This window comes from Mesohalobacter halotolerans (assembly GCF_006120725.1).
In the GTDB taxonomy this organism is placed as follows: domain Bacteria; phylum Bacteroidota; class Bacteroidia; order Flavobacteriales; family Flavobacteriaceae; genus Psychroflexus; species Psychroflexus halotolerans.
This window is the reverse complement of the sequence record NZ_SWMU01000002.1, coordinates 57,672-115,342: the sequence shown is the minus strand read 5'-3', so window position 1 is coordinate 115,342 and position 57,671 is coordinate 57,672. Positions and strand designations below refer to the sequence as shown.

The 57,671-nt window shown below is 34.1% G+C and carries 59 protein-coding genes and 1 tRNA gene (2 of these 60 cut by a window edge); 31 read left to right on the top strand and 29 right to left on the bottom strand.

The annotated features are described in order from the left end of the window. Positions 1-595: the 5' portion of a uracil-DNA glycosylase gene (ung, locus tag FCN74_RS05075; protein WP_138931520.1), read on the bottom strand. The gene continues 71 nt to the left of window position 1, outside the view; the window shows 595 of its 666 coding nt (coding positions 1-595); it begins with the start codon at positions 593-595; the stop codon falls past the left edge of the window. A gap of 42 nt (positions 596-637) precedes the next feature. Here ung and FCN74_RS05070 point away from each other — a divergent pair, with 42 nt between their 5' ends. The 4 genes from FCN74_RS05070 to FCN74_RS05055 all read left to right on the top strand — a co-directional run bounded on the left by FCN74_RS05070 (position 638) and on the right by FCN74_RS05055 (position 5,900). Then, a complete protein-coding gene (locus FCN74_RS05070) occupies positions 638-2,806 on the top strand; it encodes an endonuclease MutS2 (RefSeq protein ID WP_138931519.1) in 2,169 nt (722 codons plus the stop codon). Further along, the gene (locus FCN74_RS05065) at positions 2,803-3,231 is read left to right on the top strand and encodes a thiol-disulfide oxidoreductase DCC family protein (protein WP_138931518.1); all 429 of its coding nucleotides are present in this window, start codon (positions 2,803-2,805) and stop codon (positions 3,229-3,231) included. Before FCN74_RS05070 ends, FCN74_RS05065 begins: the two co-directional genes overlap by 4 nt. Before the next feature lie 528 nt (positions 3,232-3,759). Then, positions 3,760-4,929: a tRNA 2-thiouridine(34) synthase MnmA gene (gene mnmA, locus FCN74_RS05060; RefSeq protein ID WP_138931517.1), complete on the top strand. Its 1,170-nt coding sequence runs from the start codon at positions 3,760-3,762 to the stop codon at positions 4,927-4,929. A gap of 23 nt (positions 4,930-4,952) precedes the next feature. Beyond that, complete coding sequence (locus FCN74_RS05055; protein WP_138931516.1) at positions 4,953-5,900, top strand: NAD(P)H-dependent flavin oxidoreductase; 948 nt, start codon at positions 4,953-4,955, stop codon at positions 5,898-5,900. Between the two features lie 236 nt (positions 5,901-6,136). Here the strand turns inward: FCN74_RS05055 and FCN74_RS05050 are convergent, their stop codons facing one another. From FCN74_RS05050 to guaA, 3 genes are read right to left on the bottom strand one after another with little or no spacing between them, the layout of a single operon-like run. Beyond that, a complete protein-coding gene (locus FCN74_RS05050; RefSeq protein ID WP_171047110.1) occupies positions 6,137-6,451 on the bottom strand; it encodes a hypothetical protein in 315 nt (104 codons plus the stop codon). Then, positions 6,451-8,391, bottom strand: coding sequence for a PBP1 and LysM peptidoglycan-binding domain-containing protein (locus FCN74_RS05045; RefSeq protein ID WP_171047109.1), 1,941 nt, complete (start codon positions 8,389-8,391; stop codon positions 6,451-6,453). Before FCN74_RS05045 ends, FCN74_RS05050 begins: the two co-directional genes overlap by 1 nt. A gap of 2 nt (positions 8,392-8,393) precedes the next feature. Next, positions 8,394-9,923 (bottom strand): glutamine-hydrolyzing GMP synthase, encoded by a 1,530-nt coding sequence (gene guaA, locus FCN74_RS05040; RefSeq protein WP_138931513.1) that lies wholly within the window; start codon positions 9,921-9,923, stop codon positions 8,394-8,396. A 201-nt stretch (positions 9,924-10,124) separates the two neighbouring features. Here guaA and FCN74_RS05035 point away from each other — a divergent pair, with 201 nt between their 5' ends. Further along, positions 10,125-10,661 (top strand): pyridoxamine 5'-phosphate oxidase family protein, encoded by a 537-nt coding sequence (locus FCN74_RS05035; RefSeq protein ID WP_138931512.1) that lies wholly within the window; start codon positions 10,125-10,127, stop codon positions 10,659-10,661. Between the two features lie 542 nt (positions 10,662-11,203). On the opposite strand, the gene FCN74_RS05030 is transcribed toward FCN74_RS05035, so the two are convergent. Beyond that, on the bottom strand, positions 11,204-11,836 hold the full coding sequence (locus FCN74_RS05030; RefSeq protein ID WP_138931511.1) for a 7-carboxy-7-deazaguanine synthase QueE: 633 nt from the start codon (positions 11,834-11,836) through the stop codon (positions 11,204-11,206). A 134-nt stretch (positions 11,837-11,970) separates the two neighbouring features. Here FCN74_RS05030 and FCN74_RS05025 point away from each other — a divergent pair, with 134 nt between their 5' ends. Next, positions 11,971-12,801, top strand: coding sequence for a glycosyltransferase family 2 protein (locus FCN74_RS05025; RefSeq protein WP_138931510.1), 831 nt, complete (start codon positions 11,971-11,973; stop codon positions 12,799-12,801). Here FCN74_RS05025 and FCN74_RS05020 read toward each other — a convergent pair. The 3 genes from FCN74_RS05020 to FCN74_RS05010 form a co-directional block, all read right to left on the bottom strand. Next, positions 12,770-13,831: a glycosyltransferase family 9 protein gene (locus FCN74_RS05020; protein ID WP_138931509.1), complete on the bottom strand. Its 1,062-nt coding sequence runs from the start codon at positions 13,829-13,831 to the stop codon at positions 12,770-12,772. The genes FCN74_RS05025 and FCN74_RS05020 overlap by 32 nt on opposite strands. 7 nt (positions 13,832-13,838) lie before the next feature. Then, positions 13,839-14,891: a glycosyltransferase gene (locus FCN74_RS05015; protein WP_138931508.1), complete on the bottom strand. Its 1,053-nt coding sequence runs from the start codon at positions 14,889-14,891 to the stop codon at positions 13,839-13,841. Positions 14,892-15,022: 131 nt separating this feature from the next. Further along, complete coding sequence (locus FCN74_RS05010; RefSeq protein WP_138931507.1) at positions 15,023-15,838, bottom strand: 2,3,4,5-tetrahydropyridine-2,6-dicarboxylate N-succinyltransferase; 816 nt, start codon at positions 15,836-15,838, stop codon at positions 15,023-15,025. A gap of 98 nt (positions 15,839-15,936) precedes the next feature. On the opposite strand from FCN74_RS05010, the gene ruvX reads away from it, so the two are divergent. Next, positions 15,937-16,338 (top strand): Holliday junction resolvase RuvX, encoded by a 402-nt coding sequence (gene ruvX, locus FCN74_RS05005; protein WP_246062561.1) that lies wholly within the window; start codon positions 15,937-15,939, stop codon positions 16,336-16,338. A 37-nt stretch (positions 16,339-16,375) separates the two neighbouring features. Here the strand turns inward: ruvX and FCN74_RS05000 are convergent, their stop codons facing one another. Next, positions 16,376-17,755: a tail fiber domain-containing protein gene (locus FCN74_RS05000; protein WP_138931505.1), complete on the bottom strand. Its 1,380-nt coding sequence runs from the start codon at positions 17,753-17,755 to the stop codon at positions 16,376-16,378. 135 nt (positions 17,756-17,890) lie between these two features. On the opposite strand from FCN74_RS05000, the gene FCN74_RS04995 reads away from it, so the two are divergent. From FCN74_RS04995 to FCN74_RS04970, 6 genes are all read left to right on the top strand, one after another. Continuing rightward, positions 17,891-21,706 carry a T9SS type B sorting domain-containing protein gene (locus FCN74_RS04995; RefSeq protein ID WP_138931504.1) on the top strand — a complete coding sequence of 1,272 codons (3,816 nt, stop codon included), beginning with the start codon at positions 17,891-17,893 and terminating at the stop codon, positions 21,704-21,706. 221 nt (positions 21,707-21,927) lie between these two features. Continuing rightward, positions 21,928-22,518, top strand: coding sequence for a peptide deformylase (def, locus tag FCN74_RS04990; RefSeq protein WP_138931503.1), 591 nt, complete (start codon positions 21,928-21,930; stop codon positions 22,516-22,518). A 53-nt stretch (positions 22,519-22,571) separates the two neighbouring features. Next, the gene (locus FCN74_RS04985) at positions 22,572-22,985 is read left to right on the top strand and encodes a DUF5606 family protein (protein WP_138931502.1); all 414 of its coding nucleotides are present in this window, start codon (positions 22,572-22,574) and stop codon (positions 22,983-22,985) included. Further along, positions 22,986-24,398: a 23S rRNA (uracil(1939)-C(5))-methyltransferase RlmD gene (rlmD, locus tag FCN74_RS04980; RefSeq protein ID WP_138931501.1), complete on the top strand. Its 1,413-nt coding sequence runs from the start codon at positions 22,986-22,988 to the stop codon at positions 24,396-24,398. Beyond that, a complete protein-coding gene (locus tag FCN74_RS04975; RefSeq protein WP_138931500.1) occupies positions 24,395-24,898 on the top strand; it encodes a DUF6452 family protein in 504 nt (167 codons plus the stop codon). Before rlmD ends, FCN74_RS04975 begins: the two co-directional genes overlap by 4 nt. Beyond that, positions 24,864-25,583, top strand: a complete 720-nt coding sequence (locus FCN74_RS04970) for a DUF6048 family protein (RefSeq protein WP_138931499.1) — start codon at positions 24,864-24,866, stop codon at positions 25,581-25,583. Before FCN74_RS04975 ends, FCN74_RS04970 begins: the two co-directional genes overlap by 35 nt. Positions 25,584-25,738: 155 nt before the next feature. Here FCN74_RS04970 and FCN74_RS04965 read toward each other — a convergent pair whose 3' ends face one another. After that, on the bottom strand, positions 25,739-27,700 hold the full coding sequence (locus FCN74_RS04965; protein ID WP_138931498.1) for an endonuclease: 1,962 nt from the start codon (positions 27,698-27,700) through the stop codon (positions 25,739-25,741). 158 nt (positions 27,701-27,858) lie between these two features. Here FCN74_RS04965 and FCN74_RS04960 point away from each other — a divergent pair, with 158 nt between their 5' ends. The 3 genes from FCN74_RS04960 (at position 27,859) to FCN74_RS04950 (ending at position 30,914) form a co-directional block, all read left to right on the top strand. Beyond that, entirely contained in the window at positions 27,859-28,374 is a 516-nt protein-coding gene (locus FCN74_RS04960) for an alpha-ketoglutarate decarboxylase (protein WP_138931497.1), read from the top strand. 145 nt (positions 28,375-28,519) lie between these two features. Continuing rightward, the gene (gene ffh, locus FCN74_RS04955) at positions 28,520-29,848 is read left to right on the top strand and encodes a signal recognition particle protein (RefSeq protein WP_138931496.1); all 1,329 of its coding nucleotides are present in this window, start codon (positions 28,520-28,522) and stop codon (positions 29,846-29,848) included. Between the two features lie 175 nt (positions 29,849-30,023). Beyond that, positions 30,024-30,914 carry a bifunctional 5,10-methylenetetrahydrofolate dehydrogenase/5,10-methenyltetrahydrofolate cyclohydrolase gene (locus FCN74_RS04950; RefSeq protein ID WP_138931495.1) on the top strand — a complete coding sequence of 297 codons (891 nt, stop codon included), beginning with the start codon at positions 30,024-30,026 and terminating at the stop codon, positions 30,912-30,914. 7 nt (positions 30,915-30,921) lie between these two features. On the opposite strand, the gene FCN74_RS04945 is transcribed toward FCN74_RS04950, so the two are convergent. The 5 genes from FCN74_RS04945 to fbaA form a co-directional block, all read right to left on the bottom strand. Then, a complete protein-coding gene (locus FCN74_RS04945; protein ID WP_138931494.1) occupies positions 30,922-31,326 on the bottom strand; it encodes a YkvA family protein in 405 nt (134 codons plus the stop codon). Next, complete coding sequence (locus FCN74_RS04940) at positions 31,313-32,389, bottom strand: AI-2E family transporter (protein WP_317128772.1); 1,077 nt, start codon at positions 32,387-32,389, stop codon at positions 31,313-31,315. Before FCN74_RS04940 ends, FCN74_RS04945 begins: the two co-directional genes overlap by 14 nt. A gap of 51 nt (positions 32,390-32,440) precedes the next feature. Next, complete coding sequence (locus FCN74_RS04935) at positions 32,441-32,860, bottom strand: VOC family protein (RefSeq protein ID WP_138931492.1); 420 nt, start codon at positions 32,858-32,860, stop codon at positions 32,441-32,443. A gap of 82 nt (positions 32,861-32,942) precedes the next feature. Then, positions 32,943-33,800 carry an acetyl-CoA carboxylase, carboxyltransferase subunit beta gene (accD, locus tag FCN74_RS04930; protein WP_138931491.1) on the bottom strand — a complete coding sequence of 286 codons (858 nt, stop codon included), beginning with the start codon at positions 33,798-33,800 and terminating at the stop codon, positions 32,943-32,945. 79 nt (positions 33,801-33,879) lie between these two features. Beyond that, complete coding sequence (gene fbaA, locus FCN74_RS04925) at positions 33,880-34,947, bottom strand: class II fructose-bisphosphate aldolase (RefSeq protein WP_138931490.1); 1,068 nt, start codon at positions 34,945-34,947, stop codon at positions 33,880-33,882. A gap of 191 nt (positions 34,948-35,138) precedes the next feature. Here fbaA and FCN74_RS04920 point away from each other — a divergent pair, with 191 nt between their 5' ends. The 6 genes from FCN74_RS04920 to FCN74_RS12175 all read left to right on the top strand — a co-directional run bounded on the left by FCN74_RS04920 (position 35,139) and on the right by FCN74_RS12175 (position 38,444). After that, positions 35,139-35,417, top strand: a complete 279-nt coding sequence (locus FCN74_RS04920) for a glycosyltransferase family protein (RefSeq protein WP_138931489.1) — start codon at positions 35,139-35,141, stop codon at positions 35,415-35,417. Positions 35,418-35,487: 70 nt separating this feature from the next. After that, positions 35,488-36,012: a glycosyltransferase gene (locus tag FCN74_RS04915; protein ID WP_171047108.1), complete on the top strand. Its 525-nt coding sequence runs from the start codon at positions 35,488-35,490 to the stop codon at positions 36,010-36,012. Between the two features lie 159 nt (positions 36,013-36,171). Beyond that, entirely contained in the window at positions 36,172-36,387 is a 216-nt protein-coding gene (locus tag FCN74_RS04910; RefSeq protein WP_138931487.1) for a hypothetical protein, read from the top strand. A gap of 457 nt (positions 36,388-36,844) precedes the next feature. Further along, entirely contained in the window at positions 36,845-37,282 is a 438-nt protein-coding gene (locus FCN74_RS04905; protein ID WP_212751756.1) for an O-antigen ligase family protein, read from the top strand. 368 nt (positions 37,283-37,650) lie between these two features. Then, positions 37,651-38,214: a glycosyltransferase family protein gene (locus tag FCN74_RS04900; protein WP_246062560.1), complete on the top strand. Its 564-nt coding sequence runs from the start codon at positions 37,651-37,653 to the stop codon at positions 38,212-38,214. Beyond that, positions 38,211-38,444: a glycosyltransferase gene (locus FCN74_RS12175; protein ID WP_246062559.1), complete on the top strand. Its 234-nt coding sequence runs from the start codon at positions 38,211-38,213 to the stop codon at positions 38,442-38,444. The genes FCN74_RS04900 and FCN74_RS12175 overlap by 4 nt, the downstream gene beginning before the upstream one ends. Positions 38,445-38,521: 77 nt before the next feature. Here the strand turns inward: FCN74_RS12175 and FCN74_RS04895 are convergent, their stop codons facing one another. The 4 genes from FCN74_RS04895 to FCN74_RS04880 all read right to left on the bottom strand — a co-directional run bounded on the left by FCN74_RS04895 (position 38,522) and on the right by FCN74_RS04880 (position 41,050). Further along, positions 38,522-38,770: a DUF6952 family protein gene (locus tag FCN74_RS04895; protein WP_138931485.1), complete on the bottom strand. Its 249-nt coding sequence runs from the start codon at positions 38,768-38,770 to the stop codon at positions 38,522-38,524. Continuing rightward, positions 38,751-39,065, bottom strand: a complete 315-nt coding sequence (locus FCN74_RS04890) for a thioredoxin family protein (protein ID WP_138931484.1) — start codon at positions 39,063-39,065, stop codon at positions 38,751-38,753. Before FCN74_RS04890 ends, FCN74_RS04895 begins: the two co-directional genes overlap by 20 nt. A gap of 66 nt (positions 39,066-39,131) precedes the next feature. Beyond that, the gene (locus FCN74_RS04885) at positions 39,132-39,770 is read right to left on the bottom strand and encodes a peroxiredoxin (RefSeq protein WP_138931483.1); all 639 of its coding nucleotides are present in this window, start codon (positions 39,768-39,770) and stop codon (positions 39,132-39,134) included. A gap of 131 nt (positions 39,771-39,901) precedes the next feature. Next, positions 39,902-41,050, bottom strand: coding sequence for a trans-sulfuration enzyme family protein (locus FCN74_RS04880; protein ID WP_138931482.1), 1,149 nt, complete (start codon positions 41,048-41,050; stop codon positions 39,902-39,904). Between the two features lie 131 nt (positions 41,051-41,181). On the opposite strand from FCN74_RS04880, the gene hutI reads away from it, so the two are divergent. The 3 genes from hutI (at position 41,182) to FCN74_RS04865 (ending at position 44,871) form a co-directional block, all read left to right on the top strand. Next, a complete protein-coding gene (gene hutI, locus FCN74_RS04875) occupies positions 41,182-42,423 on the top strand; it encodes an imidazolonepropionase (RefSeq protein ID WP_138931481.1) in 1,242 nt (413 codons plus the stop codon). Continuing rightward, on the top strand, positions 42,420-43,400 hold the full coding sequence (locus FCN74_RS04870; protein ID WP_138931480.1) for a formimidoylglutamase: 981 nt from the start codon (positions 42,420-42,422) through the stop codon (positions 43,398-43,400). Before hutI ends, FCN74_RS04870 begins: the two co-directional genes overlap by 4 nt. An 88-nt stretch (positions 43,401-43,488) precedes the next feature. Further along, on the top strand, positions 43,489-44,871 hold the full coding sequence (locus FCN74_RS04865; protein ID WP_138931479.1) for a BspA family leucine-rich repeat surface protein: 1,383 nt from the start codon (positions 43,489-43,491) through the stop codon (positions 44,869-44,871). 581 nt (positions 44,872-45,452) lie between these two features. On the opposite strand, the gene FCN74_RS04860 is transcribed toward FCN74_RS04865, so the two are convergent. The 5 genes from FCN74_RS04860 to FCN74_RS04840 all read right to left on the bottom strand — a co-directional run bounded on the left by FCN74_RS04860 (position 45,453) and on the right by FCN74_RS04840 (position 47,605). Then, positions 45,453-45,537 (bottom strand) — tRNA-Ser (locus tag FCN74_RS04860). A gap of 71 nt (positions 45,538-45,608) precedes the next feature. Further along, the gene (locus tag FCN74_RS04855; protein WP_138931478.1) at positions 45,609-46,127 is read right to left on the bottom strand and encodes a DUF4252 domain-containing protein; all 519 of its coding nucleotides are present in this window, start codon (positions 46,125-46,127) and stop codon (positions 45,609-45,611) included. An 8-nt stretch (positions 46,128-46,135) separates the two neighbouring features. Beyond that, positions 46,136-46,648: a DUF4252 domain-containing protein gene (locus FCN74_RS04850; RefSeq protein WP_138931477.1), complete on the bottom strand. Its 513-nt coding sequence runs from the start codon at positions 46,646-46,648 to the stop codon at positions 46,136-46,138. An 11-nt stretch (positions 46,649-46,659) separates the two neighbouring features. Continuing rightward, positions 46,660-47,109 carry a hypothetical protein gene (locus tag FCN74_RS04845; RefSeq protein WP_138931476.1) on the bottom strand — a complete coding sequence of 150 codons (450 nt, stop codon included), beginning with the start codon at positions 47,107-47,109 and terminating at the stop codon, positions 46,660-46,662. Next, positions 47,093-47,605, bottom strand: coding sequence for an RNA polymerase sigma factor (locus FCN74_RS04840; protein WP_138931475.1), 513 nt, complete (start codon positions 47,603-47,605; stop codon positions 47,093-47,095). The genes FCN74_RS04845 and FCN74_RS04840 overlap by 17 nt, the downstream gene beginning before the upstream one ends. Before the next feature lie 385 nt (positions 47,606-47,990). On the opposite strand from FCN74_RS04840, the gene FCN74_RS04835 reads away from it, so the two are divergent. The 6 genes from FCN74_RS04835 to FCN74_RS04810 are packed head-to-tail and all read left to right on the top strand — an operon-like array spanning position 47,991 to position 53,157. Beyond that, positions 47,991-48,758, top strand: coding sequence for a ParA family protein (locus FCN74_RS04835; RefSeq protein ID WP_138931474.1), 768 nt, complete (start codon positions 47,991-47,993; stop codon positions 48,756-48,758). A gap of 4 nt (positions 48,759-48,762) precedes the next feature. Continuing rightward, positions 48,763-49,659, top strand: coding sequence for a ParB/RepB/Spo0J family partition protein (locus FCN74_RS04830; protein WP_138931473.1), 897 nt, complete (start codon positions 48,763-48,765; stop codon positions 49,657-49,659). Positions 49,660-49,661: 2 nt separating this feature from the next. Next, positions 49,662-50,246, top strand: coding sequence for a DUF5683 domain-containing protein (locus FCN74_RS04825; protein WP_138931472.1), 585 nt, complete (start codon positions 49,662-49,664; stop codon positions 50,244-50,246). Next, a complete protein-coding gene (gene dapB / locus FCN74_RS04820) occupies positions 50,246-50,956 on the top strand; it encodes a 4-hydroxy-tetrahydrodipicolinate reductase (RefSeq protein ID WP_138931471.1) in 711 nt (236 codons plus the stop codon). Before FCN74_RS04825 ends, dapB begins: the two co-directional genes overlap by 1 nt. 17 nt (positions 50,957-50,973) lie before the next feature. After that, on the top strand, positions 50,974-52,542 hold the full coding sequence (gene lepB, locus FCN74_RS04815; RefSeq protein ID WP_138931470.1) for a signal peptidase I: 1,569 nt from the start codon (positions 50,974-50,976) through the stop codon (positions 52,540-52,542). Then, a complete protein-coding gene (locus FCN74_RS04810; RefSeq protein ID WP_138931469.1) occupies positions 52,543-53,157 on the top strand; it encodes a WbqC family protein in 615 nt (204 codons plus the stop codon). It begins immediately after the preceding gene. On the opposite strand, the gene FCN74_RS04805 is transcribed toward FCN74_RS04810, so the two are convergent. The 5 genes in view from FCN74_RS04805 to FCN74_RS04785 are tightly spaced (at most 9 nt apart) and all read right to left on the bottom strand, a layout consistent with a single transcriptional unit that may run on beyond the window. Continuing rightward, complete coding sequence (locus FCN74_RS04805) at positions 53,152-54,162, bottom strand: endonuclease/exonuclease/phosphatase family protein (protein ID WP_138931468.1); 1,011 nt, start codon at positions 54,160-54,162, stop codon at positions 53,152-53,154. The genes FCN74_RS04810 and FCN74_RS04805 overlap by 6 nt on opposite strands. 9 nt (positions 54,163-54,171) lie before the next feature. Further along, positions 54,172-55,062, bottom strand: a complete 891-nt coding sequence (locus tag FCN74_RS04800) for a rhomboid family intramembrane serine protease (RefSeq protein WP_138931467.1) — start codon at positions 55,060-55,062, stop codon at positions 54,172-54,174. Position 55,063: 1 nt separating this feature from the next. Beyond that, positions 55,064-55,813 carry a rhomboid family intramembrane serine protease gene (locus tag FCN74_RS04795; RefSeq protein WP_138931466.1) on the bottom strand — a complete coding sequence of 250 codons (750 nt, stop codon included), beginning with the start codon at positions 55,811-55,813 and terminating at the stop codon, positions 55,064-55,066. After that, positions 55,810-57,654 carry a DNA mismatch repair endonuclease MutL gene (mutL, locus tag FCN74_RS04790; protein ID WP_138931465.1) on the bottom strand — a complete coding sequence of 615 codons (1,845 nt, stop codon included), beginning with the start codon at positions 57,652-57,654 and terminating at the stop codon, positions 55,810-55,812. The genes FCN74_RS04795 and mutL overlap by 4 nt, the downstream gene beginning before the upstream one ends. Then, positions 57,651-57,671 carry the 3' end of a hypothetical protein gene (locus tag FCN74_RS04785; RefSeq protein WP_138931464.1) on the bottom strand. It continues 276 nt past the right edge of the window, so the window shows 21 of its 297 coding nt (coding positions 277-297); its start codon lies beyond the right edge, outside the window; its stop codon occupies positions 57,651-57,653. Before FCN74_RS04785 ends, mutL begins: the two co-directional genes overlap by 4 nt.

Here is a 57,671-nt window from a genome sequence, read left to right as displayed (position 1 = left end):
ACCAGTATCCGCGATTTGCGCTTAACGGTGAAGGATGCCCAGATGTTAATACCAAGTGTTTTTGTTTATCAATCAAAGTCGACTTGCGTTTAGCAAAACCACCCCATAACATAAATACCAGGTTTTCTCTATGCTCTGATAAAGCCGTTATTACGGCATTCGTAAAGGTTTCCCAACCTTTGCCTTGATGACTTCCCGCCTCATGGGCACGTACAGTTAATGTCGCATTGAGCAATAAAACACCTTGTTTTGCCCATGAAGATAGATCACCGCTTTGCGGTATTGGTTTTCCCGTATCTTGATGCAAAGCCTTAAAAATATTTTCTAAAGAAGGTGGTTTTGGAATACCGTCTTGAACAGAAAAGCAAAGTCCGTGAGCTTGACCATGACCGTGATAAGGATCTTGTCCTATAATAACCGCTTTAACTTTAGGAAAAGGGCTTAATTCAAAGGCTTTAAATATATCGCTTCCTTTAGGATAACATCTATATTGTTGATATTCATCTTTTACAAAATCGACTAAATCTAAAAAATAGGGTTTTTTAAATTCATCTTTTAAGATATTTTTCCAATGGGTTTGAATATTAACCTTCATGTTTATGTGTATTTTTGTAAAATTAATAAGCAATTGTTACATATGTCGCGTATATCTTCAAAAACCTTGTCTGATCTAGAATTTAAAGAAGTATGCCTTCATATAAAGGAGTATTGCGTGACTACTTTAGGGCAAGACAAAGCTTTAAAAATCAAGCCCTTTAATTCTCGTCATAAAGCCATTACAGAATTAAAGCAAGTTGGTGAATACAAATCTTCTGATTTGGAAGATAAACCAATCCCTAGACACGGTTTTGATGATATATCTTCAGACCTCAAAAGATTGTCTATAGAAGGAAGTATTTTGGAAGAAATCTCATTTGTAAAATTTAAAGATATTTCTGAAACGGCCAATGAGCTCATAAAGTTCTTTAGGCAAAACAACCACCTCTACCCCAACTTGCACAATAAGTTTTCTAAATTATATTTTACTCCAGACATTATAATATCAATTGAAAACATTATAAACAAATTTGGTGAAGTCAAAGATGATGCCAGTGAAAACCTAGCCGTGATACGTCAAGAAATCCAGGTAACAAGGAGCAGAATAGGATCAAGTTTTAGTAAAGCCCTGGGGCAATATCAATCTATGGGTTATCTCGCCGACATCAAAGAAAGTCTTACGGAAAATATTCGCACGCTCGCTGTAAAAGCCATGTACAGAAGAAAAGTTAAAGGCAAAGTCCTTGGGCAATCTAAAACGGGAAGTATAGTTTATATTCAGCCTGATTCAACTGATACGCATACCAGAAATCTCTTGAATTTATTGGCAGATGAAACTCAAGAAAAAAATAAAATTTTACAACAACTTACAGAAGATATCAGGCCTTATTACAAATTGCTTGTAAACTATACCAAAACGCTTAGCGATTTAGATTTAATTTATGCTAAAAAACGCTATGCAGATGAAATTAATGGTATTTTACCAGAAATTACAGCTGATAAAAGGTTCACTTTAAAAAATGCATACCATCCTTTATTATTAGCTACAAACCGTAAAATAGGTGAAAAAACTTACCCTCAGGATATTAGTCTCAATAAAGACCAACAAATTATTGTTATTTCTGGCCCAAATGCAGGAGGAAAAAGTATTACACTTAAAACAGTAGGGCTTTTACAACTCATGCTACAAAGTGGTATTCTAATTCCTGTACACGAGTACAGCCAAGTTTGTTTTTTTGACAATATTCTGACTGATATTGGAGATAACCAAAGCATTGAAAATCATCTGAGCACCTATAGCTACCGCTTAAAAAATATGCGCAATTTTCTCAAAAAATGTGATGACCAAACACTTTTCCTTATTGATGAGTTTGGTACTGGTACTGACCCCGAGCTTGGTGGAGCTCTAGCCGAAACTTTTTTGGAGGTTTTTTATGAAAAAGGAGCTTTTGGTATTATCACAACACATTATGCGAACCTAAAAAAAATGGCGACAGAAACAAAAGGCATTAGCAATGCCAATATGATGTTTGACAGCAATAATTTAAAACCAATTTTTAAGCTTAAAACAGGAGAAGCTGGAAGTTCATTTACTTTTGAAGTGGCGCAAAAAAACGGAATCCCTTTCAGTTTGATTAATCGCTCTAAGAAAAAAGTAGAACGTGGAAAACTAAGGTTTGATAAGAGTATAGCAAAACTTCAACAAGAAAGACGAAATCTTACCAAAACTAAAAAAGAACTGTCTACAAAGACTACTCAAGCCGATCAAGAACAAAAACGTTTAGATACAATAAATGAAAAACTACAAAAAAAACTTGAAAGCTTTCAAACCCTCTACGATAGTAACCAAAAGTTAATCTCACTGGGACAAAAGCTTAATAATATGGGCGAACGTTACTTCAATCACAAAAACAAAAAGAAATTAATCGCCGAATTTTTAAGTGTTATTGAAAAAGAAAATACAAAACGTACAAAACTTAATAAAAAAGAGCGTGTAAAGCAAAAGAGACAAAAAGCTAAAACAGAAAAAGAAATGCACAACCGTATTGACAAGATACGAGAGAAGAAAAAGAAAGCGGCAAAAGAGGAAGCCAAAAGACCACCTAAGCCCAAACCTAAGCTTCACGAAGGAGATAGCGTAAGACTTCAGGATGGCAAAGCGGTTGGGACAATAGATCGTTTTGAAAAACAGAAAGCTATCGTCAACTATGGTGCATTTACAACCTCTGTACAACCAGAAATGTTAGAATTAGTAAAATCTGCAAAATGAGAACAGAATCTGAACTTCCTAAAGGAAAACATATTCTACTGTTTGATGGTGTATGTAATTTTTGCAATGACTCTGTGCGTTTTATAATGAAGCGAGACAAAAAAGACCTTTACAGATACGCTTCATTACAATCTGAATTAGGACAAAAGCTCACTCAAGAACGCGATATTAATACAGATGAAGTCGATTCTATTATACTCATCCAACCGGGAGAGGCCTATTACATAAAATCTGACGCTGCATTAGAGATTGCCAAAAACATGTCTGGCTTGTATCCTGTTTTATCTATTTTTTTATTTTTACCTCGTGGCTTGAGAGACTTTTTTTATGACCTCATCGCCAAAAACCGCTATAAATGGTTTGGTAAAAAAGAAGCCTGCCCTATGCCATCGCCAGAAGAACAGAGTAAATTTTTAGAGGTTTAAGTTAGTTTAAAAAGCCAAAATTGAAGATTAAATTCAAACCACATATCAAAACACTGTTTATTGATGACAACGCAAAAACTTTAAAATACTTTTGGGTAGTTTTTATTATTTTGCAATTGATAAACGCGATATTTCAGCTCTTTAATTATTGGGGACAATTATACAATCCTTTATTATATATATTTATATTCATATTTGTATTTTTTATAGCCGCACTATTATATTACCTATTTTACGATAGTAGTTTAAAAGTTTTAAAGCATGATGAAATATCTTATTATAAAGAAAAAAGTATTATAGGTATGAAATATCTTATTATAAAGAAAAAAGTATTATAGGTATGAAATTTCGTTATATAATACTCAAAAATGCTAAAGTGAGACTTTTGAATTTCAAAAAAAATTCTGATGAAATAAAAGTCTTAAAGCAATATTTTAATGAACATAAATTGACAGTAAAACCCTAAGAAAACCTTTATAGCAGAAGCCGTTCAATTTAGCTTTAGTATTTTTGAAAAAAAATTAGTTAATGAAGCGTGTTGTAGTAGGTTTAAGTGGAGGTGTAGACTCTAGTGTTGCAGCTTATCTGTGTCAAAAACAAGGTTATGACGTCATAGGTTTGTTTATGAAAAACTGGCACGACGATTCTGTTACGATAAGTGAAGAATGCCCATGGCTAGACGATAGTAATGATGCTATGATGGTTGCCGAAAAACTTGGTATCCCTTTTCAAACTATAGACTTAAGCGAAGAATACAAGTCTCGCATTGTGGACTACATGTTTAAAGAATATCAAAATGGACGAACACCCAACCCTGATGTATTATGTAATCGTGAAATAAAATTTGATGTGTTTTTAAAAATTGCGGAGTCTCTTGGTGCAGATTATGTCGCTACAGGTCATTATTGTAGAAAAAATATAACTGAAGATAATGGTCAAAAAACTTACCACTTATTATCAGGTTTAGACCAAAACAAAGATCAATCTTATTTTTTGTGTCAAATTAACCAAGAACAGTTGTCAAAAATTTTGTTCCCTGTTGGTGAACTTCAAAAATCTGAGGTAAGGCAAATCGCTGCTGAACAAGGCTTAATCACAGCAGACAAAAGAGACTCTCAAGGCCTGTGCTTTGTAGGTAAGGTAAAATTACCCGAATTTCTACAGCAACAACTTAAACCTAAAACAGGTCAAGTCGTAGAAATTGATGCAAACCATGAAATATACAAGCAAAAGATCTCAAAAGATATTGAAAGTCAATCTCAAAAACACCTATACCAAGCATCATACGGTAAAGTAGTTGGTGAACATCCTGGTGCCCATTTTTTTACCAAAGGCCAACGTAAGGGCTTAAACATTGGTGGTACACCAGAACCTCTTTTTGTAGTCGAAACTGATGTTAAAAACAATATTATCTACGTAGGTCAAGGCAAATCGCATCCTGGCTTATACCGCAATGGTCTTAAGGTCTTGAATCATGAAATTCATTGGTTAAGAGAAGACTTAAAGCTCAATATTGGTGAACAGCAAAATTATCTAGCCCGAATTCGATACCGCCAGCCATTAGAAAATGCAACATTATATCAAAAAGAAAATGCATTGTATGTTATTTTTGAAAATCCACAAACTGCAATCGCAGAAGGACAATTTGTAGCCTGGTACAATAACGACGAACTCATAGGTTCGGGTGTTATAAATTAAATTTAAAATGTATTGATTTGAAAATGTTTGACAACAACACAATCACAAAACTATTTGACATCAAATATCCATTGATTCAAGCTGGAATGATTTGGGCTAGTGGCTGGAAACTTGCTTCTACTGTCAGCAACGCCGGCGGTTTAGGCATTATTGGCGCAGGATCTATGTACCCAGAAGTTTTGGAAGAACACATCAAAAAATGTCAAACAGCTACTGATAAACCCTTTGGGGTAAATGTCCCAATGCTGTATCCTAAAATTGACAAAATCATGCAAATTATTGTTGACAATAAAGTCAAAATTGTATTTACCTCAGCAGGCAACCCAAAAACTTACACGCCTTATTTAAAGTCAAAAGGCATAAAAGTAGTCCATGTAGTGAGTAGTGTAAAATTTGCTTTAAAAGCACAACAAGCTGGTGTTGATGCGGTCGTTGCAGAAGGATTTGAGGCCGGCGGTCATAATGGTCGTGAAGAAACAACGACGTTCACTTTAATTCCTATGGTAAACAAAGCGATTGATATTCCACTCATTGCGGCTGGTGGTGTTGGCAACGGTCAAGCCATGTTAGCTGCCATGATTTTAGGAGCTGATGCCGTGCAAGTCGGAACGCGATTTGTAGCAAGTCACGAAGCCTCTTCACATATCAATTTTAAACATAAAGTCTTGGAAATAAAGGAAGGTGAAACCCAATTAACCCTTAAAGAGTTGGCTCCAGTTCGAATGATAAAGAACAAATTTTATCAGGATATTCAAAGTTTATACCAACAATCGCCCAGCAAAGAAGACCTGAAAAAATTACTTGGACGAGCAAGAGCAAAAAAAGGGATGTTTGAAGGAAATTTAGATGAAGGAGAACTTGAAATTGGTCAAATTTCTGGGCTTATTGATGAATTATTACCAGCTCAAACCATTGTAGAACAGATGATAAAAGAATACGGCGAAGCTAAAGCAAACATCTGTCAAGAATAGTAATTTTAAGTTTATTTCTTTAATAATTCTCTTACTTTGTTTTGCCACCGCTCTTTAGCAACCCGATTTTAAATGTGTTGTGTTTCTTCGTCATATTGATTTTGTATGCTAAGCCGTTTTTTAACAATCTGACGATATATCGTTTTTAAATCTTTTTTAATTGAAGGTTTCAGTTCATAAGTATCAAAAGCTTGTTTTAATTTTCGGGCATGGTACTCAGTAATATCAAAGTGTAATTATTCGTGTTCTAACAAATAATCAGATTTTTCAGAGGGTTTAACCCAGGATTTGGTGGGTTTCATATAAGCATAAACCTTATAATTCAGCACTTGTTTGCCGTTAATAAATTCTGTTTTCCATGAATATTGTATTCCTGTATTAATAGAAGCTGCTTGAGGTGATTGCATTTGAGGTTGGGCTTTAAAGTCTTTCCATTCTATAGTATTTCGTTTTGACCATACGATTTCTTCTTGAGCATAAAGCCTAGAACTTATCATGAAACACCATAAAAATATACAAATCATGGCTATCTTTGTAAAGACATGATACATCAAAGCTTGTTTTCATTTAAAATTTCGATTTCAAAATCTGGTAAATATTGAATGATATATAATGCAGTATTTTGATAAACATCACTCATAAAAGATTTTGAATAAGCAAAACGGTTTTCATTATATTCTGTATATGGATTTAGACCTTTCTCGTTTTTCAAATTACCTTCATAAGCCAATCTTAATAAAATATCATACGTAAGGTCAAACGCTCTTAAAACATATCGGCTAGGTGTATGTCCATACTTCGATTTATACTTTTCAATGATGGTATTTGATTCTAAAATATCATACTTTGATGCACTGATATAGGTAAATCTGAGTTGACATAAGGCTTCATTATTTAAAAATTCTCTGAAGGCTTGATTGCGGTCTGAAGTAAATAATTTAATGTCGTAATTACTCTTTTTACCCGTTTCCTCTTCAATGAAGCTTTTGTTGTATTTATAGGCAGAATTTACAACACTTTCGGTTACGCCTTTATGGGTTGTTTCTAAAATAACCCAATTTTCTTGATCTGGCTTGAGCAAATTTTTGAGTTCTTCAGGTTCAATATAAGTCTTTTCCGGCTGAAAAAATGTTGCTTTGGGAAATGTGTATTTATACTTATCGTAAGCATTTTGTGTTATACTATCAGTAATGAAAATTAAATTTTGATTTTGTCTTGTACTATCGATTAAGGTAATTAAAGTTTCTGTTTTTAAACTCTGATCAGGTATGGTATTAATGATTGTAGTTTGACTATGTTCTGATTTTGTAAAGGGCAAGAAAATAGGAATATTTTTGGCGTTTAATGAACGGCTTAGTTGGTCGACATTTTTATTGAGTACAGGACCAATAATCGCATCTGTATTTTCTAAATTGTAATCAGTCAAAATAGAATCGACCACTCTTGGGTCGCGTTTAGTATCAAATACAACGAGGTCAGTATATATGCTTTTTGATTTAGCTTGATTTATAGCCATTTTAACGCCTTGATACATATCGAGAGAAACATTCAAGTATTGGTCTCTCATTAACACATTCTTTTCACTAATACTATCAATATCAAACCGGTTGAGAGAAAAAGGTAAAAACAGGGCGAGTTTTTTTTCATTAAAATTTTGAATGTAATTTTCCAAATTTACAATCTGGGCTTGATCACTGAGGATTTCAAGTTTTTGTGGAAGTTTGATAATCATACCTGCTTTAAGCCCTTCTCTTCTTACAATAGGATTTAACTTGTAAATAATCTCTTCACTGACTTCAAATTCTTTGGTTAAACTGAAAAGTGTTTGCCGTTTAGGCACCTTGTAGTACTGCAAATCCATGTCTAAATCCTCAATGTCATATTTGGACGCTTCGGTACTGTAAAGTTTTGGAATAACTTTTACGAGTTGTCCACTTTGAACATTGATGATGTTTTGATTTAAACTATCAAAAGTTTGAAGATTCATCCCGTATTTTGAGGCGATATCAGCTTTATTTTCACCTGGCAGAACAATATGCTTAAAAGCAGTGAAATTTGAGTTTTTAATACTTTGGTTAAAGTCAATGTTTTGATATTCCTCTGGCAATTTATATGCCGGGAGTTTTAAAACTTCTCCAGCTTTAAGTTCTCTATCATAAAGTTTTGGGTTAAAGGCTTTGATGTCAGCTATACTCAAATTAAAACTTTTTGAAATGCTATATAAAGTCTCCTGATTCTTTACTCTGTATCGCAAAAATCCAAAGTTTTTGGATTCAGATTTTGGAATAACTATTTTTTGCTGATTGATAGTTTTAGACCTTTTTAAATCTGGGTTATAGCGATACAAAAGATCTAAAGGTATGTTATTGGTTTGGGCTATACTTTGCGGTGTATCATTTGGTTTGGTATTGTATACCACGTAGTTTTGAGCCTGCATCGAAGTGAGGCTAGCTACGAGAATGAATAAAATAACAAAATCTTTAATTTTCATACTTATTCCCATTCTATAGTTGATGGAGGCTTTGAGCTGATATCGTAAACTACACGATTAACGCCTTTGACTTGATTAATAATTTTATTTGATACATTTTGCAAAAATTTATAGGGCAAATCTACCCAATCTGCAGTCATGCCGTCTGTAGATTCAACTGCACGTAAAGCTACAACTTTTTCATAAGTACGTTCATCGCCCATTACACCGACCGAATGTACCGGCAAAAGCATCGCACCAGCTTGCCATACTTTGTCGTACAAGTCCCAATCGCGAAGCGCTTTGATAAAAATATAATCTACCTCTTGTAATATGCTGACTTTTTCTGGTGTTATATCATCTAAAATTCTTATAGCTAAACCTGGTCCGGGAAACGGATGTCTACCCAATAGTAGCGGCGATATACCCAGCTCACTGCCAACGCGTCTTACTTCATCTTTGAATAGCATTTTAAGAGGTTCGACAACTTTGAGTTTCATATATTCAGGTAAACCACCAACATTATGATGAGATTTAATGGTTACTGATGGGCCATTCACAGATACCGATTCAATGACATCCGGATAGATTGTTCCCTGAGCAAGATAGGTGACATCTTTGATTTGGTGAGCTTCGTCATCAAATACTTCAATAAATGCGTTGCCAATACGTTTTCGCTTTTCTTCCGGATCTTTGATATCTTTCAGAGCTGTTAAAAAACGTTCCGCTGCATCTACACCTTTAACGTTAAGGCCCATATCTTTATATTGCTCTAAAACATCTTCAAATTCAAATTTTCTCAGCAATCCATTATTGACGAAAATGCAATATAAATTTTTACCTATGGCTTTATGGAGTAATACTGCTGCCACACTGGAATCTACGCCGCCACTTAGTCCTAAAACCACTTTTTGATTTCCAACAGTTTTTTTAAGATCAGCCACAGTCATGTCGACAAATTTGGCTGGTGTCCAGTCTTGAGGCACTTGAGCTATTTTGACTAAAAAGTTTTCTAATAAAGCTAAACCGTCAGTGGTGTGGTAAACTTCAGGATGGAATTGGATACCGTAAGTCTGTTCATTATCAAATTGAAAAGCAGCCATTTCAACATCTTCGGTTGAAGCTATACGGTGAACATTATCAGGTAAGGATTTAATAGAATCGCTATGAGACATCCAAACTTGAGAACCACTATGTATTCCATCAAATAATGGATTGTCCCTTTTTATATCTTGCAAATGTGCTCTGCCAAATTCTCTTGTATTAGAAGCTTCTACGCTTCCACCCTGCTTTTGAATGAGATGTTGCGCACCATAACATATGCCTAAAAGCGGTAATTTCCCTTTAATTTGACTTAAATCAGGGGTTGGAGCATCTTCATGTCGCACAGAAAAAGGGCTTCCGGAAAGTATGACGGCCTTAAACTCTGATAAATCCTCTGGAATTTTGTTGTAAGGTTTAATTTCGCAGTAAATATTGAGTTCTCTTACACGTCTGGCAATCAACTGTGTGTATTGCGAACCAAAATCTAAAATGAGTATATTTTTTTGCATGGACAAAAGTAAAAATTTGTATTTTAATTTACTCAAAAATCAAAGAAATATATTATCGTAAACGTTACTTGTACAATTTAGTCTGAAAAATTCATTTTTTATCTATCATCATCTGTTATCCTCATAATTTATTAAAAAATAAATAAGACTAAAATAGAATTCTTGAGACTGAAAGTATTATGTCTATATTTAAAGAAAAAAATGTTGAAAACAATCTTTAATGACACAATCAATGAAATTAAATTTGGTTATTTAAAACGTAAACATGCTAACAAATATTGTAGTTTGGCTAGCATTTACCAAAACAAACCTCAGATAAGAACAGTTGTCTTAAGAGATATGACTGAAGGATACCATCTCATTTTTTTTACTGATAAAAGATCGGAAAAAGTAAAACAATATAAGAACAATCGCAACGCTGAAGTTTTATTCTACAATCACAAAAAACTTTTACAAATAAAAGTTGGTGGTCCAATCGAGCTCCTTCAGGATACAGAACGCATTAATTATTACAAACAAAAAGTACAAGGGTCTTCCAAAAAAGATTATACTACTTTAAAAAAACCATCAACACCCATCAAAAACCCAGATCGTGTTGATTACGGTGATGAATTAAATTTTGCAGTACTTGAATTACAAACCGAATATATTGAAAGTCTTCAGCTTAAGCGACCAAATCATATAAGATGTTTGTTTGAGAAAAAAGACAATTGGAAAGGACAGTTTTTAGTGCCTTAAAAACGTGTAGTAAATAAATTATTTTTCCATTCAAAAGATTGCTTCACCACGCTTTGGGCATGGTTCGCAATGACGGTGTTGTTTTCCATTCAAAAGATGCTTTATGAAGCTTTTTGCGGAGTTCGCCATGAAGAGTATTTTATAACCGTCACTGCGAGATTATTAGGACTACCAAGAGCTGGCCTATTAATCGTGACAGTCTTGGTAAATTTGAGTTCGTAGTGTTTATTGAATGCAAATTGAGTTCCAGTTCAAAAGATGGCTTCACCACGCTTTGGGTGTGGTTCACAATGACAGTGTTGTTTTCCATTCAAAAGATGCTTTATGAAGCTTTTTGCAGGGTTCGCCATGACGAGTATTTTATAACCGTCACTGAGAGATTATTAGGACTGCCAAGTGCTGGCCTATTAATCGTGGCAGTCTTGGTAAATTTGAGTTTGTAGTGTTTATTGAATGCAAATTGAGTTCCAATTCAAAAGATGGCTTCACCACGCTTTGGCATTGTTCGCCATAACTGTAATTATCAAATAGCTACATAAACTCTAAGGAATGCGTAAATATTTATGCGTTTGTAAAGAAATTTTCCACTTGGGGTGTTTCATCACGTAATCTACAATAAGTGGCATCATTTTTTCTCGAACACTCCATTCGGGTTGCAAGTATAAAATCGCATTGGTTTCAAGTTTTTCTGCTTGTTGCTCAGCAAACTTAAAGTCGTGTTTATTAAAAATAACGACTTTTAACTCATCAGCTCGTTTATAAATTTCTGGCTGAGGCAATTTTATTTTCTTAGGCGACAAACAAATCCAATCCCAAACGCCTGTCATAGGATAAGCACCGGAAGTTTCTATGTGAATTCTCATCCCTTTCTGCTTTAAAGCAGAGGTTAAAGGATGCATATCCCAAGTTAAAGGCTCACCACCTGTAATGACAATGGTATCTGAATATTGATGAGCCTCCTTTACTATCTTTTCAATAGCTGTGGGTGGATGGGTTTTGGGGTTCCAGCTCTCTTTGACATCACACCAGTGACAGCCCACATCGCAACCTCCTACTCTGATAAAATATGCCGCAGTTCCCGTATGATGACCTTCGCCCTGAATGGTATAAAACGCCTCCATTAAAGGTAAGTATAGACCTTGTTCAACTAACTCTTCTATCGCTTTTGTTTCCATGCGTTGCAAAGGTAAGGAAATTCAATATTCAATTAAGGCATACAAGTCATAATTCAAAAGCTGATTTGGGGTTTAGTTTCACTTTTTTGTCTAATCTCTTAAATTCATCTATTTTTGAAATCTCAAATACACCTATGAAAGCCTCTGTAATCATAAGTACTTATAATTCGCCGGAATGGCTAGAGAAAGTGCTTTGGGGATATTCTGTTCAAACTTTTACAGATTTCGAAATTGTAATAGCAGATGATGGCTCGACGTCTTCTACCAAGGAGATGCTAAAAACAATGTCAAAACACACAAATCTTAAAATAAATCACATCTGGCATAGCGATGAAGGTTTTCAGAAAACAAGAATTCTCAATAAGGCTGTATTGGCAACCAAAACAGATTATATCATTTTTACCGATGGAGATTGTATCCCGAGAAAAGATTTTGTCAAAGCGCATATATCTCATCGCGAAGACAATACTTTTTTATCTGGCGGGCATTTTCCATTAAGCATGAAGATCTCACACTTAATTCGTAAGGATGATGTGTTAGCTCAACGTTGCTTTGATCTTAATTGGCTGAAAGAAAAAGGATTAAAGCCAAGCTTTAAAAACATAAAATTAACCAAAAAACAAGCTTTGTCTGAATTTATGAATGCTATCACTCCAACCAAATCAACCTGGAATGGTGGAAATGCTTCAGCCTGGAAAAAAGATATTTTGGCATTGAACGGGTTTGATGAGCGTATGCAATACGGTGGAGAAGACAGAGAATTTGGGGAACGACTTATCAATTTTGGAATCAATCCTAAACGCGTGAGATATTTTGCTATTATTGTTCATTTAGAACATAAAAGAGGTTATGTTAACGAAGAAGCTTGGAAGAAAAATAACGAGATAAGACAAGAGACAAAAAAAACTCAAAAAACTAAAACTGAGTTCGGACTCAATTTGCACATGAGTCCAAAAAGTCAATAAGTTTTCTTTGTATCATTTCTGGTCTTAATTCAGCATAGAAGTTTTCTACGTTTTTCTTAATGTATTTTACGTCATTCTTGATGTGTAATTTTTTTTGAAAATCACTTAAGTGGACAGAAGTATTGGGATGATTTTTTTCGAAACTGTTCCAACCCTCTTTAAGAATCCATGGTGAAAAAATTGAAAAAGAGGGAATATCCAGAGCTTTTGCAATATTTATAGCACCACCCTCATTACCAATAATAGCAGCACATTGCTTACAGATTGCCATAAAATCGCGTAAACTTTTAATCTGTAAACCATCAATTATATGGTTTTGTGTAGTAGAGTTGCATTGCTGTTTTAAGTGATCAATTTGCGCCTGTTGTGAAGGCATATAGTTTAATATAAGAGCAGCATTTGTATGTTTTACAATACAGTCTAAAATTTTTGCCATATATTCCAAAGGATAATTTTTGGAAGGTATACTTCCTAAAGCGCTTATCATGATACATGGAGAATTCGACAATTTAAATCCTGATAATTTTTCTTTGGCTTGTACTATTTCTGAATTATCAAGATATATTTTAGGTTTGTTGTTAAATAACTTGATATTAGGCATAAGTTGCAACAATCGTATTCGGTTTTCAATAGCAGAACCGGCTTCTGTAGTGGTTATGTTATTTATTTTAACAGTTTGCGTGTAGTAAAATTTACTATATGATTTTCTAAACCCAAAACGATATTTAGCCTTAGAAAATCGACTTATTAATAAACTTTCTAATTTTCCATAAGCATCAAAAACATGGGTGTATTTTGATTTGGAAATTTGCTTTAGAAATTTATAAAATTTGATTTTACTTTGTCGATATTCATCTTCAAATATCACAAATTCATCAATATAAGGATTATTTTCAACTACAGGTAATGTAAATCTATTGATAAGATAATGAACCTCTGCATTTGGAAAATTGCGTTTTAAATTTTCACAAATCACACTACTCGTGAGGACATCACCTATCATTTTTTGCTGGATTACAAGTATCTTCAAATTGCTTTCATTTAAATACTAAATCAAACTTTTCTAAGTAATTCTTCATACAAAAAGTCTTTTCAAGATGTTCTTTAGCTGCTTTTCCAAATGCTTCAGTCTTGTGGGGTTGAGAAGCTAAGTATTCGATAGCTTTTGCAATGGCTTCAGGTGAATTTGGAGGGATAATTAATCCGGTTTTTTGGTGAACAACTAAGTCTCTTGCACCTGGAATATCTGTAACAATAGTAGGCTTACCGCAAGCCATGGCTTCTTTTATGGCTAGTGGAGCAGCATCTCTAGTTGATGGGCAAATACATACATCAGATTTTGGAAGGTAGTGTATAGCATCATGTTTAAAACCTGCAAAATGAATTTGATTTGCGTTGTTTCCTTGCTTTGCTAACTCATAATTAGATTTGTCATAATCTCCAATATGTAAAAGATGAATAGTTTTGTTTTTTAATAGATGTACACCCTTTATCAGTTCAGATAAGCCCTTATGAGGTCTACCTTTAGTTTTGGCAATACAAATAACAACAAAAGCATTTTTTGGTGTTCCGCTTAACTCTTTTGGGTTTAAAATCGCATTTTTTACCCAATCTGTTTTATAGGGTTTTGGGTTGACTATTAAATTCTTTTTAGAAAGGTATTTGTTTAGTTGAGCTTTAATATCTGGGGTTTCACAGATTACGGTGTTTAACTTTGGGTTTAAGATGCCCAGATAATAAGTAGGGTCTGTAGGTCTTATCTTGGCTTGGGTACCTCTGTATGCAATCGTTTTGATTTTTCTAAAAGTACTGGCTATAGTAGCATTTGCTATTCCAGTACTAGTTAAACAGTAGTTGATTTGAATTTGATATTTCTTTATTATCTTATTAATAAGTAGAATGTTTTTTATATTTAATTTCCCTTTCAATGGAAATATTTTAACACCCATACAGCCAATTTCTTCTATTTTTTGGTGTTCATTTTTAGTTGAGTATGTAATATATATATTGTAACCCTTAGATTTTAACGAGCCTAACATATTATATGTTATGATATCTAAATCTGAAGAAATACAAAGCAAATTAATCATGATTGGGTTTTATAATACACAAATGATAATTTAAAGAAAGCTTTATTCATTTATTAAATTACAATTTCAATTCTATTTAAAATTTAAAAACAGACCATAAAATTAAATATCAGTATTTGTTCTAAAACCAGCTAAACTGCAACATCATAAGTTCGCAGTGCATCGTTTAAAGACGTTTTTTTGTTGGTACTTGCTTTTCGTTTTCCAATAATCAAAGCACAAGGCACATTGTATTCTCCTGCTGGAAAGTGTTTCGTATAACTACCAGGAATCACAACTGAACGTGCCGGTACAAGACCTTTCATTTCTTTTGGTTTGTCGCCTGTAACGTCTATAATTTTTGTTGATGCGGTTAAGACCACATTAGCGCCTAAAACGGCTTCTTTTTCTACTCTCACACCTTCTACAACAATACTCCTTGAGCCCAAAAAAGCATTGTCTTCAATAATAACAGGTGCAGCTTGTAAAGGTTCTAAAACGCCACCTATACCAACACCACCGGATAAATGCACATTTTTACCAATTTGTGCACAACTTCCAACAGTGGCCCAGGTGTCTACCATCGTGCCGGCGTCAACATACGCACCGATGTTGACATAACTTGGCATCATAATCACACCACTCGATATATAAGCGCCATGTCTTGCAACTGCATTGGGTACGACTCGGATATCACGTGCTTTGTAATTGGTTTTTAATGGAATTTTGTCATGATATTCAAAAATGCCAGCTTCCAAGGTTTTCATTTTTTGAATAGGGAAATATAAAACCACTGCTTTTTTAACCCATTCATTGACTTGCCAACCTTCTGAAGTGGGTTCAGCGCAACGGAGTTTGCCTTGGTCTAAAAGTTCAATCACTTCTCTTATAGCTTTTATAGTGCTTTCGTCTTTAAGCAATTCTCTATTGTCCCAAGCCTTGGATATAATATCTTGTAGTTGATTCATAAATATTTTTTTGTCAAAGATAAGGTTTTGGTTTTGGAGTTATCAAAACATGTTGTGCTATATTTGTCTTAAAAATAAAATTGAATATGCCTCAAGCTATGGCTTTAGATTTCGGAATAAAACGTACCGGCATTGCTGTGACCGATGATTTAAAGATGATTGCTTCTGGATTGAAAACTGTTGAAACTAAAAATCTAATGTCACTTTTAAAGTCGTATTGTGCACAATTTGAAGTAGATGAATTGGTCATTGGTCAACCCAAACACATCGACGGCCAACTCATGGCTTTAGAAAGAAATATCCTGTGGTTAATTGAAGATATTAAAAAAGAGTTTCCACAATTAAAAATTGTAAGGATTGACGAGAGGTATTCTTCAAAAATGGCTTCTCAGGCTATAGCTCAAAGTAGTTTAAAAAACAAAAAAAAACGAAGTAAAGCTTTGATAGATGAAGTTAGTGCCACACTAATTTTGCAGGATTATTTAAATCAAAGTAACTAGTAAGTCGGTTGTAGCTCTAAGATTTTTAAACTTTTAATTACTTCAATATCATTCTTTTGGTAATAATTTCCTCACCATTAGCATATAACGTATAAAGATACATGCCCGAGCCGTTAAGGTCGGTGGCGTTGATTTTTAATTCGCCGTTGTTGTTCTTCAAGTCGTAAGATTTGAGCATTCTGCTGTTAAGGTCAAATACAAGAATGGAAGCTTTATTTTGGTCTTCCGGCAAGGCATAAGAAATTATGGTGCTTTCTGAAAACGGGTTAGGTCTGTTTTGTTCTAATTTATAGGCGTTTTTGGTAATATTTTCCAACTCACTCGCTGTAAATTTAGAACTGTAAACCACACGTGGCTCAACTTGGCTTTCTAACTCTTTAACCTTAGCGTTGAGTTCTTTCATGGCTGCGGTTAATTCTGAAATTAGGCCGATATAGTTGACGGATTTGTAAGTGTCTGTATCTACTAATTCCTCTTTTTCGTTATAAATAGGATATGTGATGTCTTGAACCAACTCGGGATAGACTTTTTCTACCTCTTGAGCAATTAAGCCGTGTTGAAGACCTTTGGGCAGATTTAAATTATCATTGTCTTTAAATTTATAAGTGTAAGCTTTCAATTTAGACAAATTCTCTAAAACATTTTCACTTTCTTTAAGGTCATCTTTTAACTTGCGGTCAGAGCCTTGGGTTATAGTTCCAGTAACATTAACATTTCCATCAAAGAAACCGGCAAAACTATTAAAACTTGTTGGAGCATCACCAAAAATACCATAAGCAAAACTCCCGAAACCTGATGCACGTGTCACAAGACCTCTTACGGCAACATTATTGGCATTGTTTGTTGATCTCGCAAAAATCCCATTACCTTGATTATTACTTCCTGATGTTGTTACAAATATACCATTATCAAAAGTATCATTAGCAACAGTTAGTCTTGTCGATACTGGTTGAATTATAAATGGTGGACCGAATACTTGAGCTGGTAAAACTAATTTTGCATTATTTGTCATATTTGCTACCAATGTAGAACTGGTGCTTAGAGTATCGTTTGCAAACCTAAATTCCAAACTGCCTGGCTCTTCTCTGTCATCTATCCATTGTATTCTTGGGTTATCATCATTGATGTCTTGATAACCAAAAATAACCCCTCTTCTAGGTAGTTGGAATCGTAAACCAAATACATCTTGTGATCCTGTATTAAGCTCACCAATAGAGAACCAACGGGCATTACTAAAATTAAAATCAGGACCATTGTTAAGTTGTGTTACTAAACCTTGATCAAATCTGAACACCTCGCCTGTAATTATAGTAGATGCTGGTGTAATTGGGTCTGTAATTAATGAAAATGACTGATTTTGTCCAAAACTTAAGGCAGTAGTCATGAATAAAATTGTAAATAAATGAAAAATTTTCATAATAAATAAATTTAAGATTATTTTCACTAAAGTTAGTGCTTTATTTAATTGAAAATCAGAAATATTTTTTTTTTTTTAACTTTTATTTAACTAAATTATTCAAAATTAACATTGTGGTCACATTATTTTTACGATATGAAGTTATATTTTAAAATATTGATATTTTTAGCTTTTACTGATAGCATATATAGCCAAGTACCAACAGACGCACCTCTACAACTTCGTGCACAATTTAATGGTCAATTTGACTACAAAATTATTGGTAATACACTAACGACGGCTGACAATGCTACTACAACGACAGCAACCTGTCCATTTATAGCTTCGAGTAGTGCTAATTTGACATTAAATGCTAATGAAAATATAGTTGCAGCCTATTTATATTGGTTTGGCATAGGCGATGGTACTTTTGATCCAGATGTAGAAGTGAATGGTAATAATTTCATTGCAGACGAGATAAGCATTGTAGATCCAGTACAAAACAATTTTACATTTTTCTATTCAGCATTTAAGGAGATTTCAAATATAGTGCAAGGAACTGGTAGCGGTAATTATGTCTTTTCAGGATTAAACCTTAATCCTATAATAGGTAGTTACTGCTCCAATTCTTCAGAAAACAGTGGCTGGGCTATTTTAGTAATTTATAAAGATAATACATTACCAATCCAACAAGTAAATGTATATGATGGTTTAAATTCTGTCTTTGGCTTTGAAGATAATTCATCCTCTACTATAAACTTAAGTAATTTAAACATAATTGACACTCAAAATTCTCGCATGGGTTATTTGGCATGGGAAGGCTCAACCATCCAAGTTTTTAATGAAAGTGTCTCATTTAACGGAAATCTTTTAAGTACACCGTTTTTAAACCCTGCTGATAACCCTTTTAATGGTACAAACACTTATACTGGTGCCACAGATTTATGGAATATGGATTTAGATGTATTTGATATATCAAATTTTTTAAATATTGGAGATACTCAAGCAACGCTTACCTTTACATCTGCTCCCAGAAGGTTTATACAAAACGTAGTCACCGTTACCCGCTCAGTATTACCAGATGCAACGATTCAATTTGTTGAAATTACCAATCAAGATGCTTGTGATGATCGAGATATTTCCATTACTCTTAATATTAACAATTTTGACTCCAGCGATGTGCTTCAAGCAAATACACCGTTTTCAATTTTTGTACTAAGTGAGAATAATAATGAAATATTCTTAGATACTTTTTTTACACAAAACAATATACCTATCGATGGTTCAGAAACTCAAACAGTGGATGTCACTATTCCTGATAACATTCCAAACATCAGCACGTTAATATTAAAAGCCAATACAATTCAAGACGGCACAAATCCTGTCAATGAAAGTAATGTGCTTAATAATAGAATTGAAGTTGAGCTTTTTATTCCTCAAACACCTGTTTTAATCAACCCACCAACTCCTCTCTCCACCTGCGGCAACCTCTCAACAAACGATCCCATAGACCTGACTCAAAACAGCCTTAACAGTTTAGGCTTTGCAAATCCCGAAGATTTTAATATCCAATATTTTACATCAGACAGCGATGCTCAAAGTGGTGTTAATCCAATTCCCAATCCGGAAAGTTTTGTGTTAACCAGCAATCCGCAGGATATTTTTATCCGCATTGAAAATTCGGCTGCTCCAGCCTGTTTTACTGTTGAGAGCTTTGAAGCCAGTTATCAATACACGCCGGACATCCAACAAACCATCAACCTAAACCAATGTCAGGAAAATAATGAGATAGTTCTTTTTGATTTAACGACCAATGACGCTTCAGCTATCGGCGTTGACGACCCAAGCAATACCAATATCTCTTACCACGAAACGCTTGCCGCTGCACAAAATAACACGAGTGCTATCCCAAATCCAACAGCTTATCCGCCACCTAACAATAGTCAAACCATTTTTATTCGGGCTGAAAATGCAACTAATCCTGGATGCTTTTCAACGGCCTCTTTTGACATCAACACCTTTCCGGTGGCTATCAACAACATTAATGATTTGAATATTCAAGCTTGTATTTTTCCTGGAGAATCTGCTGTGTTTGATTTGACTGAAAATTCTGCTTTAGCTCTTGGTAACCAAGACTCCTCTGCTATTCAAATCTCATATTATTTGTCGGAAACCGAGGCTATCAATGAACAAAATCCGATTCCCAATCCTACAACCTATGAAAACCTAAGCAATCCACAACCCATTTGGATAAGATTGGAAAATATCAATTCGCCGGTGAATTGTTTTTTAACAGCGGAATTTTCCATTTCTGTAGCCAACGCTGCTCAGGTGAATTTTTCACCTGATTCGCTACAAGTCTGCGATACCGATAACGATGGGTTTGCTGCATTTGATTTAAGCCAAAGTATTGATGAAATTTCTTTAAACAATCCAGATATCAGTGTAAGTTTTCATTTAACAGCAGACGAAGCTGAAAATAACACTAACCCCATTTCATCGCCTTTTACAAATACTGTTGCCAACGATCAAACTGTATTTTTCCGCACCGAAGAAACGGGCAATGGCTGTAGTTTTACGGGGACTTTAGAGATAGAGGTTTTAGCAAATCCCGAGTTGGATTCTAGTCAACCTGTTTTGTCGGCTTGTGCTGTTGGTGGTAATACGGCTAGCTTTGATTTGACCGATATCAACGCCAGTATTATTTTAAATAACGATAGTTCAACTTTTGAGGTGGCTTATTTTTTGTCTGAAAATGAAGCTTTAACCAATACCAACCCCATTCAAAATCCCGCTAATTTTGTCAACACTAGCAACCCACAACCTCTTTGGATTAGAGTAAGCGACAGCGACAATTGTGTGTCTGTCGCAAGTTTTGAGTTAGACGTCTTGACAGGTGCGGTAATAGACGATGTAGCAATTGACGATGTAATTTTGTGCAGTGAAACACCCGAACAATTATTAGCTAACGTCGATTTAACCCAATTTGATGACAGCATCAATCCTAATCCAGCTGCTGAAACTTTGGTGGTGTATTATGAAGGTTTAGGGAATTTTAATGCAGGGATTTCTATTGACAATCCACAAAGTTTTGAAGTCAATACCACAGAAACCCAAATCATCGCCGAAGTGGTGAATCTTGAAACGCTGTGTGTGTCGCCCGAGCAGGTGAGTTTTGATATTTTGGTCAATCCCTTACCTGATTTTGCATTGCCTGAATCTGCACAGATTTGCATTGATTTGCAAACAGATGAAGTTATAGAAAATGGATTTTCACCACCAATACTTGATACGGGTTTATCAGAAACCAATTTTAGTTTTGAATGGTCGCTTAATGGCGAGGTTTTAGACAACACCACCTCAAGTTTTGAAACTACAAATTCTGGAATTTATGAAGTCAATGTGACCAATCTTGAAACAGGTTGTGCTTTTTCTCAAAGTATTAACGTTGAAGAAGTCAATCCGCCATTGTTTAATGTCGATATTTTGAGTCCGGCGTTTTCATCGGGGAATACTGCGGTAGAAGTCAACAACATTCAAGGTCAAGGCGAGGTGGAATTTCAATTGGATAACGGCAATTGGGTCAGTTTAGAAGTTGGGCAAAGCAGTTTGATTTTTGAAAACCTCTCTGGCGGTAATCATGTCATTCGAGGAAGAGATGCTTTGGGCTGTGGCGTGACAGAAATTGCTTTTAGTATTTTAAGTTTCCCACCATTTTTCACACCCAATCAAGACGGCTTTAACGATTTTTGGAACATTCGCAGTTTGCGAAATCAACCTGATGCAAAGATTTATATTTTTGACCGTTATGGTAAACTTCTTCGTCAACTCAGTCCTTTAGAAGCTGGTTGGGATGGCATCTACCAAGGTCGCCAGATGCCGGCGCAGGATTATTGGTTTCGGGTCGAATTTACCGATCCACAAAGTGGCGAACCAGCTGTTTTTGTTGAGCATTTTACGTTGAAGCGTTAGGGAAGGTGCTGACATTTATCGGCAGTGCTGAAACGCTCGTATGAATATTAACTTAGTCATCAGTGCAGAAAGAAAAATATTGACGCTTCCTATTATCAATAAAATTTAATCAGTGATTTCATATATATTTAATTGTAATAATCAACATCTCTCGCTTACGCATTGTAGTCATTATTCTATCAGATTGCTTAACTTTGCAAAACTCTATTAAACGTATTATAATGATTTTACCAATTGTTGCCTATGGTGATCCGGTTTTAAAACGCAAAGCTAAAGACATTCCTAAAGATTATCCAGATTTACAACAACTTATAGATAACATGTTCGAAACCATGTATAACGCACATGGCGTCGGTTTGGCGGCTCCTCAAATTGGGAAATCTATACGCCTGTTTATTGTCGATGCGTCGCCTTTTGCAGAAGACGACAATATCTCTAAGGAAGAAAAAAAAGAACTCAAAATAGCCAAAGAAGTCTTCATCAATCCTACTATAAAAAATGAACAAGGCGATGAATGGGATTTTAACGAAGGCTGTTTGAGTATTCCTGAAGTTCGAGAAGACGTGTTTAGACAACCCAAAATAGAGATTGAATATTACGATCGCGATTTTAATTTAAAACACAAAACACTTGATGGTCTCTATGCTAGAGTTGTTCAGCACGAATACGACCATATTGAAGGGGTTTTATTTACCGACAAACTTTCAGGGCTAAAAAAGCGCTTAATTAAAGGGAAGCTTAAAAAAATTTCAGAAGGAAAAATTGATGTGGAATATCGTATGCGCTTTCCAAAACTAAAAAAAAACAGATAACCCCTTGATTAATCAACCTATCATCGCATATTTGCGAGCTAAAAAAGTAAACTATGGAATTTGATAAAATTCTTTCTGTCTCTGGAAAGCCTGGATTATACGAACTCAAAACCCAAACCCGAGCTGGCGTATTAGCTCAATCGCTTATTGATGGAAGAAAAATTCAAGTTAACTTGAGAAACAACATCAGTATTTTATCAGAAATATCCATTTATACTTATGCTGATGAAGTGCCCTTAAATGAAGTGTTTTCCAAGATATACCAAAAAACAGACGGTCAAAAAAGCATAGACCATAAAAGCTCAAAAAAAGAACTCGAAAGCTATTTTAGAGAAATCTTACCAGAATATGACGAAGACCGCGTCTATCAAAGCGATATCAAGAAAGTGATTCAATGGTATAATATTTTAATTGACAATGATTATACTGACTTTCAAGATGAAGAAAAATCTGACGAAGAAGAGTAAATGGGCAGACGCAATAGACATAAAACGTTTGAAAACCTTCAAGTTATAGATACTGGCCACAAAGGTAAATCTGTGGCTAAAACCGATGAAGGTCAGGTAGTATTTGTAGATAATGCCATTCCAGGTGACGTTGTTCACGCCAAATCTTACAAAAAAAGACGCCGTTATTTTCAAGCTAAACCTGTAGAGTTTGTCAAGTTCTCAAAACATCGAACCAATCCGGTTTGCGAACACTTCGGGACATGTGGTGGTTGCAAGTGGCAAAACATGAAATACGAGCAACAACTCTTTTACAAACAAAAATCAGTTGAAGACAATTTAAAACGCATTGGTCATCTTGAATTACCCGAAATTTCAAATATTTTACCAAGTGAGGACATTTATTTTTACCGCAACAAGATGGAATTTTCATTTAGTAATAACCGTTGGTTAACTCAGGATGAAATTGAAAGCGGTCAAAATATTAAACAAAAAAACGCTTTGGGGTTTCATATACCCGGCATGTGGGATAAAATTTTAGATCTTAACACCTGTCATCTTCAACAAGACCCAAGCAATGCAATAAGAAACGAAGTCAAACAATTTGCCATTGATCATGATTTAAGCTTTTTTGACGTTAAGCAACAATCGGGTTTACTCAGGACATTAATGATTCGCACAACGTCTACAGGAGAAATAATGGTGTTGATTCAATTTTATGACGACCAACCTAAGTCAAGAAAAATGATACTTGAGCACCTCAAGCAAAAATTTCCTGAAATTACAGCTTTGCTTTATGTCATTAACCAAAAACCCAACGATACCATTTATGACCAAGATGTGATATGTTTTTACGGTCAAGATTTCATTACTGAAGTCATGGAGGAATTGAAGTTTAAAATTGATGCCAAATCTTTTTACCAAACCAACTCCAAACAAGCCTACGAACTATATAAAATCACAAGAGAATTTGCTCAACTTCAAGGCAAGGAAGTGGTTTACGATTTATACACCGGCACAGGAACCATTGCCCAATTTATTGCTAAAAATGTAAACAAAGTCATCGGTATAGAAGCTGTTCCTGAAGCTATAGAAAAAGCAAAAGAAAATACCAAAGCCAATCAAATTGACAACTGTGAGTTTGTGGCGGGTGATATGAGGAAAGTATTTACAAAAGCCTTTGTAAATGAACACGGCCAACCGGATTTGATAATTACCGATCCACCAAGAGAAGGGATGCATAAAGATGTGGTAAAGGTTTTATTAGATTTAAAACCTAAGCGTATAGTTTATGTAAGTTGCAATTCAGCAACTCAAGCGAGAGACTTAGAGATTTTGAGTGAAAATTATAAAATAACACAGGTCAAACCCGTTGATATGTTTCCACAAACGCATCATGTAGAAAACGTGGTTGCCTTAGAGATACAATCATGATAAAAAAAATTAAAACATTTTTCTTATTAATAATAACTGTCTTATTACTATCTATATCTTGTGAACGCGATGATATTTGCCCAGCTTCGACGCCTACTACACCGTTTTTAATTATTGAGTTTTTTGATGTCGCTGAGGAAGGAGAAAACAAAAATGTAAGAGGTTTAAGTTACATCGCTGAAAATTCAAACGATACGATAGCTGTTGGTACAACAGATTCTATTGCAATACCTTTAAATACAAACCGAAATACAACCAAATATCAATTTATTAGGAATGCCAACAATCCTAATATTAGAAACGCAGATACCATAGAATTTATTTATGAAGTCAATGAAGTTTATGTCAATAGAGCTTGTGGTTTTAAAGCTGTTTATAAAGATTTAAGTGCCATTAGATCTATAGAAACTCCCGCTTCTAATAATTGGATACGAAGTGTTTCAATAGAAAAACTCAATGTAGAAAATGAACAAAACACGCACGTTAATATCGATCATTAGCCTTTGTTTATTTTCGATAATAAATCAAAGTTTTGCTCAAAATGATAGCCTTGTCTACAACGAAAGGTATGGTGCATCTTTTGGTATAGATTTGTTTAAAATAACGAGAACAGCTTTAGATGATAATTATACAGGTTTTGAAATCAATGCCGATTATCGATTTACAGACGAGATATACCTTGCAGGAGAAATGGGCAATGATCAATTTACATTTGATGAGAGTAATCTTGTGGTAAACTCAGATGGAAGTTATATCAAGCTGGGTGCAAATTATAATTTCTATAAAAACTGGATTGGGATGCAAAATCAAATCTATGCTGGCTTTAGAGTTGGGCTTTCCTCCTATTCTCAATCCCTCAAAGAGTTTAATTTTTTTACATCAGATAATACCTTTGAACCAGAAACACAAGTGGTAAATCGCGAATTTAACAATTTATCAGCCTTATGGACTGAATTTCACTTTGGTTTTGAGGTTGAATTGATCAAAAATGTTTTCGCCGGTGCACACGTACAACTTAAATTTTTGGTTAGCGAAACTGATTTACAAAACTTTGATAATATTTTCATCCCCGGATTTAATATTACTAACGATTTTAGCTTAATTGGCGCAGGCTGGGGTTATTCTCTCAGTTACTTGATTCCGTTTAAAAATAAACGCAAAACCCAATCCGTTAGACCTGAGTAATAGATATTTTAGGTGTCACTCTAAACTCGTTTCAGAATAAATCCCAACTTGTCACTCTGAACTCACTTCAGAGTACATCCCAACCTGTCACTCTAAACTCATTTCAGAGTACATCCCAACCTGTCGCTCTGAACTTGTTTCAGAGTCAGATTCTATCATTTTACAATAATTCTCTCAACATGTGTCGAAATCTCATCAGAAATCGTCAAAAAGTAAACACCAGTCTTGAGGTTAACTGGGATTTCAGCGTTTCCTAATCGAAGGGAATTCCAAATAATTTTACCTGTAATATCTAAAAGCTTAAATTGATAGGTCTGTGTTGAGTTAAGACCTTTAACCTGAATTGTATTGTTTTCTACAGGGTTAGGATACAAGACTACATCTTCAAGACTGGTTTCATCTAAGTTTAAGTTTTGATTCCAAGGGTTCCCAAACTCAGTTCCCCAAATAAAATCGACGAGATTAGGAAAATCAATAAATGGGTTGCGGTTCTTTTGCCAATTATAAATGACATTATTTCTATTCATTTCAAAATCATCCGGTGGATCTTGCTGATGCCAAGTCAATAAAGTTGCTAAATCGCCAAGTTCTCCAGTTACTGCAGGGAAACCATTGACAACATCCAGATCGTTGTAGCGCAATGCTAAAAAGAAAACACCACGAGCCACATCACCTTTAAAGCTTCCAGCATTTGATGGTGGGCCAACATACTGCCCGTAATGTTGATTCCCTCGACTTGAGTTTTCTCCGGCATCAGCTGCACGTAAACCATGAGCATCAGAATTGGCATGTCTTAGTGAATCTGCATTGGTTTCCCACCACACATTTATACCATCTGCAATATCATCGTCTTCTATACTAGAAAAACCACCTCTTGAACGAGGAAAAGTGTGTTCCCTATTCCATTTGCCAATACTTGAAGAACCCGTTTGAAATAAAAACTTAGCTCTAGGTTGTTCTGTATAAACTAACCAAACTTGGTTATTGTTATCCGGATTTTGATCGGCTTCTTTTAAAATGTCAATAATATCTGTATATGTATGTGTGCGGACAACTCCATTTTCTGATATGAGGTTTGTAATCCCTTGAATTAATGCGTTACCAGCTAACCCATCAAGATTATCGTAATAATCATTAGGTGCATTACTCGAAACGTTACCAAAACTTGGATTTAATGGTGAGCCAAAATTTGATGTGGTAAAATCACTGTCAATAATAATAATACTCACATTATTGTTATTTGAAATAAATTCAGGTGGAAGATTTGAAATATTGATTTCCATAAATTCATCTTCTTCAGCTACTCCATCGGCTAGAATATTAATTTGTGTTTGACCGGTAGTATCACCTGTTTGAAAATCAATAAAAGCATTTCCTGTATAATCTGCGTTATTAAAATCCCCATTGTTTAAATCTAGATTGAAAGTGATATCATTACTTACAGGGTCTTCTGTTGTTAAAGTGATGGTAACAATCTCACCTTCATCGTAAATATCTTGATCTGTTGAAATGGTTATACCGTTAAGTATTACACCTGAACCATCATTGAGTTGTTTTGGTGTGGGTAAGTCTACAAACCAACTACCATCATTTGCGCGTTGAATAGATTCAAAATCTTTATTGCCGTTTGCATCTTCATCAATTTGAGCTGAAAGCCCCAACAAATTGAGTAAAGCCGTATCATCAGCATCGTCTGTGCCATAAACCAAAGCATCGACTAAATTTGTGGTTGTTGCTAAAGATCCTATTGGCATATCAGATTCATTAGCTTGATAAATCGCTACAGCATCTGCCCCATTTTGAATGGTATTTAAAGACAATTCAAAATCTGGAATAGGAGATACTTCAGAAGCACCTAAGACAAATAATCCATTAATATCAGTTGTAAAACCATCTAAATCAAAATTATAATAACTTAAGTCTCCACCACTATTTGACCCATTAAACAAAACAAGTAAGTATCCATCTAAAGGTTGAAATGGGTTATCTGTTTTAATTTCAATAAATTCCTTGGTATCAACACCGTCGGTATCTGCATCGAGTTCATTGATTAATGGATTTTGCGCATAACTAATTAGTGTAAAAAGAAAGAATAAACCACATAAAAGTAATTTCATAGACATTTTTTTGCAAACATAAATAAATGATTTAATCAATATGTTGTTTCAAAGTTAAATGACAGGCTTAAAATTAATAAATACCTAAAGATGCTCTAATATCATATCTTTTGTACTTTTATCAAATTAAACTTTATTTATATAAAAACATATCAAATATGAAAAATAAATACTTCAAGGTAATATGTTTATCGTTTCTCTTATTAGCAATATCCACTTCTGCCCAAACTTTCAATTCATCAAGAAATAGTTCTTTTATAGAAAATGTGAGGTTTGGTGGCGGTGTAGGGTTGAGTTTTGGAAATGACTTTTTTAGTGGAACACTTGCTCCTTTCGCTTTGTATCAGATTAATCCTTTTCTCATGAGTGGTGCAGGTTTAAATTTTACCTATTCAAGCTTTAATGATAATGACACCTTTGTTTATGGCGGTAGTTTAATAGGCATTGCTAAACCTCTAAAAGAATTGCAGTTTTCTTTAGAGTATGAGCAATTACGGGTAAATCGAAGTTTTAATAATGGTGTAGAAGACGATTACTGGTATCCAGCACTATTTATAGGTGTTGGCTACACCTCTGGACCAGTGACTGTCGGTATTAGATATGATGTATTATACGACAGTGATAAAAGTATTTATGCAGATGCATATATGCCTTTTGTAAGGGTATTATTTTAAAAATTGAAAATTCAGTTCTTTAAAATTCATCTTTTGAATTTAAAATCAGCTCTATTATTTAATATTGTTTTAAAATTATTTATACCCTTCATTTTGTTGATAACCATTTCAATTGATTAAATTTGTAGCTTAAATTTTGAAAACTATGTTTGACAATTTAAGCGATAAGTTAGATAATGCCTTACACCTGCTTAAAGGGCATGGACAAATTACTGAAGTCAATGTTGCAGAAACTTTAAAAGAAGTTCGACGTGCCTTAGTCGATGCTGATGTTAACTATAAAATTGCTAAAACCTTTACAGATACTGTAAAAGAAAAGGCTTTAGGTCAAAATGTTTTAAAGACACTTAAACCAGGTGACCTCATGGTTAAAATCGTCAAAGACGAATTAACCGAACTCATGGGTGGTGATGCTGAAGGATTAGATTTATCTGGCCATCCAAGTATTATCTTAATGTCAGGTTTGCAAGGAAGTGGTAAAACTACTTTTTCTGGAAAGCTGGCAAACTTCCTTAAAAAGAAAAAAGCCAAAAATCCCTTATTAGTTGCCGGCGATGTATATAGACCGGCAGCGATAGACCAGTTACACGTCGTTGGTGAACAAATTGACGTTGAAGTATTTTCTGATAAAGAGGAAAAAAATCCAGTAAAAATATCAGAGCGAGCTATAGCTCATGCCAAATCTAATGGTTTTGATGTTGTAATTATCGATACTGCAGGTCGTTTAGCTATCGATGAAGTTTTGATGAAAGAAATCTCAAGTATACATCACACCGTAAAGCCAAATGAAACACTTTTTGTTGTAGATGCTATGACTGGTCAAGATGCAGTCAATACAGCAAAAGCTTTTAATGATGTACTCGACTATGACGGTGTGGTTTTGACCAAACTGGATGGTGATACCCGTGGTGGTGCAGCCATTTCGATTAAATCTGTTGTGGATAAGCCCTTAAAATTTATTGGTACAGGTGAAAAAATGGAGGCGTTAGATGTTTTCCACCCGTCACGAATGGCTGATAGAATATTGGGTATGGGTGATGTTGTATCATTGGTCGAACGTGCACAAGAACAATACGACGAAGAGGAAGCTAGAAAAATGCAAAAGAAAATTGCCAAAAACAAGTTTGGTTTTGATGATTTTCTCAAGCAAATCCAGCAGGTCAAGAAAATGGGTAATATGAAAGACCTCATGGGTATGATTCCTGGCGCTGGAAAAATGATGAAAAATGTCGATATTGATGATGATGCATTTAAAGGGATTGAAGCCATTATCAATTCTATGACTCCTGAAGAACGCCAAAACCCCAAATTATTTAATGCTAGTAGGAAAAGACGTATTGCTAAAGGATCAGGAACGAGTGTTCAAGAAGTTAATCAACTTTTGAAACAATTTGGTCAAATGAGCAAAATGATGAAAATGATGCAAGGCGGTGGTGGTAAACAATTGATGCAGATGATGAATCAGATGAAGTAGTGTTTTAATGAGCTGAAAAGTGAGATGTGAGATGTGAGAAGTGAGATATAAGCAGATTAAAGTGGGCAATAGTCAGATACACTTAATCCTGCAGATTGAATTTTGAATACTCATAACAAAAGACTGTTGACTGAAGAATGACAACTGTAAAATAACAAGATCAAAAAACAAAAATATGACCATATTAGACGGCAAAAAAACTAGCCAAGACATAAAAGACGAAATTAAAATCGAAGTGGACAAAATGAAAGCGCGCGGCGAAAAAGTGCCGCATTTGGCTGCGGTTTTAGTAGGTAACGATGGGGCGAGTTTAACTTATGTAGGGAGTAAAGTAAGGTCTTGTGAACAAGTTGGGTTTGAATCGACATTAATTAAGATGCCTAGTACAACAAGTGAACTAGAACTTTTAGACAAAATTGAAGAATTAAATAAAGACGATAATATTGATGGCTATATCGTTCAACTTCCATTACCAAAGCAAATCAACACTCAGAAAGTTCTCATGCAAGTCGATCCAGATAAAGATTTAGATGGGTTTCATCCCACAAATTTTGGGAAAATGGCTTTAGATATGACTTCTTTTATTCCAGCAACACCCTTTGGGATTTTAGAACTAATAGAACGATATGGTGTTGAGACCAATGGTAAACATACAGTCGTTATAGGGAGAAGTCATATCGTTGGACGTCCTATGAGCATTTTGATGGGGCGCAAAGGATTTCCAGGAAATTCAACAGTCACCTTAACACACAGTCATACTAAGAACATTACGCAGATCACCTCACAGGCTGATATTATTATCTCAGCTTTAGGTATTCCTAACTTTTTAAAAGCAGAAATGGTTAAGGATGATGCTGTGGTTATAGATGTTGGAATTACAAGAGTTCCAGACGATTCTCGTAAAAAAGGTTACCGAATTACAGGTGATGTTGATTTTGAAAATGTATCTAAGAAAGCCTCTTATATTACACCAGTTCCAGGAGGTGTTGGCCCAATGACCATTTCTATGCTTCTTAAGAATACGCTTTTGGCTAGAGAACAACACAGAATAAGAAGCAAGGCTTAATTAAATGTTATTGGGGGACTTGTTGTGTGCTCTTCCATTGTTTGAAAACTTTAACGTCTTCATCAATAAGCCGCATTAAAGCCATAAACACACTAATATCGTCTACATAACCTACGACAGGTAATATGTCAGGTACAATATCAAAAGGATTTATGATATAAAGCAGTGTGAATGTAATCGAAGTTACTGAACGCCATGGGATTGTTTTATAATTTCCACTCTTATATTGCTTAATTAGCTCTAAAAGCAGTTTTAATTTCTCTTTTTGATCAACAAATACTTTTAAATTTAAAATTTTTTGTAGGCGTTTGCGCTTTCTGTTTATTTTATTAAAATCTGCTTTATTAATGTTTTTAGCATTATCGGCGACAAATTCCTCGTTAATTTTAGACTTATGTTTATTCTTTTTCATTTGACTCCTCTTTAATTTCTTCCTCAGGGTTTTCGCTTAATTCTTGTTGTTCTTCAAGATCTTCATCTATGCTAGGCATGTCGTTAAAACCAGTGTCAGTTTCATTGGCATATTCCTCTTTGTAAATTACAACAATTATTAAAAATAAAGAAATCAACAAAGGTCCAAACACAAGCCCTAAAAACCCAAATACTGGAATACCAACAATGACGCCTATTAATGTAATTAAAGGATGTTCATTGGCCATTCGTTTAAGCACATAAAGCCTAACAATATTATCACTTGACCCTACTACAATAACACCGTAAGCTAATACACCAATAGCCTCTAAAGTCATCCCTTGTGACAACAGGATAACAGTCACCGGTATAAAACCAATCGCCGTCCCAATAAAAGGAATAACTGACCCAATTGCAGTGACAGCAAACCAAAAAAATGGATCCGGAACACCAAAAATCAAATATCCAATTAAAGCAATAACCCCTTGAATAAAAGCCACCAACGGTATACCAATAGCATTTGCTTTTACCTTTTTTGTAGCTTCAATACCAATAGTCTTGAGGTTTTTTTTACCGACTGGAATATAACTTTGCAATGAAGTCTTAAGTTGCTCCTGATTTATCAACATATAATAGAGCAAAAAATACATAATGCTTATTGAAATAAATGCATCAAATGTGCCTAATGCGAGGTTTTGTGCATTTTTAGATATAAAAGATGCAATTCCAGACGTGTCAATTTCTTGTGACAAATTATATCCAGTATATTGCTCTAGCTGTGCAAGTTGAGTTTTAGCCGCAACAACAAATTTTTCTGAATTTTTAATGGCTTCACCAATTTTTGAAGAAAGCATGAATATCACACCTGCCAATGGAATTAAAATCAGTATAAATGACCCAACTATGATAAGCCCGGCTGAAAGACTCTTAGGCCAACCTTTTGCGTTGAGTCTTTTCATGATTTTTCTGCTAATTACAAAAAAAGTGATCGCTCCTAAAATCCCTGAAATATAGGGCAAGATATTATTGTAAATTATGATTGCCAATATTATAATGACACTCATCAAAAATATTTGCCTAATTACTCTAGGTGGTATGGTTTTCATGTATTGGTATTAAATATTAAAAAGTTGGTCAGGATCTTTAAAAGCTTTAAATTCTAATGCATTGCCTGAAGGATCGTAAAAAAACATTGTAGCTTGCTCTCCAGCTTGACCTTCAAACCTGATATAGGGTTCAATTTGAAATTTAACTTCAAAATTTTGTAGTCTTTCACTAAAATTCCAAAACGATTGCCAAGATAAAACTACACCAAAATGTGGAACTGGAACATCTTTATCGTCTACGGGATTGAAGTGATTTTGAGGTTTGTATTGATCAACTTCATGAACCACTAGTTGATGTCCATAACAATCAAAATCAATCCACTTTTGACTTGCTCTCCCTGTTTTAAAACCTAAAACTTTAGCGTAAAATTCTTTAGCACGATTTAAGTCATGTACAGGTATTGCAAGATGGAAGGCGAATTTTGGCATATTTACTTTAAAATAGCCAATTTAAGTATAATTCATAAAAACAAAAATAAAAATATCAACAGCCTATCAAATAAAGCCTATATTATTTTCTAACTTTTTGATTTTGAATAAGGTCAATATATAAATTAATTTTGTCTTTCAGTTGTTTACGCTCAACAATAAAATCTAAAAACCCGTGTTCTTTTACAAATTCTGCTGTCTGAAAACCATCAGGTAAGTCTTTACCGGTCGTATCTCTGACAACTCTAGGTCCTGCAAACCCAATCAGGGCTCCAGGCTCTGAAATATTGACATCGCCTAGCATGGCAAATGACGCCGTTGTTCCACCAGTGGTTGGGTCGGTACAAAGTGAAATATAAGGTAGTTTGGCTTTAGCCAATTGTCCGAGTTTTGCAGAGGTTTTAGCCAGTTGCATCAATGACAAACCAGCTTCCATCATTCTGGCACCACCAGATTTTGAAATAATGATTAATGGTAGTTTATTTCTTATGGCATAATCGACTGAACGGGCTATTTTTTCTCCAACCACTGAGCCCATTGAGCCACCTATAAATTTGAAGTCCATCGCACAGACAATTATTTTTTTGCCTTTAGATTCTCCTACGGCAGTTCTTATGGCATCTTTAAGTCCTGTTTTCTTTTGAACTTGTTTTACTCGAGAGGTATACTTTTTGGTATCTTCAAACTTTAGTGGGTCTTTTGAAGCCAAATTTTTGTAAAGCTCTTTATAGTTTTTGCCATCAAAAAGAATTTCAAAATACTCTTGACTCCCAATCCTTACATGATAACCATCTTCAGGGCTGACATAATAGTTTTTTGCCAATTGATCTGAATCGATGACTTTTCCTGTAGGTGTTTTATACCACAATCCTTTAGGTACGTCCTTTTTATCTTCAGTAGCCGTTTGTATGCCTTTTTTCTTTCGTCTAAACCAAGCCATTATTTAGTTTTTAATAGATAGTTATTAGTTTTTCAATATTGTAGCTATAAAATTAGATTTAATCTATAGTTTTATAGAATTACAATACGTCCACATTGTTAAGGTGTTCAAATGCTTCTTTCAATCTTTCCTTAAAAGTAACTTCAGCTTCACGCAACCATTTCCGAGGATCATAGTATTTTTTGTTAGGCACATCGTCTCCGTCAGGGTTTCCTATCTGAGATTCGAGGTAATCGGCATTTGTTTTCATGTAATCTCTAATACCTCTCATAAAAGCATATTGTAAATCAGTATCAATATTCATCTTTACAACACCATAACTTATCCCTTCTCTAATTTCTTCTACTGTAGAGCCACTTCCACCATGGAAAACAAAGTCGATATGATTGTGTTCTACACCGTACTTTTCAGTGATATATTCTTGAGAGTTCTTAAGTATTTTTGGGGTCAACTTGACATTTCCAGGTTTATAAACTCCGTGAACGTTACCGAAAGCTGCTGCTATGGTAAACTGATCACTGACTTTACTCAACTCTTCATAAGCATAAGCTACTTCTTCTGGTTGTGTGTAAAGCTTAGATGAGTCAACATCTGTATTATCCACACCGTCTTCTTCTCCACCTGTAACACCAAGCTCAATTTCTAAAGTCATGCCCATTTTACTCATGCGTTTTAAGTAAGTTTTGCATGTTTCGATATTTTCTTCAAGTGGTTCTTCAGATAAGTCAATCATATGTGAACTAAAAAGCGGCTTACCGTGAATTTTGTAAAACTTCTCTCCTTCGTCCAAAAGTCCATCAATCCAGGGTAATAATTTTTTGGCACAGTGATCTGTGTGTAATATCACTGTTGCACCGTATGCTTCGGCTAAATCATGAACATGTTTTGCTCCAGTTGCTGCTCCTAGAATCGCGGCTTTTTGACCATCATTATTTAACCCTTTACCGGCATTAAATTGTGCACCACCATTTGAAAATTGAATAATTACAGGTGATTTTAATTCCGCTGCTGTTTCTAAAACACCATTAATTGTATTAGACCCTACAACGTTAACGCCTGGTAGAGCATAGCCGTTGGCTTTTGCGTGATTAAAAATATCTTGAACTTCTGTGCCTGTGGCAACACCGGGTTTAATGTTATGACTCATAATTTGATATTTTGATTTGTAAAATTAGTAATTTCATAGGGATTAACCTTAAAAAGACTTTTATTAATTATATTTTTTTATCCTATTACCTAAACTCATCCATTATATTCTTCTGAACAAATCATTTATTTATCTCTAAATAAAGATTTGATATAAATGCAATCATTGATTTATGAAATTTAATATTAAAAATGTCTAAATCTAACGCCATAAATGTCCTTCAACTTATTGATTCACTGGATGCTGGTGGTGGTGAACGCATGTCTGTTCATTTGGCAAATGCACTATCAGAACAGGTTAATTTTTCATCACTATTAGCCTCAAGACGTTCAGGGATTTTAGAAAAAGACATATTACCTAAGGTTAAAATTATTTGGCATGATCATTATGGGTACAGGCATAGAACATCTATTAAACAAAATTTGCCGTTATTATTTTCTTCATTATTGTACTTTCCTGAAATAGGTTGACTAAAAATTAAAAATATGGTCTTCTCATAATTTATGGTGTAAACATCTAGAATACATTCAAAATTTCAGTTTGGGTTCTAAAAGCTACCAAAACGAACAAAATATTCAACTCAAAGGTCATTCTCAAGCTTTTAAAATAATTCACGTTACCAATCTAAGATCGCAAAAAGATCACCTTACAGCGCTTAAAGCTATCAAGCAATTAGTGGGTGATGGTATTGTTTTAAGTTACCATTTAATTGGCGGATATGATAAAAACTCTGAATATTATAAAAACCTGATAAATTTTATCCAAAAACATCATTTGGAGAAATATGTGTTTATCTACGGTAGTCAAACTAATATTGCCGGGCTTTTAGAACAGGCAGACATGGCTCTACTGAGTTCGGTCTCTGAAGGACTTCCAGTAAGTCTTATAGAATATGCCCAAGCCAAACTTCTACTGGTCGTAACTGATGTTGGACAGTGTAAAGATGTTGTAGGGGATTTTGGTTTAGTTGTAAACCCAAGTAATAACGAAGAACTAGTAAAAGCCATAACATACAATTATAAGCATCCAGAAGACGCTAGTAAAAACGCAGAAAAATTGTATTAAAAATAACAAATGAATTTGATCCTTCTAAAATTATTCAAAAAATTTTAAGCATTTACAACAAGGTTCTTAAAAATTAAATGTCTTACATTTATTTATGTTGTCTAAAAAACATATTCGAGAAAAAATAAAAAAACCTACAGACTTACTTATCTGAATCAGGTGATTTTTCACGCTGTTATAGAATTTGCAATTTTTACATTTAGACCATTGTCATTGCTTTATACATTTGGGATCTTAATTTATTTTATTCTTAAAATTATAAAAAAAACCAACAATCCATTAATTATTCTTCAAGCCGCTGCCTATACAATGGCTGCAGAAGTCTTTTTAAGAATGACCGGTGGTTTAATATTTTACGAAACCGGTAAGTATTAAGTTATTTTATTTATGCTATTTGGGTTATATCATCATAATTTTAAAAGATCGGCTAATATTTATATTATATTTTTATTACTTCTTATACCCGGAGTTCTTGTCACCTATTTTGATATCAATTATGAAACTAATTTCAGGAAAACCATACTATTTAACCTGAGCGGCCCAATGAATTTATTTTCCACAGCTTTGTTTTGCTATCAACGTGAAATAAAATTGATGCACTATTTGAGGTTATTGGATACCATGGTTTTACCAATTACAGCCATGGCTACTTATTTGTTTTTTTCACGCCTGATCTTCAAAAAGTAGTTACAGGAGCAGATGCCAATTTTGCAGCCTCTGGTGGTTTTGGGCCTAATCAGGTTTCTACAATATTAGGTTTAGGAATGTTTTGTTTGTTTGTGCGGTTATTTCTAACTTATAAGAGTAGACATTAAGACTTATTATGTATGGTGTGTTAGCTTTTTTCAGTTTTAGAGCTTTAGCCACTTTATCCAGAGGCGGAGTTTTTACAGCCGTTTTTATGAGTGTGTTTTTTATGGTAAGTTTTTTTAGATACGCAACTCCTTCGGCTAAAGCAAAAGGTACGGCTAAAGTTATTGCTATTGGCATCAGCGCTATTGCTGTTTGGTCTATAACCCTAATTGCAACTAACAATATGTTATACAACAAATATACAGATAGAAATGCCAGTGGAAAGAAACAAGGCGATATCACAACCGGTCGAGTTGAAATAGCAAAAACTGAGTTTGAAGCTTTTGAGCAAAATCCAATTTTTGGAATTGGTGTTGGAATGGGTAAATTTTTTAGAGCCAAAACTGAAGGAATAAGGGCTGCCTCCCATAACGAAGTGACAAGACTTGTCTCAGAACATGGTTTATGGGTATTTTGAGTTTAATACTTCTAATTAGTATTCCGCAATTAATTTTCTAACAGATAATCGGAATATATTTATTATTCCCTTAGTAATCTTTTGGTTTCTAACCATCAATCACTCCGCCATGCGAATTGCTGCACCGGGTTTTATTTATGGTTTAGCTTTATTGAAAATTAAATTTGATTAAAATGACAAAATTAATCTACGTTGGAAATATGCTATCCAAGAAAGGTAGCAATCAAACTTCAATTGAGACTTAAGCTTTATTTTTAAATAATTCAGGCTATTCAATTCGGAGGACATCAAGCAAAAAAAACCAATTGATAAGACTTTTGGATATGTTATTTACAATATTCAAATTTTCGAAAAATACAAATTATGTATTGATAGATACTTATAGCACAAGTGGGTTTTGGTTTGCTTATTTTTCTGGTCTTTTATTTACTAAGTTAAAGATAAAATACATTCCAATTTTAAGAGGTGGGAATTTACCAAAAAGATTAGAAAAGAATCCCAAATTATGTTATTCTTTATTTTCTAAAGCTTATGTCAATATAGCACCATCAGCTTATTTGTACCACAGCTTTAAATCGCATGGGTTTAATAATCTAAAACTTATCCCTAACACCATTCAAATAAAAAACTACGAATTTAAAAAAAGACGTGTTTTAAAACCTAATCTTCTTTGGGTCAGAGCTTTTGCTGATATTTATAACCCGATTTTGGCTTTAAAAGTATTAAAACAATTGCTTTTAGATTACCCAAAGGCTCAATTAAGTATGGTAGGTCCATTTAAAGATGATAGTATTGAGCATTGTAGAGCTTATGCTAAAGAACATCAACTCCCTATAAAATTTACCGGTAAAATGACTAAAGAAGATTGGATAGCTTATGCTGAAGATTTTGATGTTTTATCAATACGACAAATGTTGACAACACGCCAGTGAGTGTGATTGAAGCCATGGCGCTAGGTCTGCCGGTGGTAACAACAAATGTTGGTGGTTTACCATATCTTTTGGAAAATAAAAAAGAAGCTTTACTCGTAAATCCTAATAATGAAGAAGAAATGACACATGCCATTTTAAAATTGTTTGACAATCATAATTTAGCCCAACTTTTATCTCAAAACGGCAGAAAACTCGCTGAAACTTTTGATTGGGAAGTTGTAAAACACTAATGGCAAAGCGTATTAAAATAAAAAAAGGCTTTACCTTTTGATAAAGCCTTTCTACAAAATGTATTTTAAGATCTCAATTACTGATCAATAGAACCTAAAACGCGTTTGGCAAATGTATTTGCCGCATCTTTTTCTGACATACCTTCTTCGACGAGTTTATTCATTTCAATAGCACCCGCTAAATTGGTAACAAGCTCTCCCACTACATCCATTTCTTCTTCTTTGACTGAACGATGTTCAGTAAAAGATTCTAAAACATCAATAGTATGCTGCATTTTTTCAGCAGAATTGTTTTTCTGTAAGTGTTTAATTATGGGTAACTTCATTGACTAAATCTTTAAGTGAATCAAATTTATTGGTTTGGACTTGGTTGACAAATTTGCCGTGTTTAAAAGTAGCAAACGTTGGTAAATTGTTCACATTAGCTAACTTTCGTGATTCCGGAAATTTTTCAGCATCCACAATAATAAATGGGATGTCTTCATTCTCTCGAGCCAATTTTTTAAATTTTGGCTTCATCAATCGGCAGTTGCCACACCAAGAGGCGGCATATTGAACCACAACAGTCTCGTTGTCATTCAATTCTTCTACTAAATTATCTTGTTCTAATTCTTTAAACATAATTTTTATTTTTTAAATACAAGTCAGAGTTTTGCCTCTGACCTGTATTTGGATTAAATCCAATGCTTACTTGTTTGATAAGTAAGATGCTGTACCATCTCTGTTTGGCTGCATAGCTTCTTTACCTTCTTCCCAGTTGGCTGGGCAAACTTCACCGTGCTTTTGAACGTGTGTATAGGCATCAATCATTCTTAAGAATTCTGAAACATTACGTCCAAGTGGCATATGATTTACACCTTCATGAAAAACAACACCTTCTTCATCAATAAGGTAAGTCGCTCTGTAAGCCACATTATCACCGTCAACTGTAACATCTCCGGTTTCTTCATCATAGCGCTCGTTAGTGATATCTAATATTCCTAATCGACTACTCAAATTTCTATTGGAGTCCGCAAGAATGGGATAAGTTACACCTTCAATTCCTCCGTCATCTTTTGAAGTGCTTAACCATGCAAAGTGAACTTCAGCTGTGTCACATGAAGCACCTATAACAATGGTGTTTCTTTTTTCAAATTCTGGTAAGGCTTCCTGAAAAGCGTGTAATTCTGTAGGACATACGTATGTAAAATCTTTAGGGTACCAAAACAAAACGACTTTCTTATTGTTTTTAACGGCTTCTTCAAGCACATTAATTTCAATAGTGTCGCCGAGATCGTTCATGGCATTTACTTTTAAATCTGGGAATTTTTTTCCAACAATTGACATAATTATATAATTTTAAGATTAATATTCTAGTACAAAAATAAGTTATAAACTCAGGTAAATCATTATTTACAAGTTGTCTTTTTTTATATTACTATAACTAAAAACTATCATTACGTTGACTGCCTATAAGTTTATGTTATTTTACCAACAGCTTGCTTAATATCATTGATAATATCTTCATGATTTTCTATACCGCATGATAGCCTCAATAATTGAGTTGTAATCCCTTGAGCTTGTCTTTCTGATTCAGAAAGTAAGCTGTGTGAAGTTTTGGTAGGTGATAAAATCGTCGTTTCTACACCACCTAAGCTCAAAACATCTTTAATCAGTTTAAGTTCGCCTAAAAACGAAATTGCTGGGATTTCTTGATCAAGTTCAAAAGACAACATTCCGCCAAAACCTGACATTTGCATCTTGGCCAACTCATGTTGATGATGCGTTTTTATACCCGGATAAAATACTTGTTTAACCCAATCTTGTTGATTGAGGTATTCAGCTATAGCCATTGCATTATGAGATTGTTGTTGCACGCGAAGGTTGAGCGTTTTCATACTGCGTTCCAGCAACCATGTGGTTTGATCTGCTAAGCTGCCTCCAAAGTTTCTTGCTTTTAATAGAATAGGCTGCATCAATTTTTTTGTTGTGGCTACTGCACCGGCCGTTATATCACTATGACCACCGAGATACTTCGTCGCTGAATGAACCACAATATCAATTCCAAAATCTATGGGTCTTTGATTTATGGGTGTTGCAAAGGTATTATCTGCCATAGTCAATAGATTGAACTTTTTAGCAAGATTTGAAATTTGCTTTAAATCAACTAGCTCTAGCAATGGGTTTGATGGAGTTTCTAAATAAATTAATTTTGTGTGATCTGTTACTAGGGATTTTACAGCATCAAAATTGTTTAAATCCACAAAATCATATTCTACATTAAAGCTTTCCAATTCCTTTTTTATAAAATTTCGAGTACCGCCATATATTTGATTTTGCACTATGACATGGTCACCAGATTTTAAAACACTGAGCATTGCAGAGCTTATAGCGGCCATTCCACTCCCAAAAATCAATCCAGCCTCTGTATGTTCAAGTTTAGCAATCTTTTTAGCTAAATTTGCCTGATTGGGTGTGTTGAAATAACGTGGATAAGCCGACTCTTCTGCTCCATGATAGGCATAAGCGGTCGCCGGAAAAATAGGTGAAACTGCACCTTTATAAATTTTATCCTCTACTTCACCTTCGTGAACACAAATGGTATTTAGGCCGTAATTTTTTTTCATCAATAAAATAAATTTGAAGTAAATTTAGGGTGTTTTTATTTCTACTAAAAATGTCAATACCATTATATTTTAAGATTAACAATAATTTATATCTTTAACCATATCTAAATAGCCTAAACATTTTTACAAGGATGAAAACGCATTTTATAAATATCAAAAACCTACTCCAAGTCAGGCAATCTGACGACTTGATAGTTTCTGGGCCACAAATGGCTGTTTTACCTCAAATTGAAAATGCTTATCTCAGTTTAGAAAACGGAAACATTGTAGATTATGGCCAAATGGCTAAATTTAATTTCAGTAATCAAGATAGGTGTATCGATGTTGAAGGTAAAATAATTTTACCTACTTGGGTAGATTCTCATACACATCTGGTTTATGCCGGGACACGAGAGGATGAATTTAAAGATCGGATTAAAGGATTAAGTTATCAGGAAATCGCAGAAAAAGGTGGTGGAATATTAAATTCTGCTGAAAAACTTCAAAATGCTTCAAAAGACGAATTGTTTGATCAATCTTTCAAAAGGTTACAAAACCTAATCCAACTTGGCACCGGAGCGATAGAAATAAAAAGTGGATATGGTTTAACTCATGAGGGCGAAATAAAAATGCTTGAAGTTATTCAAAAATTAAAACGCCACTCCCCTATTCCTGTCAAAGCAACATATCTTGCTGCTCACGCATTACCAATTGCATATAAAAACAACAAGAGAGCCTATATTGATGAAATCATCAATAAAACTTTACCTGAAGTTGTCAAAAGAAATCTTGCTGATTATGTAGATGTGTTTTGCGAAAAAGGTTATTTTGATTTAGCAGATACAGAAAGAATTCTCAAAGCTGCAAAAACATTGGGACTCAAAGCCAAGATCCACGTTAATCAATTTAATGCTTTTGGCGGTGTTCAAAAAGCAGTCGATTTTGATGCGCTAAGTGTAGATCATTTAGAAGAACTTATTGAAGATGATATTAGCGCTTTGCAAGCTTCAAAAACTTTACCTGTAGCACTTCCGGGGTGTTCATTTTTTCTGGGTATTCCATACACAGCTGCAAGAAAATTAATTGATAATAACTTAGCGTTAACTTTAGCCAGTGATTACAATCCCGGAAGTGCTCCTAGTGGCAATATGAACTTTATAGTTGCTTTAGCTTGTATTAAAATGAACATGACTCCTGAGGAAGCTATCAATGCTGCTACTCTAAATGCAGCACATGCTATTGAATTGTCAGATACGCTAGGGAGTATTTGTAAAGGAAAAAAGGCAAATTTTATGATAACAAAACCCATCAATAGCTTTAGCTTTATTCCGTATGCTTTTGGAGAAAACCACATCGAACAAGTTTGGATTAATGGTAAAAATATAACTTCATGACAACTCTTGAATATTTCAACAAAACAGATGTTCAAAAATACGTTAATCACCGACATGGAGAGACAAAAATTGGTGAACACCTAGATCTCGTTGAGCAAATTGATGAATTAGAAAATTTGACTCAAGACTATGTTATCCTGGGACTACCAGAAGATATTGGCGTTAGGGCAAATCATGGAGTTGCAGGTGCTGCTCAAACCTGGGATGTGTTTTTAAAGGCTTTTTTAAATATTCAGCATAATAGATTTAATTCAACTGAAAATGTAGTGATTTTAGGCCACTTAAATTTTGAAATGCTTTTAGAACAAGCCAAACAGCTAGATCCAAATCACAATGACTATCATGTCGTTTTAGGGGATTTAGTCGAGCGAATCGACCAAGCTGTTTTTGATATTGTCAAACAAATATTGAATTTTAACAAAATTCCAATCATAATCGGTGGTGGCCATAATAATGCCTTCGGAATTATTAAGGCTTGTTCTCACTTTGAAAATAAACCCATCAATGTTTTAAACATAGACGCGCATACAGATTTGAGACATTGCAAACACCGTCACTCTGGAAATGGGTTTTCATATGCTATTCAAAAGGGATTTTTAGAAAAATATTTCATCTTTGGCCTACATAAAAACTATACTCCTGAATACATCTTTGAATATATTGACCAAAAGTCAAATATAGATTTTTGCTGCTTTGATCAGCTATTACACCTTAACCAATTGGAAAAATTATCAAAACTCAAAGCAGGTTGTAATTTTTTGATGAATGAGTTTGGGTTAGAAATAGATTGTGACAGTATTCAAAACTTTAATGCTAGTGCAAAAACACCTTCCGGTTTTGGTATTGATGAGATTAGAAATATGATAAAGATGTTAAAAAATAACCCTTTAAAATACATCCATATTTGTGAGGCAATACCGTCATCAACCACAGGTAAATCATTGAGTTACTTTGTTTCAGATTTAATAAAAGACTAATCCAAACCTCAATTAATCTTTTAAAAATTCAATATTATCCCGTCAACAATTAATTAAATTAATATATTTAAAATAAAAATAAAACATTATGTACAACAATAAAATTTCCGGATACATAACATTTTGTTTTTTACTATGTGCTATTGTCTGTATTTCACAAAACAATCCAAATTTTACATTAGCCCCTAATGAAGTGACTTGTTTGTGTCCTAATGCAAATTTTGGAGAATCAGGAACGCTCTCTATAAATGGCGTTCAAAAGACCTTTACTAAAAGGTCTAAAGCACAGCTTGAGACCTTAATTAACAATAACGAATCTGATCCACAAATCGCCTTAACATGCACATCAGGGATTGTAAATATGGCTAACCTATTTGAAAACAAAGAAAATTTTAATCAAAATATTTCATCCTGGGATGTTTCAAACGTTACTGATATGTCTGAAATGTTTTTTAATGCTGAAGCATTTAACCAAACTTTAAATAGTTGGGATGTTAGCAATGTCACTTCAATGTTAAAAACTTTTGCAGGTGCAACAGCTTTTAATCAAGCTTTAAATAATTGGGATTTATCAAATGTGATAAATATGTATGGCATGTTTGCGGGTGCTGAATCTTTTAATCAAAATATAAATCATTGGAATGTCTCCAATGTTGTAAATACAGGCAGCACATTTAGTGGTATGAATAGTATGTTCAGCAATGCTTTATCCTTCAACCAACCCTTAAATAACTGGGATGTCTCAAACCTTACAGAAATCAAAAGCATGTTTGCAAATGCTGAATCATTTAACCAATCAATAAATGATTGGGATGTGTCTAATGTCACCGATATTCAACTTTTATTTAATGATGCGATTTCCTTTAACCAACCCTTAAATAATTGGGATGTTTCAAATGTAATTTCAATGGCTGGAACATTTAAAGATGCAGAATCATTTAATCAACCTATAAATAACTGGGACGTTTCAAATGTTTCATTTATGGGTGGAATGTTTAATGGTGCAATTGCTTTTAATCAAGCGCTTGACAATTGGGATGTTTCAAATGTGAATAATATGGATGCTATGTTTTGGAATGCCGCTTCTTTCAATAATGATCTATCTGGTTGGTGTGTTCAACAGTTTAATAACGAGCCAGCATTATTTTCTACTAATTCTTCGTTACAAGACAGTTTTAAACCAAGCTGGGGCAGCAATTGCACTACCCTTAATGTCAACAATGTAGATCTTGATTTTTTTTCAATTTATCCAAATCCTGCAAAAAACTTCATTAATTTCAAGTGGAATAATGACATTACTGATCAAACAGTAAAAATTAAAATTTATAATATTGAAGGCAAATTACTTAGGTATAGTTCTTATAAAAGTCTGCCTAAAAATATAAATATATCAAACTTGGCTGAAGGTCCTTATTTCATTAGTCTCAGCCTAAACAATAGACATCTATCTAAGAGAATAATTAAATATTAATCTTAAGAATTTAATCTTATGTCTTTTGGTTAGTCTTTTAACTTCCAAGGCTTATGTTATCTGGTGTAATTTTCAACTCCTTATAAATGTGTTTCAATTTTAACTTCTAAATTTTTTGTGGCATCGACATAAAAAACAATAGAAGATTTTGAGTACAAAATATAAACAACTTATGGTTTTATTTTACATAAAAACTATACAAAACTTGGATTTACAAGGTCTTAATCTGAAGGGAATGTGGGAATACTGATGTGATCCCTAAAATCGCCTCACCTGACAATAAAGCTCGAAATCGCTTTAGCGACTTTAGGTCTTTTTTTGCATTCCGCTTACAAAAGTTTGGCTTTTGACGCTTCTTAATATAAAAAAAAGCCCGATTTCTTATCAGAAATCGAGCTTTGCTCTAAGCGGAGAAAGAGGGATTACCTGGCGTGATCCCAAGTGGGTTAAGCTTTGCAAACATAAAAACCCAACAAACTGCGTTTGTTAGTGTTTTTTTATTTTCCCTCACCTTTCAAAAATGAATTTTTGACGGCGCTGAAAAATAAAAAACCCGAAACATTTGTTTCGGGTTTCTTTTGCGGAGAAAGAGGGATTCGAACCCCCGGTACCTTGCGGTACAACGGTTTTCAAGACCGCCGCATTCGACCACTCTGCCATTTCTCCAAAATAGCGAGTGCAAAGATAATAAGCTTTCTATTTCTACAAAATAAATTCAATAGAATTATAAAAGTATTTTATAGGTCTATCATTTGGGCCAAATCTTCAAAATTCATTTCATCAGACATTTTCATCATTTCATAAAAGTTTGAAGGATTTAAGTCGTCGCCAAGCAATCTTAATAGCAAAAAGCCTTTATCATTGTCATTGGCATAAATTACAATTTCTTTGACTTTGTCATCCATATTATCTGCAAACATTTTCATTTGACGACCTTTATCATTAACAGACATGAGTTGTTGTTTGCTAAACTCTTCAGATAAGATTTGAGTCAATAAATTTCGCTTTTCACTGTAGTCTTTATCATTAGAGTTGTCTTTTTTAAAAGCTAAAATGTTAACTTTTCTAACGTCTTTAAATAAATTCTTTTGCTCCTCAGAAAAGTCATCAAAATTATCTACAAAGGTTTTGAGTGAAAAATCTAAACTGATAAAGTTTTCGTCATCTTTATGGTCAACCATATAAGTTTGTAAAGAATTGGTTTGACAAGATATCAAGACGAAAAGACTAAGGCATAATGTGAGTGTCGTTTTCATAATAATATTTATTTTTTATTCATTGAGTTTGCACCAGGTACTTTAAGATCGTTGGCCAGTTTTGAAACCTGTCTTAAATCTATCAACCCGTTTATGATAATTACCACAGTTTCATTTTCGTTGTCTATGCCATTGATATGCATAAAAAGTTGTTTAATTTCATCATCAGTCTTACCAGGCTTAAAATGGAATGAAACACGTTTTCCATCTTCATTGGCTCGCATCAACTCTTCTAAATTGTTGTTTTTAATGTAAGATTTTGCGTCACCATTGAGTTCTTCGCTCATTTTTGAGTCATTCGTCTTTAATATTTTGATGTCTTCAAGATTATTGATGAGCTTGACGTATTCTTGTATCTCTTTGTCTTCACTATCCAAGTCAAGTTTACTCATCAATTTAAACATATTCTTATTAATGATAACTGAGCTTACACCGGGGGTATTTTCATATCGGTCAAAGTCCTGGGAAAAGGTAAAACCGGTTATTAACAGTGCTGATATAGCAATTAAAATCGTTTTCATAGTTGTTGTTTTTAAGGATTAATATTATCGATGTATTTTGTTTTGGTTTCTTCTAAAGTTGATAGATTTTGTATTTCACTGGTGTTGGCGTTAATGTGAGTACTTATAAGGTCAAACACTCTTTTGGTTTCTTCGAGTGCCAATTCTGGGTCGTCGTAAGTTCCTAAGTCTTTGGTATTATATTGATAATTGTAAAACCAAGCACCGGCAAGACATACTATCAAAATAGCAGCATACTTATAAAAAGATCTGTAAGATGATGTATTTTGAGGTCTGAAAGTCTGTTGAGACTCCTCAGCTTTTGTACTTTCAAAATAAGTGAACATCTCTTTATAAACTTGCCACTCGGGTTTAACCTTATTGTTATTAAAATAGTCGGCAAGTATTTGTTCTTCTTCAATATGTGTTTTGCCTTCAAGATACTTATCCAGTAACTGACTAATGTTAAGCTCTGTTTTCATTTTGATGTTGTTTTGAAATGCGTTCTACTAAATTTTTTCTGGCTCTCGACAAGGTGACTCTCACAGCCTTTGGTTTCATATCCATGATTTCACAAATTTTATCATATTCATAACCTTCAATCTGCCTAAGGTGTAAAACCAAGCGCTGGGTTTCTGGTAAAGTTTTTATCATTGCTTCGACAGTATTCAGTTCTTGTTTAGCTTCTAATTGTTTTTGAGGATCTGCTGATTTATTTTCATAATTGGTATGAACCAACCTCAGGTTTTGATTTGCTTTTAGTTTTAACTGGTCTAAACAATGGTTTTTTGTAATAGTCATTGCAAAGGCCTCTATATTATTGATTTCATTTAATTCATGTCTTTTGTTCCACAATTTAATCATAACCTCTTGTGAAGCATCTTCTGCTGCATCTGAAGAAGTTAGTAACCGTTTAGACAACCTAAATATTTTTTGTTGAATCGGTAAAACTGAACTATTAAATTCTGAAATTTTCATATGATTGACTTCACTACTTCGACGAGTTAACTTTTAATTTGTTACAGCGAAGTTTCAAAATTTTAAATAAGAGCAACTCTCATACATAAATTAAAAAACAAAGTTTCCGGTATTGAGTATTGAGTATTGAGTATTGAGTAAAAAAATATGAAATAAGCTAAAATTTTAAAGCAAAGCCACATTAATAATTTTAGAAAAGTGATTGATTACTGACAATAAATATCATAAGAGTTGAGTTTTAATAAAGTTTTAGAAAATTATAATTTTGTGGTGACAATTCAAAAGATACACTCACCTTCTGATGAATAAAAATATGATAATAAGTTATCACAAAGGATTTTTATGTGATGTAATAAATTGTATTTTTACATATTATTTTTAGTACATGGGAAAAATCATAGCTATAGCTAATCAAAAAGGCGGTGTAGGCAAAACTACCACAGCAGTCAATTTGGCTGCCGCATTAGGTGTTTTAGAAAAAAAGGTCTTGCTTATAGATGCAGATCCTCAAGCCAATGCGACCTCAGGATTAGGAATTAATGTTGATGAAGTCGAAAATAGCAGTTATCAACTTCTAGAGCACACTCAAGAAGCAAAAAAGTTGATAGTTTCTACAGATTCTCCTAATTTAGATTTGATTCCGGCACACATAGATTTGGTGGCGATAGAGATTGAACTGGTAGATCAAGACCATCGGGAGAAAATGTTGAAAGTAGCCATTGAAGATCTGCGAGAATTATACGACTTTATCATTATAGATTGTGCTCCTTCTTTGGGGTTATTAACATTAAATGCTTTAACGGCCTCAGATGCTGTGATTATCCCTATACAATGTGAGTATTTTGCATTGGAAGGTCTAGGCAAATTATTGAATACCATTAAAAGTGTTCAAAAACTACACAATGCAAATCTAGACATTGAAGGCCTTTTACTTACCATGTACGATGCCAGATTAAGGTTGTCTAACCAAGTAATAGATGAAGTGAAAAAACACTTTGCAGATATGGTGTTTGAAACCATTATACAACGCAACGTGAGGTTAAGTGAAGCGCCGAGTTACGGTGAAAGTATCATAAAATACGATGCCTCAAGTCGCGGAGCTAATAATTACCTAAGTCTTGCAGAAGAATTATTAAAACAAAATCAAACCTAAATTTATGGCCAAAGCCAAAAAAAAACAAGCTTTAGGACGTGGACTTTCAGCCCTGCTGAATGATCCGGATCAAGATATTAAATCTGTTGAAGATAAAGATGCCGACAAGGTCGTAGGCAGTATTGTAGAATTAGAACTTGCACATATTGAAGTTAATCCTTTTCAACCTCGAAGCAGTTTTAATGAAGAACATCTCGAAGAGCTAGCCTCTTCTATCCGCGAACTTGGAGTTATTCAACCCATCACCGTTAGAAAAATTGAACACCAGCAATATCAACTGGTATCTGGTGAAAGACGTTTTAGAGCCTCCAAACTTGCCGGGCTTCAAACGATTCCAGCTTATATTAGGATAGCCAATGACCAAGAAGCTCTAGAAATGGCTTTAGTTGAAAATATTCAGCGACAAGACTTAGACCCAATTGAAATTGCACTCTCCTACCAAAGGTTAATCGATGAAATAGACTTGACGCAAAAGCAAATGAGTTCGCGAGTAGGCAAAAAACGCTCTACAATTACCAATTATTTAAGACTCCTAAAACTTGACCCAATCATACAAACCGGTATGCGGGATGGATTTATCAGCATGGGTCATGGTAGAGCCCTGGTAAACATTGAAAATGCTAAATCTCAAACTAATATCTATCAAAAAATACTTAAAGACAAACTATCTGTAAGAGCAACTGAAGATTTAGTAAGACAACACAATCAGAAGAATATTACTCCAAAAAAGACTAAACCAAAAACTAAAAAGTATTCTACTGAAAAACAACACATTTCAAAATTTTTTGGCACTAAAGTCGATATTAAAGTCAATCAAAAAGGTAACGGCAGAATTATTATTCCTTTTGCCTCTGAAGAAGACTTAAACCGAATACACGAGTTACTGAAAAATCAAGATTGAAATTGAAAAATATAATTTTCATAGCTGTATTTATTTCTTTTTTGGTAAAAGGTTTTACTCAAAACGATAGTATTCCTGTAAATGAAGAACTACAACTTGATAAAACTGTTGAAAGCAAAAGCTTTGAAGCCAACCCTTTTGATGCCAATGCACCGGCAAAAGCTGCATTTTATTCGGCAGTGTTGCCGGGATTAGGACAGGCTTATAATAAAAGCTATTGGAAAATCCCCCTAGCATATATCGCCATTGGAACACCCTTGTATTTTTATATAGACAATAACAATCAATACCACAGTTACCGAGATGCCTTTAAAAGTCGTTTAGCGGGGTTTGAAAACGATGAGTTTATCGGTATTTTAAATGATGATGATTTAATTGAAGCTCAAAAATTGTTTAGAGAAAATCGAGATTTATCTCTGCTACTCACCATTGCTGCTTATATTCTAAATATTATTGATGCTAATGTTGAAGCACATCTCAATCAATTTAATATTTCTGATGATCTAACTTTGCAGCCACGTCACTTACAAAATTTTTCAACCGGACAACAAGCCTTTGGATTGTCGTTAAATTTAAAATTAAACTAATGAAAATAGCAATTATAGGATACGGAAAAATGGGACAAAGTATTGAGCAAATCGCTCAAGGTCGCGGCCATAATGTAATCTATAAAACAAATGAAAAGCCCAACCTTAGCCAGGCAAAACAAGCTGACGTAGCTATAGAGTTTAGCATTCCTGAAGCAGCTTTTGATAATATTTCTGAATGTATCAAAAACCAAATTCCGGTTATATCAGGGACAACAGGCTGGTTAGATCAATTTGAGGACGTGGCGCGTTTAGTAGAAAAAAACCATTCTAAATTTTTATACGCCTCCAATTTTAGCATTGGTGTAAACTTATTTTTTAAACTCAATTCTATGTTGGCTCAGATGATGAAAACACAAAAAGAATACAAAGTTGATATTAGTGAAATACATCACCTTGAAAAAAAAGATGCCCCAAGTGGCACAGCCATCAGTTTGGCAGAACAAATTATTGAACATACCAATTATAAAAGTTGGTCACATCCTCCAAAAGCTAAAAACAGTAAAGATATTCCAATTAAAGCTTTTAGAGAAAAAGGCATATTTGGAACACACGAAATCAGCTATAGATCTGAAATTGACGATATAGAAATCAAGCACACTGCACATAATCGCAAAGGTTTTGCTTTGGGAGCAGTTTTAGCATCTGAGTGGATTGTTAATCAAAAAAATCATGGTTGTTTTAACATGAACGATGTGCTTAATATTTAATACTATAATTTAGACATATGACTTTATTTGATATTGTAATTATAATCCTGATAGTTCAAATTATTCATTTTTTGGGGACTTGGAAGTTATACCAACGTGCTGGTCGCTCAGCTTGGCAAGCCATTATTCCTATTTACAATGCCTATGTTTTGATGAAAATCATCAATAGACCATGGTGGTGGATATTTTTATTATTTATTCCTATTGTTCAATTATTGATGTTTCCTGTGGTTTGGATTGAAACTGCTAAAAGTTTTAATCATGACGATCCTAAAGACAGTGTTTTAGCTGTTGTTACATTAGGGTTTTACTTGTATTACATCAATTATTTTTCTAACCGCGAATACGCCGGTAATCGTGAATTAAAGGCTAAGACTAAAGCTGGTGAAACTTTGGGGTCTATCATTTTTGCTGTTGTGGCTGCAACTATTGTGCATACTTATTTCATACAGCCATTTACCATTCCAACTTCTTCTCTTGAGAAGTCTTTATTAATTGGTGATTTTTTATTTGTGAGTAAATTTCACTACGGCGCAAGAACACCAGGAACAGCTGTTGCGTTACCCATGGTACACGATACCATTCCTGGGGTTAAAGTCAAGTCCTACACAAATAAACCACAATTGCCGATGTTTCGGTTACCTGGCTTTGAAAATGTAAGTCGTAATGATATTGTGGTGTTTAACTGGCCGGTAGATACTGTACCCTATTTTGGTTATAACGGACCTCAAAGCTATAAAAAGCCTATTGATAAAAAATCTAATTATGTCAAGCGTGCTGTTGGAGTTTCCGGCGATTCTCTTGAGATTATAAACGGGAAAGTTTATACTAACGGTCAACCGCTTCAACTTCCCGAAAGAGCTGATTTACAATATTCCTATATCATTAAAGGCGACAATTTTAACCTCATTACTTTACAAAACAGATACAGCATTACTGACGGATTTGGGTTTGTCAACAGAGAGCAAGGAATTTTTAAAGCCATAGCTGTTCCGGATTCAAAAATTGAACGTTTTAAGAAACTGCCCAATGTCCAATCGGCTGTGAAAGATATTTTGAGTAAAACAGATACTAAACCTTCAAAAAAAGTATTCCCAAATCAAGCCAAACGCGATTGGAATCGTGATAATTTTGGTCCAATCTATATTCCTGAAGCTGGAAAGACTGTCGAGATTGACAAAAACAGTATAGATTTTTATAGACGTATCATTGAAGTGTATGAAGGACGTGAAATGGGTGTGAAACAAGAAATCAGCATTAAGGACAATCAAGTTCTTCTCAATGATGATCCAATATCGAGCTATACTTTTAAGCAAAACTATTACTGGATGATGGGAGATAATCGTCACAATAGTGAAGATAGTCGTTTTTGGGGTTATGTTCCCCAAAATCATGTGGTTGGAAAACCGGTCTTTATATGGTTGAGTTTAGATCCAAACCAATCTTTCCCAAACAATATAAGATGGGATAGAATGTTTACAACGGTATCTGGAAATGGTGAACGTGTCTCTTACTTGCCCTATTTTTTGATTGGTCTGGTTTTAATTGTTGGGTTTAGATATTTTAGAAAAAAACGACAGTCATAAATGCCACAAGCTATATTTTGTTTACCATATTTTGGCCCTATAAGTGTTTACAAATCACTTATAAACTACAACTCAATTTATATTGAAGCTGCTGAAAACTACCAGAAGCAATCCTATAGAAACCGACAATATATTTACGGAGCCAATGGAAAATTAATGTTGAATATCCCTGTCAAACACAGTGGCTCAAAACAACGTTTAAAGTATAGCGAAAGTCAGATTGAAAATGATTTTGAATGGCAAGATTTACATCTTAAATCCTTAGAGTCTGCTTATAGAACTTCACCTTATTTTGAGTTTTATGAAGATGACATTCAACCACTTTATGATAAAAATTTTGAGTCGTTATTTGAGTTCAATTTAAAGTGTTTTGAATCAATCTTAAACCTTCTTGACATAGAGGTAAACATAGAAATGACCTCAGAGTATTTTAAAAACTATAGTAAAATAAGTGATGAAAGAAAGCTTATTGATGCAAAATCAAAAAAAGATTTTAAATTAAAAACTTACCATCAGGTTTTTGAAGACAAATTTGGTTTTATCTCTAATCTCAGTATTTTGGATTTGTTGTTTAACTTAGGACCAGAGAGTGTAAATTACCTAAAAGGCTCATAGTTTTATTTCAGCCATGACAGGAAAATGGTCTGAATAATCTACATCATAGTTTTTAAAACTATTAGCATCAAGAGAATCGCTTAATAAAATCATGTCTATTCTAACAGGTAAAACTCCAAAATTAAACGTCTTACCATAATATTTTCCAGATTCTAAAAATGAATCTTTTAAACCTAAATCAGTAATTTGTTGATACAAATAAGATAATGCAGTATTGTTCATATCTGCACAAAACAATACCGGATAAGGTGAATGGGTCACATCTTCTTTGATAAGGTCAAATTGGTTTAATTGTTTTTCGAATACTTTTTGTAATCGCTTTATCAATTTTTCTTTAGGTTCTTCATTGATGGTTGCAATATCAGGCTTTAGGTTAAGGGACTGAAAATGAGCACTAAACACTCTTATGGTGTCCGCTTTCATTTTGATATCAGCATATATTGCAGAGTTCCCGGATGCTTCAAAATCAAATCGCTTAACGTCTAAAATAGGGTAATGACTATAGATTGCAGACTGCAGTGATAAGTTTTGTGTGTCTAGAGTATTGTATTTGAATTTTTTAAAAATTGGTTTTTTAAAATACTTGAGTTCTTGCATACATAAAATAGCAGGATTTTCCTGATATATGAAGCTTTCAATATCTTTATAGGTAGATTTTCGGTTGTCTTTTAAGCTATAAAACTGCATAACATTATAGCTCATAACTTTAAAGCTATGTTCATTATCTTTATCTATTGATTTGAGAACAAATAATTTTTGAAAGTGAAACCATCCTAATGCAATAACGATAAATGATAGGAAAAAATATTTTTTAAGTTTTACTAACCAGATTAATGCAAAACAAATATTAAACACCCATAATAAAGGAATGCTAAAATTAATAAGAGCTAGGAGAGAAAATGTACGAGGAGAGACGAAACTTGTAAGATAAGATAAAGCGAGTAGTATTGCAAATGCGACATTCACAAAATACAAAATCCTATACCCCAAACTCAGCTTTTTCATGCTTAAATTTTAGATATCCTTTCCGGCGTTAAAAAGAAAATCTTTCTCTTCTTTAGTCAGACTATCATACCCACTTTGACTTATCTTATCTAAGATATCGTCAACGCGTTTTTGCTTTTCATCTTTTTCCTTTTTTGAGGTCTTTTTATAGCTTTTATTTTTGTAAACCGTCTTCATTTTGGATTTACTACGCTTTGGTTTTTGACTAAAAAGTTGTTGAAATCCAGCAATTAAATGCTCTATCCATTTTCCAATATCATTACCTTTATCTAATTGTTTAGTATAAAAATATCCGATAAAAGCTCCACCAAGGTGAGCTAAGTGTCCACCTGGATTGTCAAAAGGCATTTGAATAATATCCATCAACACAAAAAACGCCGCTATCCACCACAACTTAATGTTGCCTAAAAGAAATAACCTGACACTCATGTTTGGGACTTTAGTCGCTATTCCTATAAATACAGCCATGACTGCAGCCGAGGCGCCAATTAAATAAGACTTCCCAATACCAGCAAAAGCCGGAAACAAATTATAACTCAACATATAAATCAAGGCGCCAAAAATTGCACCTAAAACGTAATAATTCAGCAATTTTTTACCTGAATAAAACGTCAAAAACTGTTGCCCACCAAAATACAGAATGATCATATTAAATAAAATATGCAAAAATCCTGAGTGTAAAAAGGCATAAGTTATAATTGACCAGGGCTTTAAAATAAAATCCAATAGGTCTTTGGGGAAAACCATCCAGTCTATGAAAAAGTTGGTTTGAATATCCATCAAGAAAAACAATGCCCTAAACACATAAGTCAAAACAAACATAATGACGTTAAGGGCTATAAGCTTTTCTAAGACATTTGCTGTCTTATATTTATAAATGATTTGTTCTTTAGTTGTCATATCAATTCCATCGGTTTTGATTAAACTGATTTTTTTTCCACACCCACATGGTAAAAAATCCTATCACCGCACCTCCGATATGTGCCCAATAAGCCGTATTTGATGGTCCAGCCAACGAACTTCCGGTAACAGCCGAAATGACATTTAATGCAAAATAACCACCAATTAAATATTTTGCTTTGATAGGTATGGGTATAAAAATAATATAAAGCGGCATATTAGGATATATCACCGCAAAAGCTGCTAAAACGCCAAATATTGCACCGGAAGCGCCTACCATAGGCGTTACATAATTGGATATAAGCTGATTACTTATTTCATTTGAAATCCCATAATCTCGATATTGCCCAGTTTCAATGACTGACTCTAAAATATCTTGTATTTGAGATGGTGTCACGCCGGCATCAATATAGTATTGATAGGCTTCTTTAAACCCAAAATAGCTGAATAAGATTTGAAGTCCTGCAGCACCCAACCCGGCAGAAAAATACAAAAATAAAAACCTTTGCTGTCCGACATACATTTCTAACACACTTCCAAAAATGTATAAGGCAAACATATTAAATAAAATGTGTGTCAATCCACCGTGCATGAACATGTGTGTAATCAATTGCCAATATTCAAAGTTAGGATTTCCTGGATACCAGAGCGCAAACAGCTTGTATGCTGCATCACCTAAAAATTGTGAACCCAAATAAAACATCACATTGGCAATGAGTAAGGTCTTTACGGTATCTGTCAGTCTATTCATGTATTAAAAATTTTTTCAATGGCATTTTCACCTAAATGAACAAAAATGGGTTGGTTTGTTGGTGATACTGAGGGTTCTTTGCAAGAAAATAATGTGTTAATAATGTCTTGCTGCTCTTCAGCTTTAAGCAGTTTACCGTTGGCTATTGCCATATTTTTAGCCATAATCATAGACAATCGGTTGTTTCGGTCAAAGCCGGAGTCGGGTATATCAGCTTTAAAATCAGCAATAAGCTCATCTATGACCTCGTAAATTTGAGATTCAATCAACATACTCGGAATACCTTTGATATTGACAATTCCATCCTCAGATTTTGAAAAATCAAAAATAAAACCAGTTAATTCTAAAGATTCTTTCAATGATTTTAGCAGACTTATCTCTTTAGGAGAAAGTTCTAAGCTTAAAGGAAACATTAACTGTTGTGAGTGTCCAGCTTCCTGGGTAATTTGACTTAAAAATTGTTCATATAAAATTCTTTCATGGGCAAGATGTTGATTGACAAGAATAAGCCCAGAAGACAAAGAAGACACTATATATTTACGCATGAGTTGGAAAGTCTGTAATTGATGTGCTGTGTCATCAAATAACTCATCTGGCTGAATTTTACTTTCAAAATGAGAATCCTCAGAAAAATCAACATCGTCGGTAAGACCAGAATACAGCGTTTCCCAAGTTGTATCTTGTCCTCGATGGGAATTTTTCTTGAATGCATTAGGTTGAGATTGTGGTTGTTCTTGGAATGGATTAAAGTTTCTGTCTACTTCAACTTTGGGTAATTTAGCATTGGATTTTTCTGTGTGGTAATCTGTATCTAAACTTTTGTCTCGGTCAAAATCTAAAACTGGAGCCACATTAAATTGGCCTAAACTATGCTTTACGGCACTTCTTAAAATGGCATATATCCCGTATTCATCTTCAAACTTTATTTCAGTTTTAGTAGGATGAATATTAATGTCAATGCGCTTTGGATCAATATCTAAATAAATAAAATAAGACGGATGAGTTTTGGGTTTTAAAAGTCCATCAAAGGCTTGTGTTATGGCATGATGTAGGTAGGCATTTTTTATAAACCTATTGTTGACAAAAAAGAATTGCTCGCCACGGCTGCGTTTAGCGTATGAAGGTTTTGTGACAAAACCTTTAATTTTTAATAATTCAGTTTCTTCTTGAATAGGGACAAGATTTTCATTAATTTTTTTGCCCATAACCCCAACAATACGTTGCCGGGAATTGTTTTTAGGTAATCTGAACAACTCGTTGTTATTGTGAACAAGTTTAAATGCAACATCGGGATGTGCCAGAGCAACACGTTGAAATTCATCGTTAATATGGCGTTGTTCTACTTGATCAGATTTTAAAAAATTTCGTCTAGCCGGAATATTGTAAAACAAATTTTTAATAGCAATAGACGTGCCAGAAGGACAAACACATGGGTCTTGAGCCTGGACCTCACTCCCTTCAATTAATATTTGTGTACCCGTTTCGTCTTCTTCTCTTTTGGTTTTGAGTTGGACATGGCTTACTGCAGCTATAGAAGCCAGTGCCTCTCCACGAAAACCTTTAGTATGTAAGTTAAATAGATCATCAGCCGAGCTAATTTTTGAAGTGGCATGGCGCTCAAAAGCCATTCTGGCGTCCGTTGTCGTCATAGCTTTTCCATCATCAGTAACCTGAATTAATGTCTTTCCAGAATCTTTTACAACTAATGTAATTGTCGTCGATTCTGCATCAATAGCATTTTCTAACAACTCTTTTACAACTGAAGCCGGTCGTTGAACAACTTCACCTGCTGCAATTTGGTTGGCAACGTGATCTGGAAGTAATTTTATGCTATCGTTCATTGTTGTTGTGTAAAAAT

Bases quoted from the DNA above. Each gene is read 5' to 3' on its own strand.
- FCN74_RS05065 (WP_138931518.1), top strand. From the start codon at position 2,803: ATGAGAACAGAATCTGAACTTCCTAAAGGAAAACATATTCTACTGTTT.
- FCN74_RS04865 (WP_138931479.1), top strand. From the start codon at position 43,489: ATGTACAACAATAAAATTTCCGGATACATAACATTTTGTTTTTTACTA.
- ruvX (WP_246062561.1), top strand. From the start codon at position 15,937: ATGGCTTTAGATTTCGGAATAAAACGTACCGGCATTGCTGTGACCGAT.
- FCN74_RS05050 (WP_171047110.1), bottom strand. From the start codon at position 6,451: ATGTATCATGTCTTTACAAAGATAGCCATGATTTGTATATTTTTATGG.
- FCN74_RS04850 (WP_138931477.1), bottom strand. From the start codon at position 46,648: ATGAAAACGATTTTAATTGCTATATCAGCACTGTTAATAACCGGTTTT.
- FCN74_RS04845 (WP_138931476.1), bottom strand. From the start codon at position 47,109: ATGAAAACAGAGCTTAACATTAGTCAGTTACTGGATAAGTATCTTGAA.
- FCN74_RS04995 (WP_138931504.1), top strand. From the start codon at position 17,891: ATGAAGTTATATTTTAAAATATTGATATTTTTAGCTTTTACTGATAGC.
- ffh (WP_138931496.1), top strand. From the start codon at position 28,520: ATGTTTGACAATTTAAGCGATAAGTTAGATAATGCCTTACACCTGCTT.
- FCN74_RS04885 (WP_138931483.1), bottom strand. From the start codon at position 39,770: ATGTCAATTGTTGGAAAAAAATTCCCAGATTTAAAAGTAAATGCCATG.
- FCN74_RS05030 (WP_138931511.1), bottom strand. From the start codon at position 11,836: ATGGAAACAAAAGCGATAGAAGAGTTAGTTGAACAAGGTCTATACTTA.
- FCN74_RS05035 (WP_138931512.1), top strand. From the start codon at position 10,125: ATGTTGAAAACAATCTTTAATGACACAATCAATGAAATTAAATTTGGT.
- dapB (WP_138931471.1), top strand. From the start codon at position 50,246: ATGAAAATAGCAATTATAGGATACGGAAAAATGGGACAAAGTATTGAG.
- FCN74_RS04835 (WP_138931474.1), top strand. From the start codon at position 47,991: ATGGGAAAAATCATAGCTATAGCTAATCAAAAAGGCGGTGTAGGCAAA.
- fbaA (WP_138931490.1), bottom strand. From the start codon at position 34,947: ATGAGTCATAACATTAAACCCGGTGTTGCCACAGGCACAGAAGTTCAA.
- FCN74_RS04830 (WP_138931473.1), top strand. From the start codon at position 48,763: ATGGCCAAAGCCAAAAAAAAACAAGCTTTAGGACGTGGACTTTCAGCC.
- FCN74_RS04855 (WP_138931478.1), bottom strand. From the start codon at position 46,127: ATGAAAACGACACTCACATTATGCCTTAGTCTTTTCGTCTTGATATCT.
- FCN74_RS04975 (WP_138931500.1), top strand. From the start codon at position 24,395: ATGATAAAAAAAATTAAAACATTTTTCTTATTAATAATAACTGTCTTA.
- FCN74_RS04970 (WP_138931499.1), top strand. From the start codon at position 24,864: ATGAACAAAACACGCACGTTAATATCGATCATTAGCCTTTGTTTATTT.
- rlmD (WP_138931501.1), top strand. From the start codon at position 22,986: ATGGGCAGACGCAATAGACATAAAACGTTTGAAAACCTTCAAGTTATA.
- FCN74_RS04940 (WP_317128772.1), bottom strand. From the start codon at position 32,389: ATGAGTGTCATTATAATATTGGCAATCATAATTTACAATAATATCTTG.
- FCN74_RS05055 (WP_138931516.1), top strand. From the start codon at position 4,953: ATGTTTGACAACAACACAATCACAAAACTATTTGACATCAAATATCCA.
- FCN74_RS05010 (WP_138931507.1), bottom strand. From the start codon at position 15,838: ATGAATCAACTACAAGATATTATATCCAAGGCTTGGGACAATAGAGAA.
- FCN74_RS04950 (WP_138931495.1), top strand. From the start codon at position 30,024: ATGACCATATTAGACGGCAAAAAAACTAGCCAAGACATAAAAGACGAA.
- FCN74_RS05070 (WP_138931519.1), top strand. From the start codon at position 638: ATGTCGCGTATATCTTCAAAAACCTTGTCTGATCTAGAATTTAAAGAA.
- FCN74_RS04960 (WP_138931497.1), top strand. From the start codon at position 27,859: ATGAAAAATAAATACTTCAAGGTAATATGTTTATCGTTTCTCTTATTA.
- FCN74_RS05045 (WP_171047109.1), bottom strand. From the start codon at position 8,391: ATGAAAATTAAAGATTTTGTTATTTTATTCATTCTCGTAGCTAGCCTC.
- accD (WP_138931491.1), bottom strand. From the start codon at position 33,800: ATGGCTTGGTTTAGACGAAAGAAAAAAGGCATACAAACGGCTACTGAA.
- FCN74_RS04840 (WP_138931475.1), bottom strand. From the start codon at position 47,605: ATGAAAATTTCAGAATTTAATAGTTCAGTTTTACCGATTCAACAAAAA.
- FCN74_RS05025 (WP_138931510.1), top strand. From the start codon at position 11,971: ATGAAAGCCTCTGTAATCATAAGTACTTATAATTCGCCGGAATGGCTA.
- hutI (WP_138931481.1), top strand. From the start codon at position 41,182: ATGAAAACGCATTTTATAAATATCAAAAACCTACTCCAAGTCAGGCAA.
- FCN74_RS04920 (WP_138931489.1), top strand. From the start codon at position 35,139: ATGTCTAAATCTAACGCCATAAATGTCCTTCAACTTATTGATTCACTG.
- FCN74_RS05015 (WP_138931508.1), bottom strand. From the start codon at position 14,891: ATGATTAATTTGCTTTGTATTTCTTCAGATTTAGATATCATAACATAT.
- FCN74_RS04795 (WP_138931466.1), bottom strand. From the start codon at position 55,813: ATGAATAGACTGACAGATACCGTAAAGACCTTACTCATTGCCAATGTG.
- FCN74_RS04805 (WP_138931468.1), bottom strand. From the start codon at position 54,162: ATGAAAAAGCTGAGTTTGGGGTATAGGATTTTGTATTTTGTGAATGTC.
- lepB (WP_138931470.1), top strand. From the start codon at position 50,974: ATGACTTTATTTGATATTGTAATTATAATCCTGATAGTTCAAATTATT.
- FCN74_RS05000 (WP_138931505.1), bottom strand. From the start codon at position 17,755: ATGAAAATTTTTCATTTATTTACAATTTTATTCATGACTACTGCCTTA.
- FCN74_RS04800 (WP_138931467.1), bottom strand. From the start codon at position 55,062: ATGACAACTAAAGAACAAATCATTTATAAATATAAGACAGCAAATGTC.
- FCN74_RS04895 (WP_138931485.1), bottom strand. From the start codon at position 38,770: ATGAAGTTACCCATAATTAAACACTTACAGAAAAACAATTCTGCTGAA.
- FCN74_RS04945 (WP_138931494.1), bottom strand. From the start codon at position 31,326: ATGAAAAAGAATAAACATAAGTCTAAAATTAACGAGGAATTTGTCGCC.
- mutL (WP_138931465.1), bottom strand. From the start codon at position 57,654: ATGAACGATAGCATAAAATTACTTCCAGATCACGTTGCCAACCAAATT.
- FCN74_RS04935 (WP_138931492.1), bottom strand. From the start codon at position 32,860: ATGCCAAAATTCGCCTTCCATCTTGCAATACCTGTACATGACTTAAAT.
- def (WP_138931503.1), top strand. From the start codon at position 21,928: ATGATTTTACCAATTGTTGCCTATGGTGATCCGGTTTTAAAACGCAAA.
- FCN74_RS04985 (WP_138931502.1), top strand. From the start codon at position 22,572: ATGGAATTTGATAAAATTCTTTCTGTCTCTGGAAAGCCTGGATTATAC.
- FCN74_RS04890 (WP_138931484.1), bottom strand. From the start codon at position 39,065: ATGTTTAAAGAATTAGAACAAGATAATTTAGTAGAAGAATTGAATGAC.
- mnmA (WP_138931517.1), top strand. From the start codon at position 3,760: ATGAAGCGTGTTGTAGTAGGTTTAAGTGGAGGTGTAGACTCTAGTGTT.
- FCN74_RS04810 (WP_138931469.1), top strand. From the start codon at position 52,543: ATGCCACAAGCTATATTTTGTTTACCATATTTTGGCCCTATAAGTGTT.
- FCN74_RS04965 (WP_138931498.1), bottom strand. From the start codon at position 27,700: ATGAAATTACTTTTATGTGGTTTATTCTTTCTTTTTACACTAATTAGT.
- guaA (WP_138931513.1), bottom strand. From the start codon at position 9,923: ATGCAAAAAAATATACTCATTTTAGATTTTGGTTCGCAATACACACAG.
- FCN74_RS04870 (WP_138931480.1), top strand. From the start codon at position 42,420: ATGACAACTCTTGAATATTTCAACAAAACAGATGTTCAAAAATACGTT.
- FCN74_RS04880 (WP_138931482.1), bottom strand. From the start codon at position 41,050: ATGAAAAAAAATTACGGCCTAAATACCATTTGTGTTCACGAAGGTGAA.